This is a genomic window from Pseudoclavibacter sp. Z016 (genome assembly GCF_002931215.1).
In the GTDB taxonomy this organism is placed as follows: domain Bacteria; phylum Actinomycetota; class Actinomycetes; order Actinomycetales; family Microbacteriaceae; genus Pseudoclavibacter.
The window spans coordinates 171219-226849 of the sequence record NZ_PSTU01000015.1 but is presented as its reverse complement, the minus strand read 5'-3'; the positions used below and the strand labels follow the sequence as shown (position 1 = coordinate 226849).

Below are 55631 nucleotides of genomic sequence, written 5' to 3'. Positions count from 1 at the left end.
GTCACGAAGGTGATCGGAGACATGAACAGCGACGCCTTCCAGCGCATGACCAGCGTGCACAACGACGGCTGGGGCACCGCCTGGCTCGCCGCCGGCTTCGGCGAGACGCAGCGCGAGATCGAATCCCTGCGCATCTCCACGCCCGGCCAGAACGACCCGCTGCTGTCGACGCTCCTCTCGGACGCCCCCTCCAACGCCCGCATCGTGCACCTGCGCCTCGCGACCGACGACTTCAAACGGACCAAGGTGAACACGCACCCGTTCGTCGCCGAGGGCCTCGCCTTCGCGCACAACGGCTCGATCGTCCCCACCTGGCGCTTCGACGACCTGCTCCGCCCCGAGATCCGCGCCACGGTGGCCGGCGACACCGACAGCGAGCTGTACTTCGGCCTCGTCCGGCAGAACGTGCGCGACGGCCTCTCCCTCGAGGAGGCGGCCACCGCCGCCGTCCGCGTGCTGCGCGACGAGTTCCCCGAGTCGAGCCTCAACGCGACCATCCTCTCCGCAGACGAGCTCGTGGTCGTCCACGCCTCGAGCACTGCACACGTCACGGAAGCGACGTTCGCGCGCTACGGCATCGACGCATCCACCCTCCCCAACGGGCACACCGACGAGTACTACCGGTTGAGCATGCTCCGCGCCGCCGACGGAACCACCGTCTTCTCGTCGACCGGCATCGACACGGCCGGCTGGACCTCGGTGCCCGAGGACACGATCTCCCGCATCGACCTCTCGTCGCTCGACTTCACGCAGCGCGCGCTCTTCTCGAGCGCCGCGGAAGCACGCGGAGCAGCGGGTCGTGCTGCTGGCGTCGCCGCTCCCACACCCCCGCGTCTCGTCGCCGTCTAGGCCCGCGCCCCACCGCCTCCGCCGGCCGCCTCTCTGGGGCGTGGGTCTCCCCGCGCGTACACTGGCTGGCGTGTCTGTGAACCCTGAACTTGCCGGCCGCCGGTACGAGCTCCCCGAGCCGTACCTCGTGGGCCGAGAGCACATCCGCTCGTTCGCGAAGGCCGTGCTGGCCTCGCACCCGACGCACTTCGACGTCGACGCAGCCCGTGCTGCCGGGTACGCCGACCTCGTCGCACCCGCCACGTTCCCTGCCGTGCTGCAGGATGCGGGGCTGCAGCTCCTGCTCTCCGACCCCGAGGCGCAGATCGAGCTGTCGCACATCGTGCACGGCGACGAGCGCTTCACCTACGAGCGCCCGATCGTCGCGGGCGACGAGCTGCGCGCCGCTCTCGAGGTGAAGAGCGTCAAGTCGCTCGGCGGCAACTCCATGATCAGCGCTCAGACGGTGCTGACGGATGCGGCGGGCGAGCAGGTCGTCACCGCATCGGCAACCCTCGTCGTCCGCGCAACGCCCACCGAGAGCGAGTGACCGCATGACTGACAGGATCTCCGTCGCGCAGCTTCCGCGCCCCGACTTCACGAGCCTCGAAGTCGGAACCGTCATCGCGGAGCGCACCGTCACGCTCACCCGCGACACCCTCGTGCGCTACGCGGGCGCGTCTGGCGACTTCAACCCCATCCACTACCGCGACGACGTGGCCGAAGCGGTCGGGCTGCCCGGTGTGCTCGCGCACGGGATGCTCACCATGGGTGTCGCGTTGCAGCCCGTCGTCGACGCCCTCGGCGACCCTGGCCGCGTCGTCGACTACCAGGTGCGCTTCACGCGGCCCGTCGTCGTCGACCCGCAGACCGGCGCGGAGGTGTCGATCGTCGCGAAGATCGGTCAGCTCGCCGGCGAGGACGGCGTCGGTCGCATCGACCTCGTCGTGTCCTTCGGCGGGCAGACGGTGCTCGCGAAGTCGCAGGTGCGCGCCGACTTCCGCGGCGAGGTTCCCGCCGTGCTGCCCGCAGAGGCCACCGCGTGACGAGGCTCTCCGAGCTCACGACCACGCAGGTCGGTGGGGAGGCGACGCAGCTCGTCGCCCCCGCGACGCGCCCTGAGCTGATCGCCGCGGCCGAGGAGCTGTTCGCGAACCACGAGCAGCCGCTGATCCTCGGCGGTGGTTCCAACACCATCGCCACCGACGACCGCATCGACGAACCCGTGCTGCACGTCGTGACGAAGGGCATCCACCAGCTGGACGGGCCCGTCGACAAGGTGGGCCAGGCTCGCGTGCGCATCGACGCCGGCGAGTCGTGGAGCGCCCTCGTCGACTACGCCGTCGCTCGCAACTGGAGCGGCATCGAGGCGCTCGCCGGCATTCCCGGCTCCGTCGGCGCGACCCCCGTGCAGAACATCGGGGCGTACGGGCAGGAGCTCTCCGATGTGCTCGCTCGCATCGAGTTCTACGACGCCGACGCAGACACGGTGCGCTGGATCAACGCCGCCGACCTCGGTCTCGGCTACCGCACCTCCGCGATCAAGCGCGGCGAGTTGCGAGGCGTCGTGACTCGCGTCGAACTCGACCTCGTCGAGATGCCGGAGGGCCAGAGCGAACCGGTCCGGTACGACCAGCTCGCGCGCGCGCTCGACGTGCCCCTCGGCGAGCGGATGCCCGTGCACGTCGTCCGCGACGCTGTCATCCGCCTGCGCGCCTCGAAGGGCATGGTGCTGGATGCGCACGACCGCGACTCCGTCTCGTCCGGTTCCTTCTTCATGAACCCGATCGTCCGCTCCTCGTTCGCGAGCGAGCTGCCCGAGATGCCGAAGTTCGACGCGGGCAAGGACGAAGACGGCTCCCCGCTCGTGAAGCTCAGCGCTGCGTGGCTCATCGACCACGCCGGTGTGCAGAAGGGCTTCTCGCTGCCGGGCTCGAACGCCGCCATCTCATCGAAGCACACGCTCGCGATCACGAACCGCGGCGGTGCGACTGCCGAGCAGATCGTGGAGCTCGCCCGCTTCGTCCGTGCGCGCGTCGAAGCGGAATGCGGCGTGCGGCTCGTCAACGAGCCTGTCCTCGTCGACCTGACGATCTAGGCACAGCCGGGCGAGAGCAGCCGGGTGAGCCGGAAGCCCCGAAGCGCTGCACGCGCTTCGGGGCTTCCCTCTCGGTGCACCCAGCGTCCGCTCGGGACGCGTGTCAGTGGTGCATGCACTGCGCGCACCAGGCGCGGAGTGCGTCCTGCTCGCGGCGGGCGCGCTCCGAACTGTTGCGGCGCCGACGATGCTGCTCGGCGTGGTCCAGTTCGGGTTCTTGACGCCGCGCGCTGCGCATGAGCAGCCACAGTGCGACGCGCAGCTCGATGCGGTGGAGCAGCGAAGGCTGCACCGCGGAGGTGGGCGTGGACGCGGATGTGGGCGTGATCGTGACGTGCACGGTGCTCGGGTTTGAGGTGTGGACGGTGGTCAGGACGTGATTCATGAGAGTGGTCTCTCCGACAGAAGGCATGCAAGAAGAAGGCGCTCACTCGAGCGGGGCCGCGTTAACGCGGCACGAGAGACGTGACTGCCGTGCAGTCGACGAATGCGGCGGCTGCTATGCCGCTGCGTATCCGTCGGGTGTGGGGGCAGACTTCACCCACGACACGGAGCTCAGGAGATGTGGGCGCCCAGGGAACGAGTCGCCGACTGCTGAATGCAAAATGTGAACGTACGCATTATCGGGACTCCTCTCTGTCTAGGCGCGTGCTGCGACCCTATCGACTCTGCGAATACCCGTCAACCTTTTGGCAGGGCAGGGCACTCTGGTGGATGCCACGCAGCCCCCGGATGCTCGGGTCAGTCGAGGACCACGGAGGCGCGGGGCTCCTCGCCGTCGAAGCTCACCGTGACCGTCAGCGGCGTGCCCGTGGCGTCGTCGGGGAGGTCGATCTCGCTCGTGTGCGGGGCATAGTCCGCTGTGCACGCCTGGTCGGGGTAGGCCGTGGCCTCGAGGTACTGCAGGTCGAGGGTCTGCGCGTCCACCGCGTTGACTTCGGTGAGGATCGCCGGGCATCCCGAGCTGCCCCACGTCGTGACGGAGATCGAGGAACCCTCGTCGAGCCACATGACGAGCGGCCCTTCCATGTCGCCGGCTCCGACATCTTCGCCGAATCCCTTCGGCAGGCCGCCGTAGTTGTCGCTCGCGACGCTCGTCGGCGTGGCTGCGGGAGCGCATCCGCTCAAACCGAGCGCGGTGAGAGCGATCGTCGGGAGTGCAAGCAGGGCGACGCGTGCAGACTTCATGCGTCAAGCCTACGACTTCGGGCGGAGAGACCCCTGGCCTGGATCCGCAGCAGGGAGGTACGCTTTCGCGCTCATGCGCCTTGGTCCCATGCGGGCCTCTGGGTTCGCCGACGCCCTAGCTCCGGCGGAGCAGGCCGAGATCGAGGCCCCTCGTCACGGCGCGCACCCTGGAGTTGACCTCGAGCTTCGCGAAGACCTTGCCGAGGTGCGTCTTCACGGTCGCCTCACCGATGTGGAGGCGCACGGCGATCTCAGGGTTGGACATGCCGTCGGCGACGAGCTGCAGCACCTGCAGCTCGCGTTCGCTGAGCGCGGGGGCTGAACCGGGCGAACCGGCAGGCGGATGCGCGGTGCTGGAACCGGCGGATGCCGCTGCCCCGGCAGCTCGCGTCTGGGCTACGAGCTTCGCGGTCACCGATGGTGCGAGGGCCAGCTCGCCCGCGGCCACACGACGAACGGCCTCCACGAGCTCCGCCCCGCTGGCCGTCTTGAGCAGGTAGCCGCTTGCCCCGGCTTCGATGGCACCGATGATCGCGTCGTCGCTGTCGTAGGTCGTGACGACGAGGATGCGTGTCTCGGGGAGCGCCGCCAGGATCTGCCTCGTCGCGCTCACACCGTCGGTGCCCGGCATGCGCAGGTCCATGACGACGACGGCGGGCGTCGTCGCGGTCGCGCGAGCAACCGCGTCGGCCCCGTTGGCGGCCTCAGCGACGACCTCGATGTCGGGCTCGTCCTCGAAGATGCCCACGAGTCCGGCGCGCACGATGGGGTGGTCGTCGGCGACCAGGATGCGGATCATCGCTCGGCACTCGCTTTCGCCGGAATCGTCACGGTCACGATCGTGCCACGCCCTGGTGCGCTGGCGATGTCCACGCCGCCCCCGATCGCGTTGGCGCGGTCGCGGAGGCTGTCCAACCCGAATCCGCTCGGCTCCGCCTCCAGCTCGAATCCTCGGCCGTCGTCGGTGACGTTCAGCACGACGTTCGCGGCCCCGTGCTCCACTGAGAGCTGCACGCTCGTGGCATGAGCGTGCCGCCTCGCATTCGACAGGGCCTCCTGCGCGCATCGCAGCAGGACCACTTCGCTCTCCCGCTCCAGCGCGCCGGCCTCCAGCTCGATTCGCGCCTCGGCGAGCACGCCCGTCTCGCGGCGGAACCGATCGACGAGGCGCCTCAGGGCATCTGCGAAGGTCGCTTCCGCGGGGTCGGTCGACCGCACCGGCGCGTTCTCGGCGATGAGGCCCCGCGCCTCGGCGAGAGCGTCGCGGGCGAGCGACGCGATGAGGTCGGCCCGTTCCTCCTGCGCGGAGAGCTCCTCGCGCAGGTGAGCCCCCGCGGAGCTCTCGTCATCGCGCATCCGCCCGATCTCCTTCGCGCTGCGGTCAGCCAGCATCGCGAGGCCGGCCAACGTCTGAGCCAGCGTGTCGTGCAGGTCGCGGGAGATGCGCTCCCGCTCGACGGAGGCGCCGCTCAGCCGAGAGAGCTCCTGCACGTGCTCCTGGGAGGCCGTGAGCTGCTCGAGCAGCTCACGTCGCTCGTCGGCCACTCGCCAGGCGTAGCTGATCGACAGCCCGATGCCGCAGGTCGCCGCGACGCTGAAGAGCTGGCCCGGCAGGATGTCCGGGATCTCCTCGACCCCGTTGTACAGCGCCGACACCGCGCCGATGCCGAACGCGATGCCGATCGAGACGAGGATGCTCCGCCTCGCGCTCACGCACACCAGCCAGACGAGCGGATAGATGAGGGTCTGCACGAAGCCCGTCCAGGGCACGAGCACCATCGAGACCGTCACGAGCAGAGTGACGAGCAGGATCAGCGCCGCGCCGCGGCGCGGGTCGGTGAGCGACCTGACGCCGAAAGCGAGCCACACGACGGGGATGAGCAGGAGCGCCCCCGTCGCCACGAGCGCCTCGGAGCGTTCGGACTCGGTGGCCGCAAAGGCCGCCACCGAGCCCGCGACGACGGTGTTCGCGAGCGCCGTGCCCACGATCAGCAGGTGCCACCAGCGCCCGTCCCGAAACCAGAAGTCGACCATGCGCTCATCCTCCCGCACCCCACCGACATTGCTGCACGGTCGGGTCAGGAGCGTCAACTCCGCCCTCGACTCCAGCGGAAGGTGAGCAGGCTCGCGACGAGCCCGATGACGGTCCAGACGCCGAGCGTGATCGCCGCGGCCCCCAGCCCCCACGTGCCTCCGACCTCGGCGGCCGCGAAGGCATCCGGCAGGAACACGCTGCGCATCCCGCGCACGAGACCGGCGAGGGGGAAGAGGTTCGACACCTGCTGCATCCACTCGGGCAGGACCGAGAACTGCACGTAGATGCCAGAGAGGAACTGCGGCACGAGCACAAGCGGCAGCACGATGGCGGATGCGGACCGTGCAGAGCGCGGGAGCGCCGAGATCGCGATTCCGAGGGAGGCGAAGCAGAGGATGCCGAGGGCAGCGAGCCAGGCGAAGCGCGCCCACAGCTCGCCATCTTCCGGCAGCGAGATGTCGAAGGCGGTGACCGCGAGCCCCATCAGCATCGCCAGCTGCAGCGTGCATGTGATGAGCACCAGCCCGATCTTCCCGATGAAGAACGACACCGGGCTGAGCGGTGTCGCGCCGAGTCGGGCGAGGCCGCCCTCGTGCTTCTCCGTGGCGATGTCGATGCCGAGGAACTGCATGCCGGAGAGGAGGATCGCCATCGCGAGCATCCCGGTCAGGTAGTACTGCGACATCGTCACGTCGGCGAAGCGTGGGTCGTCGACGACCGTCTCGCCGCTGAAGATCGAGGCGAAGAGCGCGAACATGACGAGCGGGAACAGGAAGACGAAGAACACCTGGTCGGTCTGCCGGAAGTAGCCGCGCAGCTCGAAGGCGATGCGCCGAAGACCGTTGCCGATCATGGACCTGGGCTGCGACGGTGTGCGTGTGGGCGATTGGATGCTCGGCTGCGCCTTCGCGTCGCCCGAGACCGCGGTCTGGCTCATCGTGTTCCTCCTGCGGGTGCGGCAGCGCGGGCTGCATCGTCGGTCGCCGCGAGTTCCGCGGCGGGTGAGGCAGTCGCGGGCGTTCCGGGGGAGGCGGCCGGGTGCTCGCCGATGATCTCCAGGTAGACGTCCTCCAGGGACGGGCGGGTCACGGTGAGTCCGGCGGGTTCCGGGCCGAGGCGCTCGACGAGCGCGCCGACGAGCTGTGCGGGCGCATCCGTCGTCTCCTCGCGCCACCTGCCGTCCTGCTCCTGCCAGCGAACCCGCGGTGTGCGCGACTTCGGCCCGCCGATCGTCGCGATGTCGCCGATCTCGACGAGCTTCCCGGCGGCGATGATCCCGGCGCGGTCGCTGAGCTGCTCCGCCTCGTCGAGATAGTGCGTCGTGAGCACCATGGTCATGCCCTCGCCCTTGAGCTGCTGGATGAGGCCCCAGAACTCGCGGCGCGCGTTGGGATCGAACCCGGTTGTCGGCTCGTCGAGGAACAGCACCTCCGGGTTGCCGATGATGCCGAGCGCGACATCCACTCGCCGCTTCTGGCCACCGGAGAGGCGACCGACTCGCTGCGACGCGAATGGGGCGATGCCGCACCGCTCGATGGTGTCGTCCACGGCGCGAGGGTTTCGGTAGAGGCTTGCGAAGTGGCGCAGCACCTCGCGGGCCGAGTAGCGCTCGATGTCGGCGCTCGACTGGCTGACGACGCCGATTCGACCTCGCCACTCGGCGTTGCCGCGGGCCGGGTCCTGCTCGAGCACGCGCGCGGTACCGGAGGTCGCCGTGCGGAAGCCCTCGAGGATCTCGATCGTGGTGCTCTTGCCAGCGCCGTTGGGGCCGAGGAAGGCGAAGGTCTCGCCGTGTCGGACCTCGAAGGAGAGGCCGTCGACGACGTCGCGGTCGCCGTAGCGCTTGACGAGGTCGGTGACCTCGATGGCTGCTTGTGTGCTCATGGTGCAATCAAACGCCGAACGGGGCGTACGCGACAGGGTCCGACCGGCGGATACGCATCCACCGTTCGGGGGAGGTGCGGGCCGCGCCGCCGCTGACCAGCTTCCGTGCAATATCCCCTGCACTGGGCCGCAGCGGGGCCCGTTCGCGAGTTTTTGCACTCAAGTTGATCAGACCTGGGCGGACACACCCGCACATACTGGTGCCATGGCCTCACCCGATCTCGAGGAGCTTCGCCGTCTTCGTCGTGCGCGCGACTTCATCGACAGGGAGTTCGCGAGCCCGCTCGATGTGCCGACCATGGCGAAGGCAGCCCACATGTCGGCGGCTCACTTCAGTCGACGCTTCCGAGAGGCGTACGGCGAGACCCCATATGCCCATCTCATGACACGGCGCATCGAGCGTGCCAAGGCGCTGCTGCGCAGCGGCGAGGTGAGCGTCACGGATGCGTGCACGGCGGTCGGGGCCACGAGTCTCGGGTCGTTCAGCAGCCGCTTCGCGGAGATCGTCGGAGAGTCTCCGAGCGCCTATCGGGCGCGTGATCACAGCGGCAGCGTCGTCATCCCGAGCTGCACCTCGCAGATCTGGGGGCGTCCCCGCCGCGTGCGCGACCGACCAGGAATGGCGCAACGGGAAGCCGGCGACGGGCAGGCACGTCTCTGAGCAGTTTCGAAGAAGTGAATGTCGGCGGCCGGTCCTAGCATCGGACACATGACGCTCTCACTCAGCCACGTGCACGTGTTCACCGACGACCCGGATGCGGCGCTCGTGTTCTACCGAGACGCCCTCGGCCTGGAGGTGCGCAGCGAGGTTCCGAATGAGGGGTTCCGCTGGGTCACGCTCTCCGCCCCCGGGCAGCCGGAGCTCGAGATCGTGCTCTCGCACCCGAAGGCGGGGCGTTCGGAGGAAGACGGCGACACGCTCGCAGAGCTGCTGGCGAAGGGGGAGCTGCCCGGCCTCCTGTTCCGAACGAGCGACCTCGACGCGCTGTTCGAGAGGGTGCTGGCGACGGGCGGAGTCGAGGTGCTGCAAGAGCCCACCGATCAGTTCTGGGGCGTCAGAGATGCCGCATTCCGCGACCCATCCGGCAACATGGTGCGGGTCAGTCAGGCCTAGCCGACGACATATCACCCACATCGATCCGTCGCCAGTCCAGCGCTCGGCTGGCTCCCCGTTTGAAGGCAGAGGATCACGCCATGACTACAGTCGCTGACACGATCGTCGATATCCTCCACGATGCCGGAGTCGAGCGCGTCTACGGGCTACCCGGAGACTCGCTCAACGGATTCACTGACGCCATCCGACGAAACGACGCGGTCGCCTGGTCGCACGTGCGACACGAGGAGGCCGCGGCCTTCGCCGCCTCCGCAGACGCCGCACTCACGGGCGAGCTCGCTGTGTGCGCCGGCAGCTGTGGCCCGGGCAACCTGCACCTCATCAACGGGCTGTACGACGCGAACCGAAGCCGCGTTCCCGTGCTCGCGATCGCCGCCCACATCCCGTCCGCGGAGATCGGCAGCGGCTACTTCCAGGAGACGCACCCGCAGGAGCTCTTCCGGGAGAGCAGCGTGTACTGCGAGATGGTGGGGGTGCCGGAGCAGCTGCCTCGGATCCTGGAGATCGCCATGCGCGCCGCGGTCGAGAAGCGAGGCGTCGCCGTCGTCGTGATTCCCGGCGAGATCTTCCTGCAGGAGAGCGCAGGACGACGCAAGTCGGCACCCATCCTGCCTGCGAAGCCCGTCGTGCGACCTGCCGACGACGAACTGGCGCAGGCCGCCGACATCCTCAACTCGGCGAAGAAGGTCACCATTCTCGGTGGCGCTGGCACACAGGGCGCACACGCGCAGCTGCTTGCCGCCGCTGAGGCGCTGCAGGCACCCATCGTGCACGCGCTCCGCGGGAAGGAGTTCATCGAGTACGACAACCCCTACGACGTCGGCATGACGGGGCTGCTCGGCTTCTCCTCCGGCTACCGGGCCATCGAAGACTGCGACGCGCTCCTCATGCTCGGCACCGACTTCCCGTACCAGCAGTTCTTCCCGTCACAGGCGAAGATCATCCAGGTCGACATCCGCGGCGAGCAGCTCGGCAAGCGCACGCCCCTCGACCTTGGGCTCGTCGGCGACGTCGGCGACACCCTCGACGCCCTCATCCCGCTCCTCGAGGGCAACAAGAGCGGCAAGCACCTCGAAGTCTCGGTGAAGCACTACCGGAAGGCCCGAAAGGACCTCGACGCGCTTGCCGACAACGACCGGGGGCGCGCCCCCATCCACCCGCAGTACGTGGCACGGCTCGTGAGCGAGCTCGCGAGCCACGACGCCGTCTTCATCCCGGATGTCGGTTCCCCGGTCGTCTGGGCGGCCCGCTACCTCGAGATGAACGGCCAGAGGAGGCTCATCGGCTCGTTCAGTCACGGCTCCATGGCCAACGCCCTTTCGCAGGCGGTCGGCGCGCAGACCGCCTTCCCTGGGCGCCAGGTGGTGGCGCTCGCGGGAGACGGCGGACTCGCGATGCTCCTGGGGGAGCTGCTCACGCTCAAGCAGAGCAAGCTGCCCGTGAAGATCGTCGTGTTCAACAACTCGTCGCTGAACTTCGTCGAGGTCGAGATGAAGGCCGCCGGATTCGTGAACTACGGCACCGACCTCGACAACCCCGACTTCGCCGAAGTCGCCAAGGCGGTCGGCATCCACGGGCAGCGCGTCGAGAACCCGAACGACCTCGAGGCTGCCCTCCGCGAAGCCTTCGCCCACGACGGGCCCGCGCTCATCGACGTCGTGACCGCACGGCAGGAGCTGTCCATCCCGCCGACCATCACGGCTGAGCAAGTCAAGGGCTTCACCCTCTACGCGCTGCGAACAGTGCTCTCCGGGCGCGGAGACGAGCTCGTCGACCTCGCCGACACGAACCTGCTGCGACGCATCTTCGACTGACCGTCGCCCAGCCGCATGTACCGCCCGCGCCAAGGCAGCTCTCAAGGCAGCTGCCTGGCGCGGGCGGTACTCTCGCAGGCATGACGCAACCGCCCCTCACGCCACCGCCGGGTCAGAACGGCGGGTTCGACCCCCGCCGGCAGCAGCCGGGTGCCGCTCCTCAGGGTGGCCAGGGCGCGTGGGGCGGACCGCCAGCCCAGGGCTCTGGTCAGCAGGGGCCCGGTCAGCAGGGCTCTGATCAGCAGCGGCCGCGGCAGCAGGGCCCCGGTCAGCAAGGTCTCGGTCGGCAGGGTCCGGGGCAGCAGGGCCCCGGTCAGCAGCCTCCGTGGGGAGCGCCGTCGAACGGGCAGCCGCCGGCTCCCGGTCAGTTCCCGCACCCTGGTGCCGGACCTGACCAGGCTCCTGGCGGCTTCGGCGCGCCGGGTCAGTTCCCCGCTCCCGGGCGACCTCCCGCGCCAGGCCAGCCACAGCATCCCGGGCAGTTCCCAGGCCAGCCGCAGACCGGCATCCCCGGGCAGGCGCCGTTCGTTCAGGCCCCACCGTCGCATCTGCCGGCTGGTGCCCCGCCGCCTCGCTACGCCCCGCAGCAGCAGGCGACACCGCAACCACGGCGTCGAGAGCTCGGCGAAGACCCTGAGCTGCAGAAGCAGCGCAGGCGCCCCGTCGGCCTGCTCCTCGGCGTCGGCATCAGCGGCGTCGCGATCATCGCCCTCGTCGTGGGCCTCTTCATGGCGTTCAGCTCGCCGAACGATCCCACCATCCCCGTCGGCGGCGCCGACCCGAACGCGGCGACCTCGACCCCCGTGCCGACGAGCACGCTCATGCCGGCCGCGCCCCAGGACGCCGCACCCGGGTTCATCCCGATCACGACCGACGTCGTGTTCCCGAACGGCATCACCGTCGTGAACCCGCCCCTCGGCGGATGGGAGCAGGACATCTCCGAACGGCAGCCGAACCTCTACATCCTGAGCGACCCCGCATCCGGTGCCTACTTCTCGATCGCCCAGGAGAACCTGCACAAGAGCGAGTACCGGGACGAGGACATGACGAGGTCGGAGCTGAACTCGGCGTCGCTGCAGTTCACCGCCAAGCCGGAGCCGGTTGGCGACCCCGTTCCGCTCGTCCTGAAGGGGGCAGGCGGCTACGAGCTGGAGCTCCTGGCGCAGCGCCTGCGCTGGTCGGACGGCTCCGAGGGAATGATGGCGTCCCGCTACATGCCTTCGACCGGCACCAAGATCACGATCCTGGCGAACGCGTGGGGCGGGGAGCTGGACGACCCGAACTCGCGCATCTCGCAGAAGGTCGCGGAGATCTCCTTCACGACGCCCTAGTCGCGCCCGCTCGCTGGCCCACGCCTGCTCGCTGGCCCACGCCCGCTCGCCCGCTGATCCACGCCTGCTCGCAGGCCTGCGCGTCGCCCGCCGCCCCCACGAACCTCGAATAGGCCAGTTTCACCCCATCCTGAGCGTCAGGATGGGGTGAAACTGGCCTAATCGGGGGAGCGGATGCGCGGCGCGCGGGCGCGGCTGCGAACGCGGGGCCGCGCGGCGCGGGCTAGAGCTCGACGCCCGCGAAGAGCTTCTGCAGGCGCTGCACGCCCTCGAGGAGCGCGTCGTCGCCGAGCGCGTAGCTGAGGCGCAGGTACCCGGATGGGCCGAACGCCTCACCTGGCACGACCGCGACCTCCGCGACGTCGAGGATGAGGTCGGCGAGGTCGAGCGAGGAGTTGATCTGGCGCCCCTCGATCTCCTTCCCGATGAGCCTCTGCACGTCGGCGTACACGTAGAAGGCGCCCTCCGGCGTCGGCACGCGGAAGCCGTTGACCTTGCTCAGCTCCTCGACCATCGTCGTGCGGCGGCGGTCGAAGGCGAGGCGCATCTGCTCGACGGGCTCGGTGGGCCCCGTGAGCGCGGCGAGCGCGGCACGCTGCGCGATGTTGTTGACGTTGCTCGTGAGGTGCGACTGCAGGTTGCCCGCCCCCTTGATTGCGTCGACGGGCCCGACCATCCATCCGACGCGCCAGCCGGTCATCGCGAACGACTTCGCAACGCCGTTGACCAGGATCGTGCGGTCGGCGACCGCCGGGGCGGCCTCGACGATGGACACTGCGCGGACGCCGTCGTACGTGAGGTTCTGGTAGATCTCGTCGGCGATGACCCAGATGCCGTGCTCGGCGGCCCACTCGCCGATGGCGCGGGTCTCGGCCTCGGAGTAGACGGCGCCGGTCGGGTTCGACGGCGAGACGAAGAGCATCGCCTTCGTGGCGGGGGTGCGTGCGGCTTCGAGCTGGTCGACGGTGACCTTGTACTCCTGGTCTGCGCCGGCGAACACGGGAACGGTGGTGCCGCCCGCGAGCTGGATGACCTCGGGGTACGTGGTCCAGTACGGGGCGGGGAGGAGGACCTCGTCGCCTGCGCCGACGACGGTGTTGATGGCCTGGTAGACGGCCTGCTTGCCGCCGTTCGTGACGATGACCTGCGAGGCGGGGACATCCCAGCCCGAGTCGCGCTTCGTCTTCTCGGCGATGGCTTCGCGGAGTTCCGGCAGGCCAGGCGCCGGCGTGTACCGGTGGTTCTTGGGGTCGCTCACGGCGACGAGGGCGGCGTCGACCACGTGCTGCGGAGTCGGGAAGTCGGGCTCGCCCGCCGCGTAGCTGATGACGGGCCGGCCGGCGGCCTTGAGGGCCTTGGCCTTCGCGTCGACCTTGAGGGTTGCGGATTCGGCGATCGCGGCGATGCGAGGAGAGAGACGTGAGTCGGAAACCATGGCCCTGAGTCTAGGTCCGGTGGCCACGCCTCGTCAGCGAGTTGCGCCCGCGTTGGACTTCCGTGTGGCACCTGTCGTATGCTTTCCTGGTTGCCGAAAGCGACATACTGAACCGCGCCTGAAACTGTTCCCTATGGAACGGCTGCAGACGGTATCAGGGTGAACGGATGCACGCATCCGGTGTTCACGCAAAGGGCGGTGGCTCAATTGGTAGAGCAGCGGTCTCCAAAACCGCAGGTTGCAGGTTCGAGTCCTGTCCGCCCTGCATTTCGGTGCTGAACGCACCCACTACGGGGCCCACCATCGAAGGTCTCAACCATCGAAAGGGAGAGCGCGTGAGTCCAAGCAAGTCAGATGAGGCGACAGACGTCGCCGAGTCAAAGCGAGGCTCCGAGCCGAAGCGCGGCATCATCGGCCGTATCGCTCTCTTCTTCCGTCAGGTCATGGGCGAGCTCAAGAAGGTCGTCACCCCGACCCGGGCCGAGCTCTTCAAGTTCACGGGCGTCGTGCTCGTCTTCGTCATCTTCATGATGGCGCTCGTCACGGTGCTCGACCTGCTCTTCGGGTGGGGTGCTTCGTGGGTCTTCGGTCAGGGAAGCTCGTTCTTCCCGAGCGAGCCGGCCGCGACGCCGGTCCCGACGGAATAGCCGGAGCGCGTCAAGCTCTCCACCGGCTCACAGGCCTCCACCGACAACGGGCGAGCAGCCCAGCATCACAGAATCGAGATGAGGAATCGTGTCAGACCCGAACGTCGCCGACCCGAACGGTCTTTACGAGACCGCCCTGGAGCAGGACTCCGAAGTCGTAGAGGCCCAGGAGGGTGACCGCGACATCGACGCAGAGTTCGACGCGGCCCACGAGATCGAAGAGTCCGACGAAGTCGTGACCGAGGAAGACCTCGACGACGGAGAAGGCGCGGACGTCGTCGACCCCGAGGTCGACGCGATCGTCAACGATGTCCTCGAGATCGACACGAGCGAGGAAGAGGCCGCCGCGGCTGCCGCGACCGAGGACGAAGAAGTCGAGGCTCTCGAGGAAGACCCGGACGTCGACCCGTACGAGACCTTCAAGCGCGAGCTGCGCCTCAAGCCGGGCAAGTGGTACGTCATCCACACCTACGCCGGTTTCGAGCGTCGCGTGAAGCAGAACCTGCACCAGCGCACCGAGTCCATGAACATGAGCGACTTCATCTACCAGGTGGAAGTCCCCATGGAAGACGTGGTCGAGATCAAGAACGGCCAGCGCAAGATGGTCACGCGCGTCCGCATCCCCGGATACGTGCTCGTCCGCCTCATGCTCAACGAGGACAGCTGGTCGGTTGTCCGTCACACCCCGGGTGTGACCGGCTTCGTGGGCAACGCCCACAACCCGACCCCGTTGCGCTTCAACGAAGCATTTGAGATGCTGAAGAGTCTGGTCGAAGTCGCTGAAGCACCCGCGAAGGCGAACGCTTCCGGTCAGGCTGGCCTCCAGAAGCGCCAGCCCATCGCAGAGATCGACTTCGAGATCGGCGAGACCATCACGATCAAGGAGGGCTCCTTCGAGGGGCTCACCGGATCGATCAGCGAGATCAAGCCCGAGAGCGGCAAGCTCACCGTGCTCGTGTCGCTCTTCGAGCGCGAGACCCCGGTCGAGCTCAGCTTCGACCAGGTCACGAAGCTCTAGATCTCGCTCCAATAGGGCTGCTGCCCTCAGAAACCACCGGAGTCCGGAACCGCCGGGCCACCGGGAGAGCGCCGCGCATCAGCGCGGAGTTCGAATCGAAAGAAGGAAAAGACATGGCACCCAAGAAGAAGGTCTCGGGTCTGATCAAGCTGCAGATCCAGGCTGGCGCCGCTAACCCGGCTCCTCCTATCGGCCCCGCGCTCGGTCAGCACGGCGTCAACATCATGGAGTTCTGCAAGGCCTACAACGCGGCTACCGAGTCGCAGCGTGGCAACGTGATCCCCGTCGAGATCACCGTGTACGAAGACCGTTCGTTCACCTTCATCCTGAAGACCCCTCCTGCTGCCGAGCTCATCAAGAAGGCTGCCGGCGTCAAGAAGGGTTCCCCGACGCCTCACACGGCCAAGGTCGGCAAGCTCACCGCCGCCCAGGTCCGCGAGATCGCCGAGCAGAAGCAGTCCGACCTGAACGCGAACGACATCGACATGGCGTCGCGCATCATCGCCGGTACGGCTCGCTCCATGGGAATCACGGTCGAGGGCTAAGGCCTTCCCGCTCCCAACACCACACGTCGCGCTTCGGGCGCGGTACTGAACATCGCGGGAGAGCCGGCCAGGCTCGCAACCGCAACTCTTGAAGGAGAACAACATGGCTAAGTCCAAGGCATACCGTGCCGCGGCAGAGAAGATCGGCGAGGACAAGTTCTACGGTCTCGCCGAGGCCGTCGAGCTCGCACGCGAGACCGGCTCGTCCAAGTTCAACAGCACCGTCGAGGTCGCTCTTCGCCTGGGTGTAGACCCGCGCAAGGCTGACCAGATGGTTCGCGGCACCGTCAGCCTGCCAAACGGCACCGGCAAGACGGCCAAGGTCATCGTCTTCGCGACGGGTGACAAGGCAGAGGCGGCTATCGCTGCTGGTGCTGACGAGGTCGGCGGCGACGAGCTCATCGCTCGCGTTGCAGACGGCTGGACCGACTTCGACTCCGCGGTCGCCACCCCTGACCTCATGGGCAAGGTCGGACGCCTCGGTAAGGTCCTCGGACCCCGTGGCCTCATGCCGAACCCGAAGACCGGAACGGTCACGACCGACCCGGCCAAGGCTGTCACCGAGATCAAGGGCGGAAAGATCGAGTTCCGCGTCGACAAGCACTCCAACGTGCACTTCATCGTCGGCAAGTCGGCGTTCACGTCGGAGCAGCTCGGCGAGAACCTCCGCGCAGCTCTCGACGAGGTCGTCCGCCTCAAGCCGTCGAGCTCGAAGGGCCGCTACATCCAGAAGGCTGTCGTCTCGACGACCTTCGGCCCCGGCATCCCGCTGGACGTCAACGCGATCTAGTCTGCCGCGAGCTGCACAGCTCAGGTGGATGCCCCGCATCCGCCACGCGAGAACGGCCCAGTCTTCGGACTGGGCCGTTCTTGCGTTTCCGCGGTGGCCGCTACGCGCGTTCGAGCGCTGTGAGCTGGCGTCGCGCAGCGCTCAGGATCGCCTGCACGGTTGCCGACAGCACAGACCGGTCTCGGCCGGCGACCCAGTGTGCGCCTGACGAGTCGTTGTACTCCAGGAGCGTCAGAGCATCGCTGCTGTTGCCGGCGCCGAGCGATGTCTGGTGGAGTGAGCGTATGTCGACGGAGATGCCCGCGTCGGCGAGGAGCTGGGTGACGGCCTCTGCGGGGCCGAGCTCGTCGAAGATGCCGGTGTGCTCGACGCCGTCGACGCTCACGCGAATGCGCGTGCATGCCACGCCGTCGCGGGTTTCGACGCTGAAGTCGAGCAATTCCACGCCGGACGTGTCGACGCGGAGGTAGCTGCGCTCGAAGAGCTCGAGCAGCTGTGCCGCCTCGATCTCCAGGCCGCTGGTATCGGTGTGCTCCTGGACGCGCCTGGCGAAGTCGATCTGCAGGCGTCTGGGGAGCTCGATGCCGTAGTCCGCCTCGAGGAGGTAGGCGATGCCGCCTTTGCCTGACTGCGAGTTGACTCTGATGACGGCGTCGTAGCTGCGCCCGATGTCGGCGGGGTCGATCGGCAGGTAGGGCACGCGCCACTCGGTTTCGCGTTCCGGCCGCATGTCGAGCGCAGCGCGGGATCGATGCTCGGCGAGCCCCTTCTTGATGGCGTCCTGGTGCGTCCCGCTGAAGGCGGTGTGGACGAGGTCTCCTGCGTACGGGTGTCTCGGGTGGATCTCGAGGCGGTTGCTGTACTCCACGGTTCGGCGAATCTCGTCGATGTCCGAGAAGTCGATCATCGGGTCGATGCCCTGCGCGTGCAGGTTCAATGCGAGGACCGCGATGTCGACGTTGCCGGTGCGCTCGCCGTTGCCGAAGATGCAGCCTTCCACTCGCTGCGCACCTGCGAGCACTGCGAGCTCGGCGCAGGCGATCCCCGTCCCTCGGTCGTTGTGGGGGTGCACGGAGAGGATCACGGAGTCGCGCCTCGCGAGGTGCTTGTGCATGTACTCGATCTGATCCGCGTAGACGTTCGGGGTCGCGACCTCGACCGTGGCGGGGAGATTCAGGATGACCGGCCGATCCGGGGTTGCCTTCCAGAGCGCTGTCATGGCGTCGCAGATGTCGATCACGTAGTCGGGTTCGGTGAGGTTGAACACCTCTGGCGAGAATTCGAATCGGACGTTCGGCAGGTGGCCGGCGAGCTCGAGGACGTCTCTTCCCCCGGCCAGGATCAGTTCTTTCAGCTGCTGCTTGCTCTTCCCGAGGACGACATCGCGCCAGGCCGGCGCCGTCGCGGTGTAGAGGTGGATGACGACGGGGTTCCTGATGCCCTGGATCGAGTCGACCGTGCGCTGGATGAGGTCGCGACGCGCTGGCGTGAAGACCACGATGGTGACGTCTTCCGGTGCGATGTCGGTGGTCGCGATGCGCCGCACGAAGTCGTAGTCCGTCTGCGAGGCGGAGGGGTAGCCGACTTCGATCTCCTTGTAGCCCATGCGGATCATGAGCTCGAAGAAGACGCGCTTGCGGTCGGGGTCCATCGGCTCCGACAGGGCCTGATTGCCGTCGCGGAGATCGACTGGCACCCAGAGTGGTGCTGCCGTGAGTCGGCGTGACGGCCAGTCGCGTTCCGTCAGGGGCACCTCGACCCGCGAGTACACGTCGCGGTATCGGTGCGATGGCATCTGCGAGTGGCGCTGGCGGTTCCAGTGCGGTGCGTTGTCGGGGATCGGGCCGGTTGGGGGAGAGATCCGGGATGCGCTGCTGTGCATGGTCGTGTCCTTGGTTGTCGTGCGATCGTGACGACCGGCGCGCGTCTCAGCTCCACGGCGGGGGACCGGTCAGGCGAGGTCCCGCCGTGGCAGAGAAGCGTGAGCGGAGTGCGCGGCATGCGAGAGAAGCTACCACAACTCCTCAGACAAGTAGACGAGTTGCGGGAGTGCGAGATGATGGGGGCATGAGCACCCTCCACCGTGAACCACTCGCCGAGCAGGCGGCCAAGCTGCTGCTCGAGCGCATCCGGGCAGGCGAGTGGGAACTCGGCCAGAAGCTCCCGGGAGAGACGACGCTTGCGCCCCAACTCGGCGTCGGACGTTCGACGATTCGCGAGGCCATCCGCCAACTCGCGGGGAGCGGCGTGCTCGCCACCAGGCAGGGCGCGGGCGTCTTCGTGATTGCGTTGGACGCCCCGGAGGCCCTGGACGCGGTGCTGCTGCGTGCAGATATCCAGACGGTGATCGAAGCGCGCATCGCGGTGGAGGTCGAGGCCTCCTCGCTCGCCGCGGAGCGCCGCACGGGCGAGGAGCTGCTCGCGATGAGGCGAGCCGCCGATGTTCGCGACGCGCAACGATCGAGCATCGAGGCGCATGTGGATGCGGACATCGCGCTGCACCGCAGCATCGTCGCCGCCGCACACAACGAGATCCTCTCGGAGCTCTTCGGGGGCTTCGCGCCCCGCAGCAGGCAGGCCATGATCGGCATGCTGCGCCTTCGTGGCGAGTTCGGCAGCGACGCTGACCACCTCGTCCACACCCGCATCCTCGACGCGATCGATGCGCAGGACGCGCCAGCTGCGGCCGCGCTCACGCGCGCCCACCTGCTTGAGCTCGCAGCGAGCGTGGCCTGACGGCGGCCGGTTGCTCGCGGCCTACGCGTCGATGTCGAGGACGACCTTGCCGCGCACGTGGCCCTCTGCGATGAGCTCCTGGGCGGCGCCTGCCTCGGCGAGGGGGAAGACGCGGTCGACGTGGGTCTGCAGGGCGCCCTGCTCGAAGAGCTGCGTGATGGTCTGCAGGATTCTGCCCTCTGGCGAGAGCTTGAGGGTCGACGCGACGATGCCGCGGTTCTCGGCGGCGGCCTCCTCGAACAGCTCCGGGTAGCTGCCAGTCGGCACGTTGATGAGCGTTCCGCCGTCGCGCAGCACCCGCAGCGAGCGGGTCCCCGTCTGATCCTTCACGTTGCCGATGAGGTCGATGACGACGTCGACCGGCTCGGCGATGGCGTCCTCGAAGCGCTCTGAGCGGTAGTCGATGACCTGGTCTGCGCCGAGCTCGCGCAGCCAGTCGTGATTGCGCTCGGACGCCGTGGTGATGACGTGGGCTCCGTAGTACTTCGCAAGCTGCACGGCGAAGTGGCCGACGCCGCCCGCGCCGGCATGGATGAGGACACGCTGTCCGGTGTAGACGCCCCCGGCCTCCACCACTGCGGCCCAGGCGGTGAGCACCGCGAGCGGAACGCCGCCGGCCTCGATGAACGACAGGTTCTCGGGCTTCTTCGCGAGGCTCATGAACGGGACGGAGACGTACTCGGCGTACGCGCCGGAGTAGCGCGGGAAGAGGAGCATCCCGTAGACCTCATCGCCGGGCTGGAACGGCGCGAGCTCGTAAGGGGCGCGGACGACGACCCCGGAGAACTCGCCGCCGAGGGTCGAGGGGAAGCTCGAGATCGCCTTCGACGCGCCGGCACCTGAGCGGGTCTTGCCGTCGATGGGGTTGACGCCCGCCGCCTTGACGCGCACGAGCGTGTCCGAGTTGAGCGTGAGCGGGACAGGCGCCTCGCCGAGCTGCATCTTCTCGGGCCCGCCGATGCCCGTGACAAGGGCGGCGCGCATCGTGTCGGAGGTGGGCTGGAGGTCGGAGGCGTCAGTCATACGCGCCATTCTCCCCCGGAAAGGGAGACTCCTCCGGAAAGGGAGACTCCTCCGGAAAGGGAGCCTCCCCCGGAAAGGGAGCCTCTCCCGTGGGGCTGGCTACGCGTAGGTCTCGGCGTCGTAGAACGACTGCGTGTAGTCGCTGCTGCTGTGCGTGTTGCCATATCCCTGGAACGGCGCGGCGTTGCCCGTGGAGTACTGCGCGAACTCACCGCGGTACTTCTCGACGTCCTTGAGGACCTCGTTGGCGAGCGTCACGAGTTTCGCGATCTCGGCCTCGTCGCGGTCGATCCACACGAACTTCGGCTCGCGGTCGACGACGATGAAGTCCTGGTGCCGCTCCCAGACCATGAGGGTGCGCTCGGCGCCGAGCACGTACTGCTGCCACCAGATCTGCCGCATGTACGAGCGGGGGATGCGCTTCCAGACCTTGTTGGTGGTCTTGATCTCGGCGAGGAGGATGCGTCCTTCCTCGTCGCAGTGCAGCCCGTCGGGGGTCGCGAGGTGGCTCTTCGACGCTTCGGCGTGGAAGAGGAGGCCGCTCGCTGGGATGCCGTGGCGCTCCATGACCCACCTGGCGATCTCCGGCTCGCGCTGCCGGCCGAAATCGGTGTACGCGTTGCCGTTGAAGGAGGTGCCCATGACCTTGTCCTTGACGACCTGCTTGACCGAGGAGGGGGTCGCGAGTCGTGCCGCGTCTGTCGCGGTGACGCCGTCGGAGCGGGCTTTGAGCCAGGCCGCGCGGTCGTTGGAGTCGGCGAGCACTCGAAGGAGGTGGGCGCTCATCGCCTCGACCTCGCGCGTTGCCGGGAGCTCGATGGCGGCGGTCTCGGCGGAGGCCGGGACGTGGGCGCGCCAGACGCCCACCTCGCTTGCCGAGAGCGGTGCTGCTGCGGACGCGGGCCGGGTCTCTGAGGTGTAGAAGCGCGGCAGCGGCTCGGCGGGGAGCTCCGTGAGTCCACCGCTCGTGCGTGGTTGCTCCTGCCGGATCGGCGCGGGCGGCGCCGCGTAGTCGACGAGCGCGGCCGGGCCGTAGAGCTCGCGGTCCCGCCGCCGCGACTTCGGCGCTGTCTTGGGTTCGGTCTTGGGTTCGCCGAACCAGGACGTCTCGTCGACGTCGTGGCTCGGGCGGAACATGACCATCTGTTCATTCTTTCCTACACCACCGACAGATCCGGCAGGGAGTGCCGTCTGTCGGAAGAAAAGACGTCGCTCCACCTCCCCACACCACCGGCAGATCCGGTACCAGGCGCCGTTGCCGCGAAAGTCCCCGGCGCGTTGCGCCCGCCGGCCACGCACGTCAGTCACGGTCGTGCCGCCACGGCACGTCAGTGCGGGGCTGCCTCGACTGCCATGATCGCCGTCGCGAGCGCCCGCGCGCCGTGGTCGGCGTCGGCGTCTTCGACGTATTCCTCGGGGGAGTGCGAGATGCCGCTCGGGTTGCGGATGAAGAGCATGGCGGTGGGCAGGTGCGCCGCGAGCACTCCGGCATCGTGGCCGGCTCCCGTGTCGAGCACCGGCGCCTCGGGGAGCGCGTGCTGGAGCGTGTCTCGGAGGTTCGCGTCGAACGACACGGTCGGTGAGAGCGACTCCTCGACGAGCACGGCTTCACAGCCCTGCTGGGCAGCCACCTCGCTCGCTCGAGTACGGATGCGCTCGACGAGTGCAGCGGTCACGTCATCGTCCGGGTGGCGCACGTCGAGCCACGCGTCGACCCGGGATGCGATGACGTTGGTCCCGCCGGGGACCGGCTCGAGTCGACCCACGGTTGCGCGGGCGCCCGGCACGGTGCGGGCGATCTCCTCGATGCCGACGATCAGCCGAGCTGCGGCGACCATGGGGTCGCGCCGGTCGGCCATGAGCGTTGTTCCGGCGTGGTTGCCCTGGCCCGTGAAGGTCACTCGCCAGCGGCCGTGGCCGAGGATCGATGAGCCGATCGCGACGGGGCCGGCGAGGTCGATGAGGCCGCGGCCCTGCTCGACGTGCAGCTCGATGAAGGCGCTGAACTGAGCGACTCTCGAGGGGTCTGGGCCGAGATGCCTTGGGTCGAAGCCGGCCGCGGCCGACGCTTCCGCGAAGGTCGTGCCGTCCGCGTCCCGCAGCGACCTGGCCCGGTCCGGGTCGATGGCACCGGTGAGGAGCCTCGAGCCGAGGCAGGCCACGCCGAAGCGAGAGCCTTCCTCCTCCGGGAACACCGCGATGGCGATGGCGACGCTGGGCTGGCGGCCCTCGCTGCGGAGGAGGTCGACGGCGGCGAGGGCTGCCGTCACCCCGAGGGGGCCGTCGAAGGCGCCGCCCCCTGGAACAGAGTCGAGGTGGCTGCCCGTGATGAGGGCGCCGGAGCGCTTGCCGTCGGGGCGGTCCCACCAGGCCCAGATGATGCCGTTGGCGTCGATCTCGACGTCGAGCCCGCGGGCCGCGGCGGCGGCGAGGAACCATTCGCGGAGCTCGAGCTCGGGATGCGAGTACACGGGCCTGCTGTAGCCGCCCCGCGTCCGGTCGCGCCCGAGGTGCTCGATCTCGCGCATGAGCGCCGACACGGAGCTCGAGTGAGCGGCGTTTGCTGTGGTCGCGGTCGTGGTTGTGCTCATGCTGCGGCTCCTGTCGCTGCGGCGATGCGGAATTCATCGGGAACGGTGCCCGCTCCGGTGAGCAGGTCGGCGGCGAGCTCTCCGAGCAGCGGAGCGAACTTCCCGCCGTGGCCAGAGCAGGCCGAAAGTACCACGAGGTTGTCGACCCGGTCGATCACGAAGTCCTCGCTCGGTGTCGTCGTGAACAGGCAGGTCGTCTCGGCGAACGGCTCTGGCCGCACGCCGGGGAGGAACCTCTCGGCGTACGCGATGAGCGCGCGGCGGTTGGCCGCATCCACGATGCCGTCCTGCGTGAGTGCGGAGTCGATGATCTTGCCGCCGTTGAACTGCGCGACCTTCTGCCCTCGCCAGTCGGCGTCGCGTCCGCCGGGGAGCCCGTAGGTCTGCAGCTGACGCGACTTGCTGATGAAGGTCGGCCAGGGGGCGGCGTCGGGGCCCGCGTCCGCATCGTCGAGGTAGGGGAAGTGGTACGCCTGTTCCTGGCGCACCTCCAGCTTCGGGAACTGATCGAGGAACGCGGTCGGCAGCGACAGCTCTCCGAGAAGCGCCGGGAGCCAGCCGCCGGCGGCGACGACGATGCTGTCCGCGTCGACCGTCGCCCCGTCGGCCGAATGCACGCGGTAGCCGCTGCCGGTGCGTTCGACGCGGGCGACGGGCCACGAGGTGCGCAGCTCGAGCATCCCGGTTGCGGATGCGGCGGCCAGGAGCGCGTCGACGGTCCCGCCAGCGTCGAGAACTCCGGCCCCCGGATGCCAGAGCACGTCGGTCTCGAATCGGAACTGCGGCCAGCGCTGCTTGGCTGCCTCGGCGCTGAGGAGCTCGTGCTCGACACCTGCCGTTTCCAGCACGGCCGCGAGGCCCGCGGGGTCGCGGATGTTCCCGTGGTCGAGTGCGCCGGTCGGGCGGATGAGCTGCGTGCCGCTGACACGCTGCAGCTCGTCCCAGCCCGCCTTCGACCGCACGACGAGGTCGGTGTAGATCTGCTCCGGGTAGGCGTACCGGAAGATGCGAGCGGAACCGTGGGAGCTCCCGTGCTCGTTCGCCGGGGTCGTCCGTTCGAGAACGGTCACGTGGTGTCCGCGTTCGGTCAGATGCCAAGCGGCCGCTGCGCCGGCGAGTCCCGCGCCGATGACGATCGTGTCGGTCATATCCGCTCCCTGCGAGGTTGATCGAGTGGTGCTCGAGTGATGCTCGACCTCCAGTAGGCCACCGAGGTGCGCGTGTGTCCAATATCATTTGCAGAGCATTTGATATGCATCGCGAATGGAAGTCATGGAACTGCGCCAGCTCAAGTATTTCGTCGCCGTCGCCGACGAGCTGCACTTCGGTCGTGCTGCGGCACGCCTGCACATGACGCAGCCACCGTTGACCGTCGCCGTCCGCAAGCTCGAGGACGAGCTCGGCGTGCCGTTGTTCGAGCGGACGACGCGGAGCGTCTCCCTCACTGCGGCCGGCCGGATGTTCCGACAGCGAGTCGGGGCGGTCCTCGACGACCTGGACGCGGCCGTCTCGGACCTCGGGGACGTGGCGGCAGGGACGGCCGGAAGGCTCCGGATCGGCTTCGTGAGCTCGGCGAGCTACAGCGTGCTGCCCAGGGGGCTGCAGGCGTTCCAGCTGCTCAGGCCGCGCATCCAGCTCGAGCCGCAGTCCCTCACGAGCGCCGAGCAGGTGACGCTCCTGCTCGAAGGCGAGCTGGACGTCGGGATACTCCGCGACCCCCTCGCCGTTCCCGGGCTCCGCGCCACGCTGCTCGAGGGGGAGGACCTGGTGGCCGTGCTCCCCGCTGGTGACCCGCTTGCCGCCGAGGCGATCGTCGGACCAGGGAGCTTCCACGGGAAGCCGGTGGTGCTCTTCCCGTTCGAGCTCATGCCGGGCTTCGTCTCTGCCGTCATGTCGTGGCTCAGGGGAGCCCAGGCCGTGCCGCGCATCGTGCAGAGCGTCGTGCATCAGGAGACGGTCCTCGGCCTCGTCGCGGCGGGCGTCGGCGCCTCGATCCTGCCGGCGTCGGTGGCCCGATTCCACATGCCGGGGGTTGTCGCACGCCCACTGCTCGGCTCGCCCCGCACCGAGCTCTACGCCGTCGAAGGCCAGCGTTCTCATCCCAGCTCCAGCCTGCTCATCGAGAGTCTTCGCGACTCGCGTTGACGATCGCCGCGCGAGCATGTATTCTTTCGGAAGCCCAAGACCGCAGGTCTTCGTTGTGCGTGAGAACGCACACGAACGAAGGTTCGCAAGAACGTCCCGCGCAGGTGAACGAAGCAGATCTGCTCTGCGCGCAAGCGCATCCTCTCAGCTCCGGTCCACCTGCGACCGGAGCTTTTTTGTGTGTTGTGCATCGAAGATGCGCCTGCGGTGCGTGAATGACAAACGTCATGCACGTGCAAGAGAGAGAGGAGTGCCATGGCGACCAAGGAAGCAACTGTTGCCGAGCTTCAGGACTTGTTCCAGAACTCGACCGCCGTCCTGCTGACTGAGTACCGCGGTCTCACTGTTGCGCAGCTCAAGACGCTGCGTCGCTCGATCAGTGAGCACGCAAGCTACGCCGTGGTGAAGAACACGCTGACGAAGATTGCGGCGAACAACGCCGGAATCACCGCGTTCGACGACGAGCTGGCCGGCCCGAGCGCAATCGCGTTCGTGCACGGCGACCCCGTCGCAGTCGCGAAGAGTCTTCGTACCTTCGCCAAGGACAACCCTCAGCTTGTCCTGAAGGGTGGTTTCTTCGACGGAAACCCCCTCAGTGCAGAAGAGGTCAACAAGCTCGCCGACCTCGAGTCCCGCGAAGTTCTGCTCGGCAAGCTTGCCGGCGCCTTCAAGGCCTCGCTGTTCGGTGCCGCATACCTGTTCACCGCGCCTGCAGCCAAGGCTGTTCGCACGGTCGAGGCATTGCGCGAAAAGCAGGAGTCCGCGAACTAGTCCTACGGGATCTCGCGGCTAGAACAACACACAAGGAGAAAAAACATGGCAAAGCTCACGACTGAAGAGCTCATCGCAGCATTCAAGGAGCTCACGCTCATCGAGCTCAGCGAGTTCGTCAAGGCGTTCGAGGAGACCTTCGAGGTCACCGCTGCTGCTCCCGTTGCAGTTGCAGGCGTTGCTGCTGCAGCAGCTGACGCACCCGAAGAGGAGGAGAAGACGGAGTTCGACGTCATCCTCGAGGGCGCTGGCGACAAGAAGATCCAGGTCATCAAGGAGGTGCGCGCACTCACGAGCCTCGGCCTCGGTGAGGCGAAGGCACTCGTCGACGGTGCTCCGAAGGCCGTTCTTGAGGGCGTCAACAAGGAAGCTGCTGACAAGGCAAAGGACGCCCTCGAGGCTGCCGGCGCTTCGGTGACCGTCAAGTAGTCATCCCGCAGCGGTTCTGCGCGGTGTGTTCCGACACGCCGAAGGAACTTTTTTCACGAGGCATCGCATCCAGTTTCTGGATGCGGTGCCTCGTTCCTGTTTGCGAGAAAATCCCTGTTGAAGATGCGATTCCTGAGGTCAGTGTGACCAATGTGACTGGTGTGTTGACGAGAATCCGCAACTTTCCGCGTGTCGCTTGACCCCATTTCGGCCTCGACGCACAATAATCCGCCGTGTTAGCGTCCCCTCATGCTTTCCGACACCTTCAAGAGCGCTCGCGCTCGCACCACGGCCCTCGTCATCGCCTTCGGCGTCGTCGCCGGTGGCGTCGCCGTCACGGCCGCGCCTTCGTTCGCAGCGAACGGCGACCAGGTCGACGCGAGTGTCGACCGCGGCCCGGCATCGGCCTCGGTCTCCGAGGAAGCGATCGCGGCGGACGCTTCCGGCGTCACGGTCACGGGCTCTGGCTTCACGCCGGGCAACGTCGTCCACGTGCAGGTTGTCGGCCCCGACGGGCAGACCAACTGGTCCTGGGGAACCGAGTCGCACAAGGTCGACGAAGCTGGTGCCGTCAGCGCTGAGCTGAAGAGCGACGAGGCGTGGAGCGAAGGCGACTACTCGGTCGTGATCTTCGAGTCGGAGGGCCTGCAGGCCTCGACGGCGTTCGCGGCCGTTGCGCCAGCGGGCACGGAGACGCCTGCTCCGACGGAGACGGCAGCTCCCGAGCCGACCGAGACCTCGACCGAGACGGCGACGCCCGAGCCGACGGAGACCGAGACAGCGACTCCCGAGCCGACCGAGACGGCCACAGAGACCCCCGAGCCGACGCTCACCGAGGAGCCCACGCTCGAGCCGACGGAGACCGCGAGCGTCGCCCCGACTGCGACGGAGACGGTCACGCCCTCCCCGACCGAGACCGAGGCTCCCGTTGCGGCCCCCGCTGTGGCAACCGAGCAGTCCAGCTACACGCAGGAGGAAGCCGCAGAGGGCATCACCTACGTCGCGACCGGCTTCGCACCCGGCGCCGAGCTGGGCCTCACGCTCCTGCTCCCGGATGGCAGCTCCGCGGAGTTCGAGTCCGCCGAGCCGATCACTCCGGATGCGGACGGCAACTACGCCGGCATCATCACGTACGACGCAGCCTGGGCTGTCGGCGACTACGGCATCACGCTCACGACCATCAGCCCTGCGGCTGGCGAGGAGACCGACGCTCCTGCTGCCGACTCCGCCCGTGCGGTGCCGCTCATCGTGCAGGAGGAGTCCGAGCTGACGGCGTCTGCTGAGTCGCCCTCGGCGGTGGAGGTCGAGCCCGACGCCGGAGCGGCTGCGGCAGAGCAGACGGCCACGACGTCCTTCTCGGTCACCGGCGAGACGCCAGCCACCGGCGGCACGTCGCCGAGCGCGACTTCTGCCCCGGCTGGAAGTGGCGGCAACGGTACTGGCAACGGCGACACCAAGGGCAAGGCGCAGAGCAAGTCGCTCGCGACCACCGGCGCGGAAGACGCCTTCGGCGCGGCGGGCATCGGCCTGCTCGTCCTCGGCCTCGGTGCCGCCGCGGTGACTGGCGCGCGCTTTCTGAGCCGCCGTCGCGAGAGCTGACAGCAACGAAGATTGCGATGAGCGGGGCTGGGGCCAAATGGCTCCAGCCCCGCTTTCTTTCTGTCGGCGGCGATTTCCATGCGTTTTCACGCAACTGGGGAGAAGTCCCCAGTCTGGATACCGGTCCAAAACCGTGCCCGTAAATGTCGTTTGACCAGGGCTTTAGTCGCCTCGGCACGAACCGAAGCAAGCTCGATTTCGCTATGTTCCGACTTAACCTTCTGGACATCACCTGTGAGTCGGGCCAAGATTTGGTTATGGCTTCCTCATTCTTCTCTCCGTCGCGCAAGCGCGCGTCCGCGTTCGCGATCGCCTTCGGCGTGTTCGCCGGCGGCGCCGTGCTGACTGCCGCCCCTGCGTTCGCAGCAACGACCACCCCTCCCGTCGAGAGCACGACTCCGGCGGAGACGTCCGCCGCATCCGAGGCGACGGGGCAGGCAACGAAGTCGAGCTTCACGCCCGACGAGAACATCACCTACACCCTCACGGGGTTCGCTCCTGACCTCGCTCTCTCCAGCATCACGCTCACGCTGCCCGACGGTTCGACCGTCCCGGTCGAGCCGAGCGGCGACGCTGCGTGGGATGTCGACAGCGACGGCAACTACAGCGGCGAGCTCATCTCGTCCCTGGGCTTCGACGTGGGTGACTACGGCGTCAGGATCACGCAGAACTACACCGACGCATCCGGCCCCGCACAGCACGTCGTGACGTTCGGCTTCACCGTGGCTGAGGAGTCGAGCCCGGAGCCGACCGAGACCGCGACGCCGACCGCGACGGCCACGCCGACCGAGACGGCAACGCCGACTGAGACGGCAACGCCCACGGCCACGCCGACGGCGACCAGCACGCCGACCGCGACGCCGACCCCCACGGTCGAGGCTCCGCTCGCCTACGCGAACGCAGACAGCTTCCTCCCGACGGACGACATCACGTACACGGCGCAGAACTTCACGCCGGGCCTCGCGCTCGACCTCACGGTCACCTCCCCGTCCGGCTCCTCGGTCCAGGTCGACCCGACCGACGACTCCGTGGTCGGGGAAGACGGCAGCTACCCGGGCGTCCTCATCAACCAGTCGGGCACCCCGCTGCCCCTCGGTGAGTACACCGTGACGCTCTCGCAGTCGAGCGGTCTTTCGGCGACGTTCACGTTCCTCATCGCCGAGGCGACGCCGGGCACCACGACCGCGCCGACCACGGCACCCACGGTCACCACGGTCCCCGTGGGCAACGGCGGAGGCACCAACACGGGCCACAAGTCGCCTGAGCTCGCCACGACGGGTGCGGAAGACGCATTCGGCGCAGCCGGCATCGGTCTCCTCGCGCTCGCCACGGGAGCCGGCGTGCTCGTCGCCCGCCGCCTGGCGACCAAGAAGGCCTAGTAGCTCACCGAGCTCTTCGTGAAGAGGGCGTCACCTTCGGGTGGCGCCCTCTTCGCGTTCCCGCACACGCGCCTGCCCGTCCGCACGCCCTGCCTGCAGCATGACGAAAGCCCCGACCTGGGATCCCTGGTCGGGGCTTTCGTGCACATGGCGGAGGATAGGGGATTCGAACCCCTGAGGGCTTTCACCCAACACGCTTTCCAAGCGTGCGCCATAGGCCACTAGGCGAATCCTCCACGGGAGCGCCAGGCGCTCACCTCGAAAGAGCATAGCGGGTCTGGCGACCGTTCGTGAACGCGAGCGCCAAATCGACCCGCGGCGAGCCCGCGAGGCGCGCCCTGGCTACAGCTTCTTGACTGCCTCGCCCACCTCGTCGTCGCCCGACACGACCTCGAACTGCTTGTGGATGCCCACGCGGCGAACCAGCAGGGCCGCGATCACCGCCGCCACGTCTGCACGAGGAATGCTGCCGCGCTCGACCTGCTCGCCCACCTTGACGTGGCCAGTCGGCTCGTCGTCGGTGAGGCCGCCGGGGCGCACGATCGTCCAATCGAGCTTCGCGCTGCGGGCGCGGATGTCGGCGTCGGCCTCGCTCTTCGCCCGCAGGTACACCTGGTAGACGTCGTCGGAGTCGCGGTCGAACGTATCCGTGCCGATGGCGGAGACGACGACGAACCTGCGCACGTTCGCGATCTCTGCAGCATCCGCCGAGAGGATCGCGCCGTCGCGGTCGAGCGTGAGCTTGCGCTCCGCGGAGCTGCCGGGGCCAGCACCCGCGGCGAAGACGACTGCATCCACATGGCCGAGCTGCTTGGCGAGGTCGGTCGCCGTGCTCTGCTCGAGGTCGGCGATGACTGGATCCGCGCCGAGCTCCTTGAGGGAGTCCACGTAGTCCGGGTTGCGGATGACGCTCGTGACGCGGTGACCGCGCTCGATGAGCTGGGTTGTCAGGAGGCGTGCGATCTGACCATTTCCACCGATGACTGCAATTCTCATGCCTGCAGTCAAGCTGGTCAGCCTGAGTTCACGGCCAGCGTTCGCGGCGGGCGATCTGCGAGCGGCCGCGGGGCCGGCGATCGAACGGGCAGCTGCGGCCTGAGTGGCGGGGATGAGTCGCAGGAAAAGAAAAGACCCCCCGCGCACCCGCCAGAGCCCGGTTACCCTTGCTGCGTTTCCGCCCTGGGGGAGTTGGCCTGGATGGCGCCACGCGAGGAGCCGTCGACCATCATAGCGCGACGTGAGCGAGACGCGAATCGGGGGCGATTCGAATTGGCAGGATCACGACAGCCCGCTGACTCGGCACCCGACTACCATTGCCTGACGTGGGGACAAGCATCTACATCACGTCATCAGAGGGTCACTCTGGCAAGTCAGCTATCGCGCTCGGCGTGGTGAGTGCCCTGAGCCGGTCGATCGGCCGGGTCGGCGTGTTCCGACCCATCGTGCAGAGCGCTGAGGCGCGAGACGACATCCTCGAGCTCCTGCTCTCGCAGCTCGACCCGCAGAACCGCGGCTTCGAGTACGAGTCGGGCTTCGGGGTCACCTACGACGACGTGCACGCCGATCCCGACGAGGCGCTGTCCCGCATCGTCACCCGCTACCGGGCCCTCGAGCGGCGCTGCGACACCGTGGTCATCGTCGGCAGCGACTTCACCGACATCGGCAACCCCGCCGAATTGGGCTTCAACGCTCGAGTCGCCGCGAACCTCGGCGCGCCGGTCCTGCTCGTCCTGACCGGCCTCGATGCCGACAAGGGGCAGCCGCGCACGCCAGAGCAGCTGGCGCAGGCGCTCGAGGTCACCCTCCCCGAGCTCGACGCTGCGCACGCGACCCTGCTCGCCATCGCCATCAACCGCGCCGACGAGCACGCGACGGAAGAGGTGCGTGCCGCCGTCGCAGAGCGCGCGCTCCGCGAGCTCGGCCACAAGGTGCCCGTGTGGGCGATCCCCGAGACGCCGCTCCTCATGGCTCCGTCCCTGTCGCAGCTTCTGGATGCGGTCGGCGGCGAGCTCGTCTACGGCGACCGCGAGCTCCTCGGTCGCGAGGTCCTCGGCGTCGTGCTCGCGGGCATGTCCATGCAGAACGTCCTCGAGCGGCTTAAGGAGGGTGCCGTCGTCGTCATCGCGGCCGACCGCACCGAAGTGCTCCTCGCCGTGCTCCTCGCGCAGCGAGCCGAGACGTTCCCGTCGCTGACGGGCATCGTCGTCAACGGCCCGTTCGAGTTCCCGCCGGCGATCGAGCGCCTCATCAAGGGCCTCAACGTCGAGGTGCCCATCATCCGCACCAACTTCGGCACCTACGACACAGCCCAGCGCATCATGCAGACCCGCGGACGCCTCGCCGCGGCGGGCATCTCACGCCGCAAGATCGACCTCGCACTCGCCAAGTTCGAGCAGCACATCCCGGCCATCGAGGTCGTCGCGCTCCTCAACGTCAAGCCGTCGCTCGTCGTGACGCCGCTCATGTTCGAGAACACGCTCCTCGACCGGGCCCGCTCCGACCGCAAGCACATCGTCCTGCCGGAGGGGAGCGACGACCGCATCCTCGTGGCGGCGGGCTCGCTGCTGGCACGCGAGGTCGCCGAGATCACGATCCTCGGCGAGGAGTCCGAGGTGCGCGGCCGTGCATCCGCCCTCGGCGTCGACATCTCGGCAGCTCACGTGCTGAGCACGAGCAACCCCGACTACGTCGCCCGCTTCGCGGAGGAGTACGCGCGGCTCCGCGCACACAAGGGCGTCACGATCGAGGCCGCGACCGAGCGCGTGCGCGACGTCAGCTACTTCGGCACGCTCATGGTGCACCTCGGCCTCGCCGACGGAATGGTCTCAGGGGCCGCGCACACCACGGCCCACACCATCCGCCCCGGCTTCGAGATCGTCAAGACCAAGCCGGGCGTCTCCGTCGTCTCGAGCGTCTTCCTCATGGCCCTCGCCGACCGCGTCCTCGTCTACGGCGACTGCGCCGTCAACCCCGACCCGACGGCAGAGCAGCTCGCCGACATCGCCATCTCCTCCGCCGAGACGGCCACGCAGTTCGACATCGCCGTGCGCGTCGCGATGCTCTCCTACTCGACGGGGGAGTCGGGGTCCGGCGCCGACGTCGACAAGGTCCGCACCGCGACCGGCATCGTGCGCGAGCGCATGCCGGACCTGCCCGTCGAAGGGCCGATCCAGTACGACGCGGCGACGGATGCGGCGGTCGCGAGCAAGAAGATGCCAGGCAGCCAGGTAGCCGGCCGCGCCACGGTGTTCATCTTCCCCGACCTCAACACGGGCAACAACACGTACAAGGCGGTGCAGCGCTCCGCCGGAGCTGTCGCGATCGGGCCGATCCTGCAGGGCCTGAACAAGCCCATCAACGACCTCTCCAGAGGCGCGCTCGTCTCCGACATCATCAACACCGTCGCCATCACGGCGATCCAGGCGCAGCGCTCCTAGGAGCATCCGCCTCACGTCCCGCCCGCCTCTCGCGGGTCTCGAGAAAGGGTGCTCATGAGCATCGTCCTGGTCGTCAACTCCGGCTCGTCGTCCTTCAAGTACCAGCTGATCGACATGGAGCGCGAGGAGACGCTCGCGTCCGGCCTCGTGGAGCGCATCGGCGAGAGCGTCGCCAGCGTCACGCACAAGACCGGGGGAGCGACCTTCGCGCGCGAAGCGGACATCCCCAACCACACGCGCGGGTTCGAGGCCATGCTGGAGGGCTTCGAGGAGCACGGCCCGAGCCTCGCCGAGTTCCCGCCGGTCGTCGTGGGGCACCGCGTCGTGCACGGCGGGCGCCGCTTCTTCGACGCGGCCGTCATCGACGGCAAGGTGCTGCAGGACATCGAGGACCTCATCCCGCTCGCGCCGCTGCACAACCCCGCCAACCTCGAGGGCATCGTCGGCGCGCGTGACGTCTTCGCAGAGACGCCGCACGTCGCGGTCTTCGACACGGCCTTCCACACGACGATGAGCGAGGCCTCGTCGCTGTACGCACTGGACGCGGCCGTCGCCAAGGAGCACAGGGTGCGCAAGTACGGCGCGCACGGCACGAGCCACAAGTTCGTCTCCGAGGAGACCGCAGGCTTCCTCGGGCGTGACCTGGGGGAGCTCAAGACGATCGTGCTGCACATCGGCAACGGCGCCAGCATGTGCGCCGTCGACGGTGGCCGTTCCGTCGAGACGAGCATGGGAATGACCCCACTCGAGGGCCTGGTCATGGGCACTCGCACCGGCGACCTGGACCCGGCCGTGCTCGTGCACCTGTCGCGTCGAGGCGGCTACACGATCGACCAGCTCGACGACCTCCTGAACCGCAAGTCCGGGCTGCTCGGGCTCACGGGGTCCGGCGACATGCGCGATGTCCGGCAGAAGGCGAACGCGGGCGACGAGCGCGCTCAGCTCGGCCTCGCCGTCTACGCGCACCGCATCCGCCACTACCTGGGCGCCTACATGCTGCTGCTCGGAGGAGTCGACGCGATCGTCTTCACCGCCGGCATCGGCGAGAACGACGCCCAGCTGCGCGCCGACGTGCTCGAGGGCCTCGAATGGCTCGGCGTGAAGCTCTCGCCCGAGCGCAACGAGTCGTCGTCGCGGGATGCTCGCCGCATCTCAGCAGACGACTCGCGCATCGAGGTGCTGGTCGTGCCGACGAACGAGGAGCTCGAGATCGCGCGGCAGAGCCTGGCCGCGATCGCCTGACCTTGGCGCGGGCCTGGCGCGGCCTGACCCGGCTCGGCTCGGCTCGGTTCGGCCCGGCGGAGTCTGAACCAGACCAGCTTGCCCTTGCCTCGGCCGATCACGGCTTTCCGCATCCGCATCCGCATCCGCATTTCGCGCCCTGCCTCCCACGCCCCCGCGTCGTCGGAGAGTGATCGCTGCCCGCCGATTTGCCGCTGAAGGGTGCCTCTGAAGGGTCATTTGGCTGGCAGCGATTTCGGCAGGGGCGCTGCTTCGGGGCCACTTGGCTGGGAGGGAGAGAGTCTGCGCGCGCTGTGAGCCCCACGGTGCGGATAGGGACGGTCCGCGGCGCGCCCGATGTCGGTGGTGGCGTCTACGATGGTGCGCATGGCCACAGCCCTGTACCGCCGCTATCGGCCTGAGAACTTCGCCGAGATGATCGGGCAGTCGCAGGTCACCGAACCCCTCATGACCGCGCTGCGCACCGGTCGTGTCAATCACGCCTACCTGTTCTCCGGCCCGCGAGGGTGCGGGAAGACGAGCTCCGCGCGCATCCTCGCCCGCTGCCTGAACTGCGCGGAGGGGCCGACCGACACGCCATGCGGTGTCTGCCAGTCGTGCGTCGAGCTCGCGCGCGACGGCGGAGGCTCGCTCGACGTGTTCGAGATCGACGCCGCCAGTCACGGTGGCGTGGAAGACGCTCGCGAGCTGCGGGAGCGCGCCATCCTCGCGCCGAGCCGCGACCGCTACAAGATCTTCATCATCGACGAGGCGCACATGGTGACCTCGGCCGGCTTCAACGCCCTGCTCAAGGTCGTCGAGGAGCCGCCGGAGCACGTGCGCTTCGTGTTCGCGACGACCGAGCCCGAGAAGGTCATCGGCACGATCCGCTCGCGCACGCACCACTACCCGTTCCGGCTCATCCCGCCGGCCCTCATGCTCGAGTACGTCGAAGAGCTCCGCACCAGCGAGGGCGTCACCGCCGAGCCCGGCGTGCTGCCCCTCGTCGTGCGTGCCGGGGGCGGTTCTGCCCGAGACACGCTCTCGCTGCTCGACCAGATCATCGCGGGCTCCGAGACGGGTCTCCTCGGCTACCAGCGCGCCGCTGCCCTCCTCGGCTTCACCGGCCAGGAGCTGCTCGACGAGTCGATCGATGCCTTCGCCGACGCCGACCCTGCCGCTGCCTACACGGCGGTCGACCGCGTCATCCAGTCCGGCCAAGACCCTCGCCGCTACGTCGAGGACCTGCTCGAGCGCTTGCGTGACCTCATCGTCGCCAAGGCCACGGGTCCCGGTGCCGGCGCAGTGCTTCGCGGGCTCGGAGCGGACGAGGTCGAGGCGCTTCGCGTCCAGGCCGGTCGATTCTCGCCTGCCGCACTCACGGGCATCGCCGACCTCGTCAACGAGACCCTCACCGACATGAGCGGGGTGACCTCGCCGAAGCTGCACCTGGAGCTGCTCGTCGCGCGGATCCTCGTCGCGTCGCGGGCCGACTTCATCGACAGCGGCACGTTGCTCGCCGTCGCGGATGCGCCGGGCACGTCGCCGAAGCGTCTCGCCGCCCCTGCCGCCTCGGGTGCCACCGCGCCGGCCGCTGGTTCCGCCGCGTCGGCGCCAGCGGATGCGCCTGCCGCAGCTCCGCAGGCGGGCGCGCCTGCCTCAAGGTCCGAACCAGCCGCAGCCCACGCGACGCAGCCGTCGCAGTCGCAGTCGCTTGCCGACCGTGCGCCGAACGAGGCCGTGGTGCCACCGGTTCCCGCTGCCGCGCCTGCCGCCGGGGAGCCCGACACGGCGTCTGCGGCGCGTCTCGCCGCCGCGTCCTGGGCCGCCGCGACCCCAGGGTCTGGGGCGACCTCGAGCTCCGGCGCTCCCGCAGCCTCGGCAACGACTCCGGCGGAAGCTTTGGCCTCGCCGGCTCCAGCGGCGTCCGCACCTACACCTGCATCGGCTCCGGCTCCGGCTCCGGTGGTGCTGCCGCCGACCGAGCCCTCGGCCGAACCGGCCGTGGACGCGGGGCCTCCCTCCGCGCCCAGCGAGGAGCAGACCACGCCGGCCCCCGTCGGTGAAGCGAGCAAGGACTCCGAGCCCGAGCCCGACGCGGGTCGCACGGCCGAGGCCGAAGCGCCCTTCGACGGCCAAGCGCCGGCGGACGCCGACGCCCCTGCCGAGGACGAGCCACCCGCTCCGCCCGTCGCGGAGTCTGCGCCTGAACCCGAGTCTGCGCCTGAACCCGAAGCCGAGTCCACGCCGGCCCCCGTCTCCGCGCCGGGCCTCACCGCCGCGCAGGAACCCGCACCCGGCGAGGCCCGCGAGCCGGCTCCGGTCCCGCACGCCACGGCCGCGCGAGCATCCGCTGAGCCTCCCGTGTTCGCGCAGCTGCGTGACGCCTGGCCGACGCTGCTCGAGCGCATGCGCGACCTCGGTGGCACACACGCCTGGAGCGTCGCCCAGTCGGTGCATCCGCGCGATCTCGTCGGCGACCTGCTGGTCTTCGAGGTGCCGTCGCGCGCCGTGCTCGATCAGTTCCGCGGCGAACGAGGCGCCGCCGACGCGCCGAGCGCCGTGCTGCGCACCGCCATCCAGGAGATGTTCGGCATCACCGTCAAGTTCCAGCCGCAGCGACCGGGCGGAGCGGGCGGCGCCGGCGCGCCAGAAGGAGGCCAGGCTCCCAGCCGCGGCGACGAGCCGGCGCCGGCACCAGCGGAGCCCGACCCGGCACCGGCTGCAGCTCCAGCCAAAGCTCGAGCGGCGGACACTCGCACCGCCGGCACCTCGCGAGAGCAGTCCACGGCTGCACCGACCGCGACAGCGACCGCAACGACCTCCGAGCGCTCATCCACGCCCCCTCCGGCGAAGGCCTCGTCCTCGCCGAGCGGCCTCAACTGGACCGTCGCGAAGATCCCCGGGCAGGAGTCGGTTCCCGACGACGGCCCCGGTTCCGGATGGGCGACCGCGGCCATCCCCGGGTCTGGCCCTGCCTCGGGCGCGAGCTCGACGCCTCGCGTGCCCGCAGCATCCGCCCCGGGTGCGGTGGCGACCACGAGCGCAGCACCCGCGGTGCAGGCGGCACCTGTGGACGACGAGGTGTCAGCTCCCGTGGCAGCGCCAGCCCTGAAGCGCACCCAGCGCGTCGCGAGCGCACCCGTGATTCCCGGCGTCGAGCGCTACGGTGAGGCCATCGTTCGCGAGCGCCTCGGCGCACGCTTCATCGGCGAGGACATCATCGTGCCCGAACCGGAGGCCGCCGAGCTGCCGCCTGAGGACGACTTCTCCGCACCACCACCACCTGAAGACGGGGGCTATTGAGCCGTGCGTGCACCATCATCCGAAGGTCGGAGCAACTGAGCCATGTATGAAGGCATCATCCAGGACCTCATCGACGAGCTCGGGCGCCTGCCCGGCGTTGGTCCCAAGTCCGCGCAGCGCATCGCGTTCCACATCGTGCAGACGCAGTCCTTCGACGTGTCGCGGCTCGCGCAGATCCTCGCCACCGTCCGTGAGCGAGTGCAGTTCTGCACCGTCTGCGGCAACGTCAGCGAGGGGCCCGAGTGCAACGTGTGCCGCGACCCGCGTCGCGACCGCACCGTCATCTGCGTCGTCGAGGAGCCGAAGGACGTGGCCGCCATCGAGCGCACCCGCGAGTTCAGCGGCCTCTTCCACGTGCTGGGCGGCGCCATCAATCCGATGGAGGGCATCGGTCCGGACGACCTGAACATCCGCACCCTCCTGGCCAGGCTCGAATCGGGGGAGGTCAAGGAGGTCATCGTCGCGACCGACCCGAACCTCGAGGGAGACGCCACGGCGTCGTACCTGAGCCGGCTCCTCACGAGCATCGGCGTGCCCGTCTCCCGGCTCGCCTCCGGCCTCCCCGTCGGAGGAGACCTCGAGTACGCCGACGAGATCACCCTCGGTCGCGCCTTCTCCGGCCGCCGCGCCATCGACTGACCGTCGCGCGGCGGACTGGCGAGTTCCGCCGGTCCCGCCGTCAGTCGCGTCAGCGCCGGCCGCGCCGCCTGCTCCGCCGCTGATTGCCACCCCGCTCCGCCGCGCCCCTCCGCTTCGCCCTGCTGGCCTCACTTCTGCCGCCCCTGAACCTGCCACCTCCACCCGGGTGGCGCAGAGTTGTGGGCTGGTGCGGTTGCGCGCGTTGTCGAGCGCATCTGCCCACAACTCTGTCGAGGGGATGAGCGGGTGAGTGGGTCTGCGGGTCTGCGGGTGAGCGGACGAGTGGGTCTGCGGGTCGGTGGGGCCCTGAGCGGGTCGGTGCGACGCCGCGCGGCGCAGAGTTGTGGGTAGGTGCGGTTGCGCGTGTTGTTGACCGCATCTGCCCACAACTCTCTCGAGGGGATGGGTGGGTGAGTTGGTGAGCGGGTGAGTGGGTCTGCGGGTGACCGGGCGATTGGGTCTGCGGGTCGGTGGGGCCCTGAGTGGGGCGGTGCGACGCCGCGCGGTGCAGAGTTGTGGGTGGGTGCGGTTGCGCGCGTTGTCGAGCGCATCTGCCCACAACTCTCTCGAGGGGATGAGCGGGCGAGTGGGCGAGTGGGTGAATGGATGAGTGGGTCTCCGGGTGGGTAAATGGGGCTGTGGGTCTGCGGGTGAGCGGACGAGTGGGTCTGCGGGTCGGTGGGGCCCTGAGCGGGTCGGTGCGACGCCGCGCGGCGCAGAGTTGTGGGTAGGTGCGGTTGCGCGTGTTGTTGACCGCATCTGCCCACAACTCTCTCGAGGGGATGGGTGGGTGAGTTGGTGAGCGGGTGAGTGGGTCTGCGGGTGACCGGGCGATTGGGTCTGCGGGTCGGTGGGGCCCTGAGTGGGGCGGTGCGACGCCGCGCGGTGCAGAGTTGTGGGTGGGTGCGGTTGCGCGCGTTGTCGAGCGCATCTGCCCACAACTCTCTCGAGGGGATGAGCGGGCGAGTGGGCGAGTGGGTGAATGGATGAGTGGGTCTCCGGGTGGGTAAATGGGGCTGTGGGTCTGCGGGTGAGCGGACGAGTGGGTCTGCGGGTCGGTGGGGCCCTGAGCGGGTCGGTGCGACGCCGCGCGGCGCAGAGTTGTGGGTAGGTGCGGTTGCGCGTGTTGTTGACCGCATCCGCCCACAACTCTCTCGACGGGATGAGCGGGCGAGTGGGTGAATGGATGAGTGGGTCCCCGGGCGGGCGAGTGGGTCTGCGGGTCTGCGGGTGAGTGGGTCGGCGGGTCGGTGGGTCCCTGAGCAGGTCGGCGCGACCGCGCGGCGCCGGCGAATTGCGCGAGCAGTGTCGTCGGTCGGTCACCGCCCCGCAATCAACGGAAACGAACGGCACCCGCGCTAGGAACCGCATGCCCCCGCCGGATAGGATGGGAGCTTGTGGCGCGCGAGCGAGGCTCGACGCGCATCCCGAACCGGAGGAGACACGACACGTGAGTCTGATCGTCCAGAAGTACGGCGGATCATCGGTCGCCGATGCCGAGAGCATCAAGCGAGTGGCCCGTCGAGTCGTCGAGACCCGCCGAGCAGGGAACGACGTCGTCGTGGCTGTCTCCGCCATGGGCGACACGACGGACGACCTCATCGACCTCGCCCACCAGATCGCGACGATCCCGGATGCGCGCGAGTTCGACATGCTCGTCACGACCGGAGAGCGCGTCTCGATGGCACTCCTCGCGATGGCGATCAAGGACCTCGGCATGGACGCCAGGAGCTACACGGGCAGCCAGGCGGGCATGATCACCGACTCCACGCACGGCGATGCCCGCATCGTCGACGTCACCCCGGTGCGCGTGCGCGAGGCGCTCGACGAGGGCGCCATCGCGATCGTCGCCGGCTTCCAGGGCTTCAACCGCGACTCCAAGGACATCACCACGCTCGGGCGCGGAGGATCGGACACGACCGCCGTCGCCCTCGCCGCGGCGCTCGGCGCCGACGTCTGCGAGATCTACACCGACGTCGACGGGGTCTTCTCCGCCGACCCGCGCATCGTGCCCAAGGCGCACAAGCTGAGCTACATCTCGAGCGAGGAGATGCTGGAGCTCGCCGCCTCGGGCGCGAAGGTCCTTCACATCCGCGCGGTCGAGTACGCACGCCGACAGGGAGTCACGCTCCACGTCCGCTCGTCGTTCTCCGACCACGAGGGCACCATCGTCTACAACCCAGACCGGGCAGAGGAGTACGAAGTGGAAGCAGCAATGATCGCGGGTGTCGCCCACGACCTGAGCCAGGCCAAGATCACCATCGCGGGGGTTCCTGATGTGCCAGGCAAGGCGGCTGCGATCTTCACGATCGTCGCCGAACAGGGCGCGAACATCGACATGATCGTGCAGAACGTGTCCGAGCAGGACACGAAGGTCACCGACATCTCCTTCACGCTCCCCAAGGCCGACGCGCAGCGCGTGCTCGACGCCGTCGCCGCGGAGGGCGAGCAGATCGGCTACGCGTCGCTGCGTCTCACGGAGGACATCGGGAAGATCTCGCTGGTCGGATCCGGCATGCGCACCAACATCGGCGTGACGGCGAAGCTCTTCACGGCGCTGAAGGATGCTGGCATCAACATCGACATGATCTCCACGTCCGAGATCCGCATCTCGATCATCACGCAGGCCGACCTCGTCACCGAGGCCACCCGTGTCATCCACACCGCCTTCGACCTCGACGGCGACGCCGAGGCAGTCGTCTACGCAGGCACCGGCCGCTGACGCGGCTGAGCAGAAAAGAGCACTCATGAGCACCAAGTTGAACGTCGCCGTCGTCGGCGCGACCGGCCAGGTCGGCGCCGTCATGCGCACCCTCCTCGAGGAGCGCGACTTCCCCGTCGCGAGCATCCGCTTCTTCGCCTCCGCCCGCTCGGCGGGAACGACCCTCCCGTTCCGCGGCGAGGACATCACGGTCGAAGACGTCGCCGTCGCCGACGTGAGCGGCATCGACATCGCGCTCTTCTCCGCGGGGGCGACCACGTCGCGCGCGCAGGCCGAGCGCTTCGCCGCCGCCGGCGCGGTTGTCATCGACAACTCGAGCGCGTGGCGCCGCGACCCCGAGGTGCCGCTGGTCGTCTCCGAGGTCAACCCGGAGGCCATCGTCGCGCCGCCGAAGGGCATCATCGCGAACCCCAACTGCACGACCATGGCCGCGATGCCCGTCCTCAAGGTGCTGCACGAGGCGGCCGGTCTCGAGCGCCTCGTCGTCTCGACCTACCAGGCCACGTCTGGCTCCGGCCTCGCGGGTGCCCGTGAGCTGTCCGGCCAGGCCGTCGCCGCGGTCTCGCAGGGCGAGGAAGCGCTCCTCGGGCTCGTGCACGACGGTTCGTCCGTCGAGTTCCCGGCTCCGGACAAGTACGTCGCCCCCATCGCCTTCAACGTGATCCCCCTCGCCGGGTCGGTCGTCGACGACGGATCCGAGGAAACGGACGAAGAGCAGAAGCTGCGCAACGAGAGCCGCAAGATCCTCGGCCTCCCCGAGCTTCGCGTGAGCGGAACGTGCGTTCGCGTCCCCGTCTTCACGGGCCACTCGCTGTCGATCAACGCCGAGTTCGCCGACGCGCTCACGCCTGACCGTGCGCGCGAGCTGCTCGCTGCGGCGCCGGGCGTCGCGCTGGTGGACGTGCCCACGCCGCAGCAGGCTGCCGGCGCCGACCCGAGCCTCGTCGGCCGCATCCGCCAGGACCAGTCGGTCGACGGCAACCGCGGTCTCGCGCTGTTCATCTCGAACGACAACCTCCGCAAGGGCGCAGCGCTCAACGCGGTGCAGATCGCCGAGCTCGTCGCCGCCAAGGCCTGACGACCGCCTTTTCCGCACAGAACGGACGCCCTCTCGGGGGCGTCCGTTCTTGCGTCTGGCGCCGAGAATGCCGCGGCGGAACACGCCCGTGGTGGCCATTGCATTCGAAAACGGCAAAAAGCCCAGAATGTGACGACTGACGTGCATCCTCGAAGCGGACGTGCATCTGCCTCGGACGTAGACTGTCTCGGTGACTGATTCACAGAAGATCTACGACGTCGTCCTGATCGGCGGGGGCATCATGAGTGCCACCCTCGGCTCGCTTCTCAACAAGCTTGAGCCGGAGTGGAGCATCAAGATCATCGAGCGACTCGACGGGCTCGCTCAGGAGAGCTCGAGCCCGTGGAACAACGCGGGAACTGGGCACGCAGCGCTCTGCGAGCTCAACTACACGCCTGAGAAGGACGGCGTCATCGACGCGTCCAAGGCGATCCAGATCAACGAGCAGTTCCAGGTGTCTCGTCAGTTCTGGGCCTCGCTCGTCGAGGCGGGCGAGCTGCCCGAGCCGTCCGGGTTCATCAACTCCGTGCCGCACATGACGTTCGTTCGAGGGGCCGAGAACGTCGAGTTCCTGCGCCGCCGCTTCGAGCTGCTCAAGACCGAGCCACTCTTCTCGACGATGGAGTTCTCCGACGACCTCGAGGTCATCAAGGCGTGGGCGCCGTCGCTCGTCGAGGGGCGCCCGTCGGGCGAGAAGGTCGCCGCGACGCGCGTCGCCGCCGGAACCGACGTCGACTTCGGTGCGCTGACGCACAAGCTCGTGCAGGGTCTCGTCGACCGGGGCGCCGTGCTGCGCCTCAACACGGAGGTCATCGCGCTCCGCCAGCAGCGCGACGGCATCTGGCAGATCGCGACGCAGCAGCGTGCCGGCGAGCAGAAGGGGCGCAAGAACGTCACCCGTGCGCGCTTCGTGTTCGTCGGGGCAGGCGGCGGCGCGCTTCCGCTGCTGCAGAAGTCTGGCATCGACGAGATCAAGGGCTACGGCGGCTTCCCCATCTCCGGCCAGTTCCTGCGCACCGACAACCCGGCGGTCGTCGAGAAGCACCTCGCGAAGGTCTACGGCAAGGCATCCGTCGGCGCCCCGCCCATGTCGGTGCCGCACCTCGACACGCGTGTCGTCGACGGCAAGCCGGCCCTCATGTTCGGGCCGTACGCGGGCTTCAGCCCCAAGTACCTGAAGACGGGCAGCTACCTCGACCTCGTCAAGTCGCTGCGCCCGCACAACCTCATCCCGATGCTCGCAGTCGCGAAGGACAACTTCGACCTCGTCGCCTACCTCGTCGGCCAGGTGCTCGCGAGCAAGGACAAGAAGTTCGAGCAGCTGCAGGAGTTCTTCCCGGAGGCGAACGCCGCCGACTGGCGCCTCATCACGGCGGGGCAGCGCGTGCAGGTCATGAAGAAGGACCCGAAGCGCGGCGGCATCCTGCAGATGGGCACGGAGGTCGTGGCCAAGAAGGACGGTTCGATCGCCGGCCTGCTCGGGGCCTCGCCCGGAGCATCCGTCGCCGTGCCGGTCATGATCGACCTGCTCGGCCGCTGCTACCCGCAGAAGAAGGCCGAATGGGCCCCGAAGCTCGAGGCGCTCGTACCGAGCCTCGGCACCGACGTCAACGATTCGGCCGAGCTCGCCGACTCAACGCAGGCGGCCAGCGCGAAGGCGCTTGAGCTCAACGCGCACTAGGACACGCGCTCAGGCAGCCCCGAGGCGGCCGACGCACGCCACCGAAGCCGTTCCGCACCCGCGGGGCGGCTTCGCTGCGTCAGCCCTGGTCCGATCGGCGGCGCAGCGCGAGGCGGACGACGACGCCCATGAGGAAGACGCCGAGCGCCGACGCCAGCGCGAGCGGGGGCAGCGTCACGACGAGCACGACGCAGCCGAGGGCGCCGAGCGCTGAGACGGCGCGCGGAACGCTGCGGTGCTCCCTCGCCTGGGTGAGCGCGCTGAGATTCGCGACCAGGTAGTAGACGAGCACTCCAGCGCTGGAGAACCCGATGACCTCGCGGATGTCGCCGACGCAGATCAGCAGCGCGGCGCCGGCCGCGACGGCGAGCACCGCGACCCGGGGTACCGAGGTCGACGGATGCTGGCGCGCCAGCGGGCCGGGCAGCTCGTGTCGTCTGCCCATCGCCATCGCCGTCCGGGAGCTCCCCGCCAGCACGGCCGAGAGTGCCCCGATCGAGGCGACCGCGGCAAGGATGCCGACTACGGCCTGGACCGCGGGCTGGGTCTCGACGAGGGCCGCTATCGGAGCCGGTGTCAGCGCGAGCCTGCCCGGGCCGAGCGTTGTCAGGAGCGCCCATCCGAGCATCGCCAGGATGACGCTCACGATGAGGAAGGACAGCAGCATCGCCCTTGGCACGGTGCGCCGCGGATCGCGGACCTCCTCGGAGAGCGTCGCGACGCGGGCGTAGCCGGCGAAGGCGAAGAAGAGGATGCCGGCGCCCTGCAGGACGCCGCTGGCCGAGAACTGGGCATCGCTTCCGGACGCGGAGCCGAAGAGCGGCGGCGAGAGCTGCGCCGTGACCAGGACTGCGACGAGCCCGAGCATCACGACGCCGGCGATGATCGTCGCGATGGCCGCTGTCCGCGTGATGCCGAACATGCCGGCCGCGGTGACGGCGAGCAGCACCGCGAGTGCGACCGGCCGTGCGAACGGCTCAGGCACGAGGTACGCGGCGGCCGTGATGGCCATGGCCGCGACCGAAGCGGTCTTGCCGATCACGAAGCCCCAGCCGGCGAGGAAGCCTGGCCACTCGCCGAGCTGCTCGCGCCCGTAGAGGTACACGCCCCCCGCTCCTGGATGCTGACGCGCGAGTTGCGCGGTCGATGCTGCGTTGCTCGCGGCGACGACCAGCGCGACGCCGAGGCTCAGCAGCAGCCAGCTGCCGGCCGCTTGGGCCGCCGGAGCGAACGCGGAGAAGACGCCTGCGCCGAGCATGGCGGAGACGCCGATCGCCGTCGCGCCGACCGTGCCGACCTTCCTCGGCTCCGCCGTCTGCTGCATCCGCCCGCCTCCGCTCCTGTGCGCAGCGCCTGTTCGCCTGCTCGTCAGGCCGACGATAGGGGCCGTCGGTGAACGCCGCACGGCGGGTACGCTCAGGCGATGACCTCAGCTCCATTCACGATTCGCGCGACGACGCCAGACGACTGGCACGAGGTGCGGGAGATCCGGCTCGAGATGCTCCAAGATACCCCGCTTGCGTACACGGAGACCCTCGAGGAAGCGCTTGGCCACGATGAGGCGGAGTGGCGGCGGAGGGGCGCGCGGGGCGATGCTGCCAACGGCATCTCGCTCGTCGCGGTGCTCGACGACGGCCGCTGGGTCGGCACCATGGGGTGCGTCTCCTTCCGGGATGAGCCGTGGCCGATGCTCGTCAGCGTGTACGTGGCGAGCGCCTTCCGCGGGGCGGCGGCCGGGGTGACGGATGCGCTGCTCGCCGAGGTCGAGGAGTGGGCCAGCTCGCGGGCGTCCGGCCTCATGCTGCACGTGCACGAGGACAACGCGCGGGCGAGGGCCGCGTACGAGCGGCGCGGCTTCGTCGCGACCGGCTCGACCATCCCCTACCCGCTCGATCGGCGGCAGCGGGAGCTGGAGATGGTCAAGCGGCTCTGAACGGTCGCATCCTGCGAACGGAGTCCCGAGGTGGGCGGATGCGCGCCGTGCGGGTACGATCGACCGGGCTCAGCCCTGAAACGAGGAGGACCATGGCCAAGCTGTACTTCCGCTACGGGGCGATGAACTCGGGCAAGTCGACGGCGCTGCTGCAGGCGGCGTTCAACTACGAGGAGCGCGGGCACCGGGTGGTGCTCGCGAAGCCGGCGATCGACACGAAGGTCGAGGGGGAGATCTCGTCGCGCCTCGGCATGACGAGGGGCGTTGAGATCCTCGTGGGTGTCGAGGACAGTCCCCGCGAGCAGCTGGCGGCGCTGGTCGCTGACGGTCAGCCGATCTCGTGCCTGCTCGTCGACGAGGCCCAGTTCCTGACGACCTGGCAGGTCGATGAGCTGCTGCGCATCGCCGTGTTCGACGGCATCCCGGTGCTCGCGTACGGCATCCGCACCGACTTCCAGACAATCGCGTTCCCCGGGAGCCAGCGGCTGCTCGAGATCGCGCACTCGCTCGAGGAACTCAAGACGATCTGCCGCTGCGGGCGAAAGGCCATCTTCAACGGCCGCCGCGTCGCCGGCGAGTTCGTGTTCGACGGCGGCCAGGTCGCGATCGACCAGGGCGAGGTCAGCTACGAGTCGATGTGCGGCAACTGCTACCTCGAGGCGTCGCACGGCCGACTCGGGGCGGGGCGCCTGTAAGTCGTCTCCGACCGGCGCACCCCGCCCCGAAAGCCCGCCTCAGGCGACGGTGGTCAGCTGAGCTCGGCGCGGAGGATGGCGGCTCCCGCCGACAGTGCGCTCAACTTGCCGTAGGCGACGTCTCGCGGCAGGGGAGCCATGCCGCAGTTCGTGCTGGCGATGAGCTTGTCCGCATCCACGAACTGGAGCGCCTTGCGGAGGGTGTCGGCGACCTCATCCGGGGTCTCGATCTCTTCGCTCGCCACGTCGATGGCGCCGAGCATGACCTTCTTGCCGCGGATCAGCTCGATGAGATCCATGGGCACGTGCGAGTGCTGGCTCTCGAGGGAGACGATGTCGATGGACGACTGCTGGATGAGCGGGAACGTCTTCTCGTACTGACGCCATTCCGCCCCGAGGGTGGCCTTCCAGTCGTTGTTCGCCTTGATGCCGTAGCCGTAGCAGATGTGCACGACGGTCTCAGCGCCAAGGCCCTCCGCGGCACGCTCGAGAGCTGCGACGCCCCAGTCCTGCACGTCGTCGAAGAAGACGTTGAAGGCGGGCTCGTCGAACTGGATGATGTCGACTCCGGCGGCCTCGAGCTCCTTGGCCTCCTGGTTGAGGATCGTCGCGAACTCCCACGCCAGCTTCTCGCGGCTCTTGTAGTGGCGGTCGGAGAGGGTGTCGATCATCGTCATGGGGCCGGGGAGCGCCCACTTGATCTTCTGGTCGGTCTGCTGGCGCAGGAACTTCGCGTCCTCGACGAAGACGGGCTGCTTGCGGCTCACGGCTCCGACGACGGTGGGCACGCTCGCGTCGTAGCGGTTGCGGATGCGGACCGTCTCGCGGTTCTCGAAGTCGACGCCCTCGAGGTGCTCGATGAAGGTCGTGACGAAGTGCTGGCGGGTCTGCTCACCATCGCTGATGATGTCGACGCCGCGATTGCGCTGTTCCTGGACGGCGATGCGAAGCGCATCCTGCTTGCCCTCGACGAGCGCCGCGCCCTCGAGCTCCCAGGGCGACCAGAGGACTTCTGGCTTCGCGAGCCAGGACGGCTTGGGCAGGCTGCCGACGCTTGCGACGGGGAGGAGTGTGTTCATGTTCGTCGATCCTTCTGGGGTCATCGAGCGGAGACGGCGTAGCCGGCGGCCCAGGCGTCGAGCACGTCGCCGTGCGGCTTCACGAAGTGCTCCTGGGTGTAGCGGCCCTGGGTGATGGCGAGCTGGCTGCGCTCTTCGCGGTCGTAGGCGATCTCGGTGCGGGAGAAGTCCTGCTGGTCGAGTGTTGGCCTGTAGACGTTCGCGGCGGCGGAGTTGGCGTTGTAGATCTCGGGTCGGTAGATCTTCTGGAACGCCTCCATCGTGCTGATCGTGCCGATGAGCTCGAGGGTGGAGTAGTCGCTGAGCAGGTCTCCGCGGAAGTAGAACGCGAGCGGGGCGACGCTGCCTGGGGGCATGAAGTAGCGGACCTGCAGCCCCATCTTGCCGAAGTACTGGTCGGTCAGGGAGTACTCGTCCTGCCGGTACTCGACGCCGAGGACGGGGTGTTGGTTGTCGGTGCGCGTGTACGTCTTGCTCGTCGAGACGCTGATGCAGATGACGGGCGACTTCGGGAACCGCGCCTGGTAGGCGGCCGAGTCGAGGAAGTGCTGGAACAGCTTACCGTGGAGCTCGCCGAAGCCGTCGGGCAGGGAGAAGCCGCCCCCGCCCGCGTTTGCCGACGGCAGCAGCACGCTGAAGTCGTAGTCGCGGAGGTAGGAGGAGAAGTTGTTGCCGACGATGCCCTGGTGGTGCTCGCCCGTCGACCGGTCGACGATCCCGATGTCGAGGACCTCGAGCAGGGGGAACTCGCGGTCGTCGCCTTCGTCGTCGAACTGCAGCGACGCGGAGATGATGTCGAGCTCGAGCGTGTAGCGGTCGCCGGTCGGGTTGTCCCAGCGGGCGAGGTCGTTGAAGCGCCGGTCGATCATCGTCAGGGCGTTGCGGAGGTTCTGCTGACGGTGCTCGCCGCGGGCCAGGTTGGCAAAGTTCGTGGTGATGCGGGAGCTCTCCGACGGCGCGTAGTGCTCGTCGAAGCGGGTGGTGGTGATGTTGAACGTGATGTCGTTCGCCATGTGAGGCCAATCCGGGAGTCGAGAGGCCGGTCGGCCTGTGGGCGTGGATGCGTCCATTGTGCAGGCGATTCGCGGCCATCGAGTAATTCGACGCAACTATGCGTCACTATAGGCTTCGGCTATGACTCGGCGATCGAACGGCGTGACTCTGCAGCAGCTGCACTACTTCGTCGAGGTCGCCGCCGAACGGTCGATCAGTGCCGCCGCCGACATGCTGTTCGTCGCGCAGCCGACGATGTCTGCGGCGATGAAGGACCTCGAGACCCGGGTGGGCCGCGCGCTCCTCGTCCGCTCTGCCCGCGGCGTCTCGCTCACGACCGACGGGACGGAGTTCCTGCGGTACGCGAAGCAGGTCGTCGAGCAGGTGGAGCTGCTCGAGCAGCGCTACCTCGGTCGCCCGCCTTCGCGTCGCCTGCTCGGGGTGTCCGCGCAGCACTACTCGTTCGCGGTCGACGCGTTCGTCCGCATGGTCAAGGGCACCGGGGCGGCCGAGTACGAGTTCTCGCTGCGCGAGACCCGCACGTGGGACATCATCGAGGACGTGCGCACGCTCCGCAGCGAGCTGGGCCTCCTCTACCGGAACGAGTTCAACCGGAACGTCATCGACAAGCTGCTGCGGGAGTCGGGCCTCGCGTTCCACACGCTGTTTCTCGCGGAGCCGCACATCTTCGTCTCCCGGAGGAACCCGCTCGCGTCGAAGGCGCGCGCGACGCTCGACGACCTCGCCGGCCTGCCTCGGCTCACCTTCGACCAGGGCGCGAACAACTCCTTCTACTTCGCCGAGGAGATCCTCTCCACGCTGTCGAGCAAGCAGGAGATCCGCGTCTCCGATCGCGCGACGATCTTCAACCTCATGATCGGCCTCGACGGCTACACGATCTCGACGGGCATCATCAGCGACGACCTCGACCCGGGCATCGTCGCCGTCCCGCTCGACGTGGACGAGCGCATCGAGATCGGCTGGATCGGCCACTCCGCGATCCCCCTCACCGCTCAGGCGCAGCGCTACCTCGACGAGGTGCGGGCGGTTGTCGCGGAGGCTGGGGTGGAGCTGCTCGGGTAGGGGAAGTTCGGATCCACTCGGGGATTTTCGCGCTACTTTGTAATTAGCTGAGCATTCTGTACGTTTCAGTCGATGAGGCGTACCCTGTCGACATGAGCCAGATAGCTATCACCGATGCCCGTGCCCGCCTGGCTTCGATCATCGACGATGCGCGCCTCGAACCGGTGTACCTGACTCGGCGGAACCGGCCTGTCGCCGCGGTGATCGATGCCGCACAGCTTCAGCAGCTCCTCGAGGACGCCGAAGAGCTGGCCGATATTCGCGCAGTGGACGCTGCGTGGGAGGAGACCGAGGCGTTGGGTGAGGAGCCGGTCCCGTGGGAAGTCGTCAAGCGTGACCTCGGTCTCGCTCCGTGAGCTACCGGATCCTGGTCCTCCCGGCGGCGGCCAGAGTCATCAAGAAGCTCCCACCGGAAGCGAAGCGTCGCATCCAGGCAGCGGTTGAGCTGCTCGCAGAGGATCCACGACCACCTGCCGCCAAGAGACTCTCCGGACGCACGGAGTGGCGAGTGCGAACGAGTGACTACCGAGTGCTGTATCGCATCCAGGATGACGTCTTGACCGTGGTGATCGTTCACGATGGTCATCGGCGTGAGGTCTATAAGGCCTAGGTGAGGTGAGCGTTTACCTGTGCGGTCTGCGCCGATGGTGGCCTAGTCCGCTCGCGCATGGCTGAGCGCTCGTCTCTGCGCCACCACGTCCGGCGTCGGCGCAGCCTCACGCCTCGAACGTCACCCGCCCGCCGACGACCGTCAGCAGCGTCCGCGCCGTGAGCAGGCTCGTGGCGGGTTCGGTGAGCACGTCGGTGTCGACGACCGTGAAGTCGGCGGCCGAGCCTTCTCGGATCTCTCCGCGCCAGCTCGCGTCGCCGACGGAGGCGGCTGCGTCCCGCGTCGCGTGGAGCAGCGCGCGCTCGATCGGCACGGTGCGGTCGAGGCGAGAGGCCGAGTAGCTCGGGTCGAGGGCAGACTCGCGGGTCGCCGCGATGTAGAGGTTGGCGAGCGGACCGTACGGGGCGGTTGGCGCATCCGTCGAGAACGCCAGCGTCGCCTGGGCGTCCTCGTATTCGTGCCAGGCGAAGCCCCGCTCGACTCGATCGTCGTCGAGCTGCGCGATCCAGTTGCCGAGCACCGCCGGGTCGGCGTGCACGGGCTGCATGGATGCCGTCACCCCGAGGGTCGCCATGCGCTCGGCGGTGCCGGGCGCCGCGTACTCGAGGTGCTCGATCCGGTGACGGCGCGGAAGCTCGCCGTTGGCCTCGAACGCATGCTCGAGTGCATCCAGCGCCATGCTGCTCGCCGCGTCTCCGATGGCGTGCATCGCGATCTGCAGGCCGGCCGCATCCGCCGCCGCGACCACGGGGAACAGTCGGTCCGCCGGCCAGATGGCATCGGCGTTCGACCCGTCGGCGTACGGCGTGCTCATCGCCGCCGTGCAGGCGTCGATCGTTCCGTCGAGGATGAGCTTGATGCCGACCACGCGCAACCAGGGCGAGGCATGTTGGGCCGAGAGTTCCTCGGCACGCTCGACCTGCGAGAAGTTCTGGGCGTCGTCGTCGGTATTGGAGACGAGCCAGTGCGCCGCAACCCGCAGGGGGAGGGTGCCGCCCCGTCGGTCCGCCGCGCGCCGGAGTGCGTCGAGCGCGACCTCGTTGAGCGCCATGTCCACGACCCCCGTCACGCCGACGGCGCTGTACGCGGCGAGCACGCGCTCGACGGCGACGTCTCGGTCGGCGTCGGTCATCGCGGCGTCACGCTGCGCCCACGCGTACTCGACCGCGGCCGTCTCGAACAGCATGCCGTCCGGCTCTCCATCCGCATCCCGTCCGATTCGGCCGCCGCTCGGGTCAGGGGTGTCCCGGGTGATGCCGAGCTCCCGCAGGGCCGCGCTGTTGACCCAGCAGGAGTGGTAGTCGTTCGCGTCGAGGTACACGGGCACATCGGCGACGACCTCATCGATCATCGCGGCCGTCGGGGCGCCGCCCGGGATCGAGTCGAACAGCCAGCCGCGACCCCGCAGGACGCGGGCATCAGGGTCCGCGGCGCGGGCCTCGGCCAGCAGGCGCTGGATCTCACCGAGGTTGCGGGCATCCGTGAGCCCCACCTGCCCGAGGGCCTCGCCCATCATCACGAGGTGCGTGTGTGCGTCGGTGATCCCGGGGAGCACAAGCTGCCCGCCCAGGTCGACCGTCTCATCCGGATGCGCGGCGAAAGCTCGTGCGCCGGCCTCGTCGCCGACGAACGCGAACACCTCGTCGCGCACCACAAACGCCGTCGGGGCGGGTGCATCCGCTGCGGTCCCGGATGCGGGGCCCTTCCCGGATGCGGGGCCCTGGAAGACGTGGGCATTCGAGTACAGGGTGGTGGTCATGCGTTGGCCTCCGTGAGGATCGGGGTGGAACGTTCGGTGCGGGTCGAGATGGCGGCGATGATGCCGGTGGGGGCGGCCAGGACGAAGCTCGTGATGCCGAGCGCGAGCGTGAAGCCCTGCGCGCCGAGCATCTCGCTGAGGCTGGCCCCGACGAGGGGAGTGAGGGCCGAGCCGACGAGATAGACGGACAGGAGTGGGCCGGACCAGCGGCCACGAGCATCCAGCGCCGCCGCCGTCGAGAGGAAGTACATGTACGCGACGGCGTAGATGGAGTTCCAGGCGATGAACGCCACGATGAGCGCCGCCTCGTCGGTGAGCGTGCCCTGCACGATCTTGAGGATGCCGCCGAGCACCAGCAGGACGACGAGGGGCGCGGCTCGGCCGAGGCGGTTGCCGACGGCCATGAGCGCGAGCGAGCCGAGGAGCCCGCCCGCGGTGGCACCGGAGAGCGCGATGCCGAGCCCCTCCGGGGTCAGGCCGCTCGTCTCGGCACCGATGATGCCGATCATGGCCCAGAGCGAGTCCTCGCTGACCGCCCAAAGTGCGAAGACGACCAGCAGGCCGAAGCCGCTCACCGTGAGCAGTCGCGACGACGCGGCGCTCTGCGTGCGGATTGCGCCGGTCGGCGGGATCTCGATCGGCATCGCCTCGCCCGTCGCGGCGCCAGCTGTTCCGAGTGCGGCATCCGCGTCGAGCAGGGGAACGCGGGGGAGCCACTTCGTCATGACCAGGCCGATGGCCGAGAAGAGCGCGAGCGAGCCGAAGACGTTGAGCGGCGCGAGCCCGAGCAGGGGCAGGGTCGCGAGGACGATCGAGATGACGCCTCGGTTCGTGAAGCCGTTCCAGCCGGCCACGCGGTCCGGGTTCCGGAATGATGCCATCGCCGCTCCGGCCGAGGCAACCGCTCCGCCGGCGCCGATGCCGCCGACGAGGAGGCCGGGGATCGTGAGTGACGGCACGAGGGCCGCGGCGAGGAACCCGAGCGTCGCGACGGTGAGACCGATGCGGGCCACCTGATGGCGGCGCGCGCCCGCGCAGAGGCCGGCGGCGGCGAGGCCGGCGACCGCGGTCAGGAGGAGCGTGCCCGTGACGAGCCAGCTCGCCGCGAGCACGTCGAGGCCGACCGCCGTCTGTGCCGCGGTGATCATGTACGGCGACAGGTTCACGGCCAGGTAGCCGGCGATCGCGATGGCGAACGTCGCAGAGGCCGGCGCGAGGCGCAGGGGCACTCGCGTGCTGAGTTCGGCTGCAGTGGTCATGGGGCTCCATGGGTCTGGGTTCTCGGCGTGCGTCCTGCTGCTGCGAACAGGTTCCGGCGTGACGTGCGTTTGGCGAACACCATTCGCCAGCGAATGGTGTTCGCTAGTATGCACGGAGACGGAGCCGAGCGGAAGGCATCCGGAGCATTTTCCTCGACCAACACGACGGGGAGGCCAACACACGTGCACGAGGTGAAGGGGCGAGCCATGGAGGGACGCAGGATCGTCGGGCTCACCCCGGCCCGCATCGCCGACGCCGGGCTGCAGCTCGTCGAAGCTGGCGAGCCGTTCGGCGTCAACGCCATCGCGCGCAAGCTCGAGGTGCGGCCGTCCTCGCTCTACAAGCACGTCGCGGGACTCGACGACATCGTCGAGCTCATGCGCGGCCGGCTCGTCGATCGCTACCGGGCAACACCGGAGCAGCGGGCATGGGACCAGTACGTCGAGGAGGTCGTGCGGCTCCAGCGGCGCATGTACGCCGACCATCCGGCGCTGCTGCCGTTCCTCATCGGGAAGACCATCACGAGCTCCTCGGTGATCGAGGCCTACGATGACCTCGCCGTCGCGCTGCAGGCCGGGGGCTTCCCCGACGACGACATCGTCACGCTCATCGGCATGATCGACGCGTTCGCGCTCGGCTTCGGCCTCGAGCTGGCGTCACCGGAACAGGTCTGGCAGCCGGATGCGCCGACGCGGCTCTTCGGGAGGCTCCTCGCCGACTCCGGGTCGGGCCCCGAGCGCATCGAACGCTCGTTCGAGCTCGGGCTCGCGGTCCTGATGGCGGCGCTGCGCGAACGCCTCCCGCGCGCCCAGGGCTGAGTTGTGGTCGTTCCCGCGCTTCGCAAGCAACCACAACTCAGCCCTGGGCGGGGAGAGTCAGCCCTGGGCGGGGCGGAATGCCCGTCGAGTCAGTAGCCTGGTGACACCTGTCCGCCCCAGTCCGGAGCCCACGATGACGTTCTCGCACGGTGCCGCTCCCGAGCGCACACGCAGCAGCCCTTGGCTGTACGTCGCGCTCGGCGTCGTTCTCGTGGCCGCGCTCGCGGTGCTCGGCTTCTTCTTCGGCGGCGCGTTGCTCACGCAGGCCACGAGCCGCGCCGCGGAGACCGACGAGACGGTCACCGTCGGCAGCGACGAGTCGGCCGTCGCGGTCGTCGCGCCGGCCGGATGGGTCATCGTGCCCCACTACTTCGGCACCGACGTCGTGACGCTCCGCAGTCCGGATGCGCGCCTCGAGATCACCCTCCAAGTGCCGTCCCAGCCCCAGTCGATGGTGGATGCGTCCGAAGCCGCAGCAGGTGAGGCGAGCGAGGCGCTTGCCAAGGACGGGCTGGTGCCAGAGGGCGCGATGGCCGCCGACGTCGGAAGCCTCTTCTGGATCGACGAGGTGCCGAAGGAAGGACTCTCCGTGCGCCACGCGAGCTACGAGTACGGGCAGGCTGCCGCAGAAGGACAAGGGGCTCCCGGCGTGATGGTCGGCTCCGCGGCCGTTGCGAGCGCTGGTGCCACCTCGCCGAACGCTGCGGTACGGTTCAGCGCCAGTGCAGACGACCTCGACCGGTACCGCCCCGCCATCGCCCAGATCCTCGAGAGCATCGGCGGGTCGGCCGCGTGACGCGCAGTCGATGGCGCTCGCGGCAGCCCAGCACACAGCCGCGCCCTGTGCGGCGCCTGCTCACGGTCGCGATGCTCACGGCCACGACCCTCGCGCTCTCGGCGTGCGCCCCCGCTCCCGACCTGGCCTGGCAGCCGCCCGTTCGCGCGGCCGTGACGAGCTTCGACGAGGCGGTCGGTGACGTCGCCGGCGCGGAAGCCGGGGCCACGCCCCTGGACCACTACCGCATCCGCGACTCGGCACCCGCCGTCGACGCGAGGTGGACGGAGGTGCCAGGGCAGACCGATCTGAACACGCGTGTCCGCTCGCTGGTCATCGACGCGGTCGGCGCCTTCGCGACGAGGCTCGGCACCGTCTACGAGCCGGAGGCCGCGGCAGCGGGAGCTGGGCTCGGAAGTCGCGGCTGCGAGGCGGGCTCCAGCAGCATGCCGGCCGTTGAGGTGCTCGCCCAGGGTGGCGCCACGGCGGGTGAGGCGCTCGTCATCACGTGCGAGATCGTCGTCGCCAGCGGCAGCGAGTTCGGCGAGCGCGTCCGGGTCGTCGAGGGAACCGCGGGAGCAGCCCCGGCGGTCACCCGAGACGAGAGCTTCGTCTTCTTCGCCGACACCGCGACGGCGCAGCAAGCCGGTGGCGCCGACGTCATCACGGCGGACGCGGCACTGGCCATCTGGAACGAGCTCGTGCTCGCCGCGCGGCGAGAACTCGGCGCCCTCTGGGATACGCAGGTCGCGGCGCCGAGCGACACCAACGCGGCCGTGCTCGCACAGGGGTTCGCCGACGTCACGCCCACACCGGACGGTGGACTGCGCATCGGCATCCCCGCGGGCCTCCTCACCCCTGAGATGGACGTATCCGGCGGTGCGAACGCATCCCCTCCCGTCTCTCCTGACGGCGAGACCACGCTCGTCGTCGGCGAGCCGATCTCGCACCGCTTCCCGAGCATCCACATCGGCGCGGAACTGGCAGCCCCCATGCTCACCGACCTCGGCCGCGAGCTCGTCGCCGCCTCGGCGAGCCCGCAGCCGCTCGTCGCGGGCCAGCGGCCGCTCGCCGGCGACCGCCAGGTCGACTGCACGCTGTTCCCGTGCGTCGCCCTGACCTTCGACGACGGCCCCGCGCCG

51 protein-coding genes, 2 tRNA genes and 1 other RNA gene (2 of these 54 cut by a window edge) are annotated in these 55631 nt (G+C 68.8%); 34 read left to right on the top strand and 20 right to left on the bottom strand.

Annotated features, from left to right (window positions below):
* The 4 genes from C5B99_RS14480 to C5B99_RS14465 all read left to right on the top strand — a co-directional run.
* On the top strand, positions 1 to 849 hold the 3' portion of the coding sequence (locus C5B99_RS14480; RefSeq protein WP_181065029.1) for a class II glutamine amidotransferase. It extends 42 nt beyond the left edge of the window; 849 of the gene's 891 nt are visible here — the last part of the coding sequence; its start codon lies off the left edge, out of view; its stop codon occupies positions 847 to 849.
* Positions 850 to 919: 70 nt separating this feature from the next.
* Positions 920 to 1378, top strand: a complete 459-nt coding sequence (locus tag C5B99_RS14475) for a MaoC family dehydratase N-terminal domain-containing protein (RefSeq protein ID WP_104243274.1) — start codon at positions 920 to 922, stop codon at positions 1376 to 1378.
* 4 nt (positions 1379 to 1382) lie between these two features.
* Positions 1383 to 1874 carry a MaoC/PaaZ C-terminal domain-containing protein gene (locus C5B99_RS14470; RefSeq protein ID WP_104243272.1) on the top strand — a complete coding sequence of 164 codons (492 nt, stop codon included), beginning with the start codon at positions 1383 to 1385 and terminating at the stop codon, positions 1872 to 1874.
* Positions 1871 to 2926, top strand: a complete 1056-nt coding sequence (locus C5B99_RS14465; RefSeq protein ID WP_104243270.1) for a UDP-N-acetylmuramate dehydrogenase — start codon at positions 1871 to 1873, stop codon at positions 2924 to 2926. The genes C5B99_RS14470 and C5B99_RS14465 overlap by 4 nt, the downstream gene beginning before the upstream one ends.
* A 103-nt stretch (positions 2927 to 3029) precedes the next feature.
* Here the strand turns inward: C5B99_RS14465 and C5B99_RS14460 are convergent, their stop codons facing one another.
* From C5B99_RS14460 to C5B99_RS14435, 6 genes are all read right to left on the bottom strand, one after another.
* The gene (locus C5B99_RS14460) at positions 3030 to 3311 is read right to left on the bottom strand and encodes a hypothetical protein (RefSeq protein ID WP_104243268.1); all 282 of its coding nucleotides are present in this window, start codon (positions 3309 to 3311) and stop codon (positions 3030 to 3032) included.
* Positions 3312 to 3667: 356 nt separating this feature from the next.
* Positions 3668 to 4114 carry a hypothetical protein gene (locus C5B99_RS14455; RefSeq protein ID WP_104243266.1) on the bottom strand — a complete coding sequence of 149 codons (447 nt, stop codon included), beginning with the start codon at positions 4112 to 4114 and terminating at the stop codon, positions 3668 to 3670.
* A 115-nt stretch (positions 4115 to 4229) separates the two neighbouring features.
* Positions 4230 to 4913, bottom strand: a complete 684-nt coding sequence (locus C5B99_RS14450) for a response regulator transcription factor (protein WP_104243264.1) — start codon at positions 4911 to 4913, stop codon at positions 4230 to 4232.
* Complete coding sequence (locus tag C5B99_RS14445) at positions 4910 to 6148, bottom strand: sensor histidine kinase (RefSeq protein ID WP_104243262.1); 1239 nt, start codon at positions 6146 to 6148, stop codon at positions 4910 to 4912. The genes C5B99_RS14450 and C5B99_RS14445 overlap by 4 nt, the downstream gene beginning before the upstream one ends.
* A gap of 53 nt (positions 6149 to 6201) precedes the next feature.
* On the bottom strand, positions 6202 to 7086 hold the full coding sequence (locus tag C5B99_RS14440) for an ABC transporter permease (protein ID WP_258063376.1): 885 nt from the start codon (positions 7084 to 7086) through the stop codon (positions 6202 to 6204).
* Positions 7083 to 8033 (bottom strand): ABC transporter ATP-binding protein, encoded by a 951-nt coding sequence (locus tag C5B99_RS14435; protein ID WP_104243260.1) that lies wholly within the window; start codon positions 8031 to 8033, stop codon positions 7083 to 7085. Before C5B99_RS14435 ends, C5B99_RS14440 begins: the two co-directional genes overlap by 4 nt.
* A gap of 205 nt (positions 8034 to 8238) precedes the next feature.
* Between C5B99_RS14435 and C5B99_RS14430 the strand changes: the two genes are divergently transcribed.
* The 4 genes from C5B99_RS14430 to C5B99_RS19060 all read left to right on the top strand — a co-directional run bounded on the left by C5B99_RS14430 (position 8239) and on the right by C5B99_RS19060 (position 12292).
* A complete protein-coding gene (locus C5B99_RS14430) occupies positions 8239 to 8694 on the top strand; it encodes a helix-turn-helix transcriptional regulator (protein WP_104243258.1) in 456 nt (151 codons plus the stop codon).
* Positions 8695 to 8742: 48 nt separating this feature from the next.
* The gene (locus C5B99_RS14425; protein WP_104243256.1) at positions 8743 to 9147 is read left to right on the top strand and encodes a VOC family protein; all 405 of its coding nucleotides are present in this window, start codon (positions 8743 to 8745) and stop codon (positions 9145 to 9147) included.
* Positions 9148 to 9227: 80 nt separating this feature from the next.
* On the top strand, positions 9228 to 10961 hold the full coding sequence (poxB, locus tag C5B99_RS14420) for a ubiquinone-dependent pyruvate dehydrogenase (RefSeq protein WP_104243254.1): 1734 nt from the start codon (positions 9228 to 9230) through the stop codon (positions 10959 to 10961).
* Between the two features lie 80 nt (positions 10962 to 11041).
* Positions 11042 to 12292: a hypothetical protein gene (locus tag C5B99_RS19060; RefSeq protein ID WP_146082015.1), complete on the top strand. Its 1251-nt coding sequence runs from the start codon at positions 11042 to 11044 to the stop codon at positions 12290 to 12292.
* Between the two features lie 223 nt (positions 12293 to 12515).
* On the opposite strand, the gene C5B99_RS14405 is transcribed toward C5B99_RS19060, so the two are convergent.
* The gene (locus C5B99_RS14405; protein WP_104243248.1) at positions 12516 to 13727 is read right to left on the bottom strand and encodes a pyridoxal phosphate-dependent aminotransferase; all 1212 of its coding nucleotides are present in this window, start codon (positions 13725 to 13727) and stop codon (positions 12516 to 12518) included.
* A 192-nt stretch (positions 13728 to 13919) separates the two neighbouring features.
* Here C5B99_RS14405 and C5B99_RS14400 point away from each other — a divergent pair.
* The 5 genes from C5B99_RS14400 to rplA all read left to right on the top strand — a co-directional run bounded on the left by C5B99_RS14400 (position 13920) and on the right by rplA (position 16727).
* Positions 13920 to 13992: transfer RNA gene (locus C5B99_RS14400), tRNA-Trp, on the top strand.
* Positions 13993 to 14062: 70 nt separating this feature from the next.
* Entirely contained in the window at positions 14063 to 14374 is a 312-nt protein-coding gene (gene secE / locus C5B99_RS14395; RefSeq protein ID WP_104243246.1) for a preprotein translocase subunit SecE, read from the top strand.
* Positions 14375 to 14462: 88 nt separating this feature from the next.
* Positions 14463 to 15392 (top strand): transcription termination/antitermination protein NusG, encoded by a 930-nt coding sequence (nusG, locus tag C5B99_RS14390; RefSeq protein WP_104243244.1) that lies wholly within the window; start codon positions 14463 to 14465, stop codon positions 15390 to 15392.
* Positions 15393 to 15505: 113 nt separating this feature from the next.
* On the top strand, positions 15506 to 15937 hold the full coding sequence (gene rplK, locus C5B99_RS14385) for a 50S ribosomal protein L11 (protein WP_104243242.1): 432 nt from the start codon (positions 15506 to 15508) through the stop codon (positions 15935 to 15937).
* A 103-nt stretch (positions 15938 to 16040) separates the two neighbouring features.
* Positions 16041 to 16727 carry a 50S ribosomal protein L1 gene (gene rplA / locus C5B99_RS14380; protein ID WP_068482355.1) on the top strand — a complete coding sequence of 229 codons (687 nt, stop codon included), beginning with the start codon at positions 16041 to 16043 and terminating at the stop codon, positions 16725 to 16727.
* Between the two features lie 100 nt (positions 16728 to 16827).
* On the opposite strand, the gene C5B99_RS14375 is transcribed toward rplA, so the two are convergent.
* Entirely contained in the window at positions 16828 to 18522 is a 1695-nt protein-coding gene (locus C5B99_RS14375; protein WP_308471595.1) for a 2-isopropylmalate synthase, read from the bottom strand.
* Between the two features lie 272 nt (positions 18523 to 18794).
* Here C5B99_RS14375 and C5B99_RS14370 point away from each other — a divergent pair, with 272 nt between their 5' ends.
* Positions 18795 to 19463: a FadR/GntR family transcriptional regulator gene (locus tag C5B99_RS14370; RefSeq protein WP_104243238.1), complete on the top strand. Its 669-nt coding sequence runs from the start codon at positions 18795 to 18797 to the stop codon at positions 19461 to 19463.
* Between the two features lie 21 nt (positions 19464 to 19484).
* Here C5B99_RS14370 and C5B99_RS14365 read toward each other — a convergent pair whose 3' ends face one another.
* The 4 genes from C5B99_RS14365 to C5B99_RS14350 form a co-directional block, all read right to left on the bottom strand.
* Positions 19485 to 20486, bottom strand: a complete 1002-nt coding sequence (locus tag C5B99_RS14365) for an NADP-dependent oxidoreductase (RefSeq protein WP_258063375.1) — start codon at positions 20484 to 20486, stop codon at positions 19485 to 19487.
* Positions 20487 to 20585: 99 nt separating this feature from the next.
* Positions 20586 to 21629, bottom strand: a complete 1044-nt coding sequence (locus C5B99_RS14360) for a YqaJ viral recombinase family protein (protein ID WP_228497244.1) — start codon at positions 21627 to 21629, stop codon at positions 20586 to 20588.
* A 185-nt stretch (positions 21630 to 21814) separates the two neighbouring features.
* Complete coding sequence (locus C5B99_RS14355; RefSeq protein WP_104243236.1) at positions 21815 to 23077, bottom strand: allantoate amidohydrolase; 1263 nt, start codon at positions 23075 to 23077, stop codon at positions 21815 to 21817.
* A complete protein-coding gene (locus C5B99_RS14350; RefSeq protein WP_104243234.1) occupies positions 23074 to 24225 on the bottom strand; it encodes an FAD-dependent oxidoreductase in 1152 nt (383 codons plus the stop codon). The genes C5B99_RS14355 and C5B99_RS14350 overlap by 4 nt, the downstream gene beginning before the upstream one ends.
* A gap of 115 nt (positions 24226 to 24340) precedes the next feature.
* On the opposite strand from C5B99_RS14350, the gene C5B99_RS14345 reads away from it, so the two are divergent.
* The 5 genes from C5B99_RS14345 (at position 24341) to C5B99_RS19375 (ending at position 29400) form a co-directional block, all read left to right on the top strand.
* Positions 24341 to 25222, top strand: coding sequence for a LysR substrate-binding domain-containing protein (locus tag C5B99_RS14345; RefSeq protein ID WP_258063374.1), 882 nt, complete (start codon positions 24341 to 24343; stop codon positions 25220 to 25222).
* Positions 25223 to 25477: 255 nt separating this feature from the next.
* Entirely contained in the window at positions 25478 to 25993 is a 516-nt protein-coding gene (rplJ, locus tag C5B99_RS14340) for a 50S ribosomal protein L10 (RefSeq protein ID WP_104243230.1), read from the top strand.
* A gap of 45 nt (positions 25994 to 26038) precedes the next feature.
* Positions 26039 to 26422 (top strand): 50S ribosomal protein L7/L12, encoded by a 384-nt coding sequence (gene rplL / locus C5B99_RS14335; RefSeq protein ID WP_104243228.1) that lies wholly within the window; start codon positions 26039 to 26041, stop codon positions 26420 to 26422.
* A gap of 249 nt (positions 26423 to 26671) precedes the next feature.
* Positions 26672 to 28021, top strand: a complete 1350-nt coding sequence (locus C5B99_RS14330) for a hypothetical protein (RefSeq protein WP_104243226.1) — start codon at positions 26672 to 26674, stop codon at positions 28019 to 28021.
* Between the two features lie 257 nt (positions 28022 to 28278).
* Positions 28279 to 29400, top strand: coding sequence for a hypothetical protein (locus tag C5B99_RS19375; protein WP_181065028.1), 1122 nt, complete (start codon positions 28279 to 28281; stop codon positions 29398 to 29400).
* A gap of 148 nt (positions 29401 to 29548) precedes the next feature.
* Here the strand turns inward: C5B99_RS19375 and C5B99_RS14320 are convergent.
* The 3 genes from C5B99_RS14320 to ffs form a co-directional block, all read right to left on the bottom strand.
* Positions 29549 to 29636 (bottom strand) — tRNA-Ser (locus C5B99_RS14320).
* A gap of 106 nt (positions 29637 to 29742) precedes the next feature.
* Positions 29743 to 30396, bottom strand: a complete 654-nt coding sequence (locus C5B99_RS14315; protein WP_104243224.1) for an SDR family oxidoreductase — start codon at positions 30394 to 30396, stop codon at positions 29743 to 29745.
* Positions 30397 to 30523: 127 nt separating this feature from the next.
* Positions 30524 to 30620: signal recognition particle sRNA small type (ffs, locus tag C5B99_RS14310), an RNA gene on the bottom strand.
* Positions 30621 to 30722: 102 nt separating this feature from the next.
* On the opposite strand from ffs, the gene pta reads away from it, so the two are divergent.
* The 7 genes from pta (at position 30723) to C5B99_RS14270 (ending at position 43484) form a co-directional block, all read left to right on the top strand.
* Positions 30723 to 32837 (top strand): phosphate acetyltransferase, encoded by a 2115-nt coding sequence (gene pta, locus C5B99_RS14305; RefSeq protein WP_104243393.1) that lies wholly within the window; start codon positions 30723 to 30725, stop codon positions 32835 to 32837.
* Between the two features lie 54 nt (positions 32838 to 32891).
* Positions 32892 to 34079: an acetate/propionate family kinase gene (locus C5B99_RS14300; RefSeq protein ID WP_104243391.1), complete on the top strand. Its 1188-nt coding sequence runs from the start codon at positions 32892 to 32894 to the stop codon at positions 34077 to 34079.
* Positions 34080 to 34445: 366 nt separating this feature from the next.
* Complete coding sequence (locus C5B99_RS14295; protein ID WP_104243222.1) at positions 34446 to 37364, top strand: DNA polymerase III subunit gamma and tau; 2919 nt, start codon at positions 34446 to 34448, stop codon at positions 37362 to 37364.
* Between the two features lie 42 nt (positions 37365 to 37406).
* Positions 37407 to 38003, top strand: coding sequence for a recombination mediator RecR (recR, locus tag C5B99_RS14290; RefSeq protein WP_068476612.1), 597 nt, complete (start codon positions 37407 to 37409; stop codon positions 38001 to 38003).
* Between the two features lie 1450 nt (positions 38004 to 39453).
* Positions 39454 to 40725, top strand: coding sequence for an aspartate kinase (locus C5B99_RS14280; RefSeq protein WP_104243220.1), 1272 nt, complete (start codon positions 39454 to 39456; stop codon positions 40723 to 40725).
* A gap of 25 nt (positions 40726 to 40750) precedes the next feature.
* Positions 40751 to 41803 carry an aspartate-semialdehyde dehydrogenase gene (locus C5B99_RS14275; RefSeq protein ID WP_104243219.1) on the top strand — a complete coding sequence of 351 codons (1053 nt, stop codon included), beginning with the start codon at positions 40751 to 40753 and terminating at the stop codon, positions 41801 to 41803.
* A 190-nt stretch (positions 41804 to 41993) separates the two neighbouring features.
* A complete protein-coding gene (locus C5B99_RS14270; protein ID WP_104243217.1) occupies positions 41994 to 43484 on the top strand; it encodes a malate:quinone oxidoreductase in 1491 nt (496 codons plus the stop codon).
* 79 nt (positions 43485 to 43563) lie between these two features.
* On the opposite strand, the gene C5B99_RS14265 is transcribed toward C5B99_RS14270, so the two are convergent.
* Positions 43564 to 44808, bottom strand: coding sequence for an APC family permease (locus C5B99_RS14265; RefSeq protein WP_104243215.1), 1245 nt, complete (start codon positions 44806 to 44808; stop codon positions 43564 to 43566).
* A gap of 99 nt (positions 44809 to 44907) precedes the next feature.
* On the opposite strand from C5B99_RS14265, the gene C5B99_RS14260 reads away from it, so the two are divergent.
* Together C5B99_RS14260 and C5B99_RS14255 are read left to right on the top strand one after the other, a co-directional pair.
* Entirely contained in the window at positions 44908 to 45417 is a 510-nt protein-coding gene (locus tag C5B99_RS14260) for a GNAT family N-acetyltransferase (protein ID WP_104243213.1), read from the top strand.
* Between the two features lie 92 nt (positions 45418 to 45509).
* Complete coding sequence (locus tag C5B99_RS14255) at positions 45510 to 46112, top strand: thymidine kinase (RefSeq protein ID WP_104243211.1); 603 nt, start codon at positions 45510 to 45512, stop codon at positions 46110 to 46112.
* A 53-nt stretch (positions 46113 to 46165) separates the two neighbouring features.
* On the opposite strand, the gene C5B99_RS14250 is transcribed toward C5B99_RS14255, so the two are convergent.
* Entirely contained in the window at positions 46166 to 47191 is a 1026-nt protein-coding gene (locus C5B99_RS14250) for a methionine synthase (protein WP_104243209.1), read from the bottom strand.
* Between the two features lie 20 nt (positions 47192 to 47211).
* Positions 47212 to 48204: a DUF1852 domain-containing protein gene (locus C5B99_RS14245; protein ID WP_104243207.1), complete on the bottom strand. Its 993-nt coding sequence runs from the start codon at positions 48202 to 48204 to the stop codon at positions 47212 to 47214.
* 121 nt (positions 48205 to 48325) lie between these two features.
* Between C5B99_RS14245 and C5B99_RS14240 the strand changes: the two genes are divergently transcribed.
* From C5B99_RS14240 to C5B99_RS14230, 3 genes are all read left to right on the top strand, one after another.
* Positions 48326 to 49267, top strand: coding sequence for a LysR family transcriptional regulator (locus tag C5B99_RS14240; protein WP_104243205.1), 942 nt, complete (start codon positions 48326 to 48328; stop codon positions 49265 to 49267).
* A gap of 92 nt (positions 49268 to 49359) precedes the next feature.
* Positions 49360 to 49623 carry a type II toxin-antitoxin system Phd/YefM family antitoxin gene (locus C5B99_RS14235; RefSeq protein WP_104243203.1) on the top strand — a complete coding sequence of 88 codons (264 nt, stop codon included), beginning with the start codon at positions 49360 to 49362 and terminating at the stop codon, positions 49621 to 49623.
* Positions 49620 to 49877, top strand: coding sequence for a type II toxin-antitoxin system RelE/ParE family toxin (locus C5B99_RS14230; protein WP_104243201.1), 258 nt, complete (start codon positions 49620 to 49622; stop codon positions 49875 to 49877). The genes C5B99_RS14235 and C5B99_RS14230 overlap by 4 nt, the downstream gene beginning before the upstream one ends.
* A 106-nt stretch (positions 49878 to 49983) precedes the next feature.
* Here the strand turns inward: C5B99_RS14230 and C5B99_RS14225 are convergent, their stop codons facing one another.
* Positions 49984 to 51636 carry an amidohydrolase gene (locus C5B99_RS14225; RefSeq protein ID WP_104243199.1) on the bottom strand — a complete coding sequence of 551 codons (1653 nt, stop codon included), beginning with the start codon at positions 51634 to 51636 and terminating at the stop codon, positions 49984 to 49986.
* Positions 51633 to 52895 (bottom strand): MFS transporter, encoded by a 1263-nt coding sequence (locus C5B99_RS14220; protein ID WP_181065027.1) that lies wholly within the window; start codon positions 52893 to 52895, stop codon positions 51633 to 51635. The genes C5B99_RS14225 and C5B99_RS14220 overlap by 4 nt, the downstream gene beginning before the upstream one ends.
* Positions 52896 to 53102: 207 nt before the next feature.
* On the opposite strand from C5B99_RS14220, the gene C5B99_RS19370 reads away from it, so the two are divergent.
* The 3 genes from C5B99_RS19370 to C5B99_RS14205 all read left to right on the top strand — a co-directional run.
* Positions 53103 to 53714: a TetR/AcrR family transcriptional regulator gene (locus tag C5B99_RS19370; RefSeq protein WP_181065026.1), complete on the top strand. Its 612-nt coding sequence runs from the start codon at positions 53103 to 53105 to the stop codon at positions 53712 to 53714.
* Positions 53715 to 53847: 133 nt separating this feature from the next.
* The gene (locus C5B99_RS14210; RefSeq protein WP_104243193.1) at positions 53848 to 54510 is read left to right on the top strand and encodes a hypothetical protein; all 663 of its coding nucleotides are present in this window, start codon (positions 53848 to 53850) and stop codon (positions 54508 to 54510) included.
* Positions 54511 to 54557: 47 nt separating this feature from the next.
* Positions 54558 to 55631 carry the 5' portion of a polysaccharide deacetylase family protein gene (locus C5B99_RS14205; protein WP_104243191.1) on the top strand. 546 nt of this gene lie beyond the right edge of the window, so only the first 1074 of its 1620 coding nucleotides appear in the window; it begins with the start codon at positions 54558 to 54560; its stop codon lies beyond the right edge, outside the window.

Excerpts from the sequence above, each read along its gene's own strand:
- C5B99_RS14470 (WP_104243272.1), top strand. The coding sequence starts at position 1,383 with ATGACTGACAGGATCTCCGTCGCGCAGCTTCCGCGCCCCGACTTCACG.
- C5B99_RS14460 (WP_104243268.1), bottom strand. The coding sequence starts at position 3,311 with ATGAATCACGTCCTGACCACCGTCCACACCTCAAACCCGAGCACCGTG.
- C5B99_RS14455 (WP_104243266.1), bottom strand. The coding sequence starts at position 4,114 with ATGAAGTCTGCACGCGTCGCCCTGCTTGCACTCCCGACGATCGCTCTC.
- C5B99_RS14450 (WP_104243264.1), bottom strand. The coding sequence starts at position 4,913 with ATGATCCGCATCCTGGTCGCCGACGACCACCCCATCGTGCGCGCCGGA.
- C5B99_RS14445 (WP_104243262.1), bottom strand. The coding sequence starts at position 6,148 with ATGGTCGACTTCTGGTTTCGGGACGGGCGCTGGTGGCACCTGCTGATC.
- C5B99_RS14440 (WP_258063376.1), bottom strand. The coding sequence starts at position 7,086 with ATGAGCCAGACCGCGGTCTCGGGCGACGCGAAGGCGCAGCCGAGCATC.
- C5B99_RS14435 (WP_104243260.1), bottom strand. The coding sequence starts at position 8,033 with ATGAGCACACAAGCAGCCATCGAGGTCACCGACCTCGTCAAGCGCTAC.
- C5B99_RS14430 (WP_104243258.1), top strand. The coding sequence starts at position 8,239 with ATGGCCTCACCCGATCTCGAGGAGCTTCGCCGTCTTCGTCGTGCGCGC.
- C5B99_RS14425 (WP_104243256.1), top strand. The coding sequence starts at position 8,743 with ATGACGCTCTCACTCAGCCACGTGCACGTGTTCACCGACGACCCGGAT.
- poxB (WP_104243254.1), top strand. The coding sequence starts at position 9,228 with ATGACTACAGTCGCTGACACGATCGTCGATATCCTCCACGATGCCGGA.
- C5B99_RS19060 (WP_146082015.1), top strand. The coding sequence starts at position 11,042 with ATGACGCAACCGCCCCTCACGCCACCGCCGGGTCAGAACGGCGGGTTC.
- C5B99_RS14405 (WP_104243248.1), bottom strand. The coding sequence starts at position 13,727 with ATGGTTTCCGACTCACGTCTCTCTCCTCGCATCGCCGCGATCGCCGAA.
- rplK (WP_104243242.1), top strand. The coding sequence starts at position 15,506 with ATGGCACCCAAGAAGAAGGTCTCGGGTCTGATCAAGCTGCAGATCCAG.
- rplA (WP_068482355.1), top strand. The coding sequence starts at position 16,041 with ATGGCTAAGTCCAAGGCATACCGTGCCGCGGCAGAGAAGATCGGCGAG.
- C5B99_RS14375 (WP_308471595.1), bottom strand. The coding sequence starts at position 18,522 with ATGCCATCGCACCGATACCGCGACGTGTACTCGCGGGTCGAGGTGCCC.
- C5B99_RS14370 (WP_104243238.1), top strand. The coding sequence starts at position 18,795 with ATGAGCACCCTCCACCGTGAACCACTCGCCGAGCAGGCGGCCAAGCTG.
- C5B99_RS14365 (WP_258063375.1), bottom strand. The coding sequence starts at position 20,486 with ATGACTGACGCCTCCGACCTCCAGCCCACCTCCGACACGATGCGCGCC.
- C5B99_RS14360 (WP_228497244.1), bottom strand. The coding sequence starts at position 21,629 with ATGGTCATGTTCCGCCCGAGCCACGACGTCGACGAGACGTCCTGGTTC.
- C5B99_RS14355 (WP_104243236.1), bottom strand. The coding sequence starts at position 23,077 with ATGAGCACAACCACGACCGCGACCACAGCAAACGCCGCTCACTCGAGC.
- C5B99_RS14350 (WP_104243234.1), bottom strand. The coding sequence starts at position 24,225 with ATGACCGACACGATCGTCATCGGCGCGGGACTCGCCGGCGCAGCGGCC.
- C5B99_RS14345 (WP_258063374.1), top strand. The coding sequence starts at position 24,341 with ATGGAAGTCATGGAACTGCGCCAGCTCAAGTATTTCGTCGCCGTCGCC.
- rplJ (WP_104243230.1), top strand. The coding sequence starts at position 25,478 with ATGGCGACCAAGGAAGCAACTGTTGCCGAGCTTCAGGACTTGTTCCAG.
- rplL (WP_104243228.1), top strand. The coding sequence starts at position 26,039 with ATGGCAAAGCTCACGACTGAAGAGCTCATCGCAGCATTCAAGGAGCTC.
- C5B99_RS14330 (WP_104243226.1), top strand. The coding sequence starts at position 26,672 with ATGCTTTCCGACACCTTCAAGAGCGCTCGCGCTCGCACCACGGCCCTC.
- C5B99_RS19375 (WP_181065028.1), top strand. The coding sequence starts at position 28,279 with ATGGCTTCCTCATTCTTCTCTCCGTCGCGCAAGCGCGCGTCCGCGTTC.
- C5B99_RS14315 (WP_104243224.1), bottom strand. The coding sequence starts at position 30,396 with ATGAGAATTGCAGTCATCGGTGGAAATGGTCAGATCGCACGCCTCCTG.
- C5B99_RS14300 (WP_104243391.1), top strand. The coding sequence starts at position 32,892 with ATGAGCATCGTCCTGGTCGTCAACTCCGGCTCGTCGTCCTTCAAGTAC.
- C5B99_RS14295 (WP_104243222.1), top strand. The coding sequence starts at position 34,446 with ATGGCCACAGCCCTGTACCGCCGCTATCGGCCTGAGAACTTCGCCGAG.
- recR (WP_068476612.1), top strand. The coding sequence starts at position 37,407 with ATGTATGAAGGCATCATCCAGGACCTCATCGACGAGCTCGGGCGCCTG.
- C5B99_RS14275 (WP_104243219.1), top strand. The coding sequence starts at position 40,751 with ATGAGCACCAAGTTGAACGTCGCCGTCGTCGGCGCGACCGGCCAGGTC.
- C5B99_RS14265 (WP_104243215.1), bottom strand. The coding sequence starts at position 44,808 with ATGCAGCAGACGGCGGAGCCGAGGAAGGTCGGCACGGTCGGCGCGACG.
- C5B99_RS14260 (WP_104243213.1), top strand. The coding sequence starts at position 44,908 with ATGACCTCAGCTCCATTCACGATTCGCGCGACGACGCCAGACGACTGG.
- C5B99_RS14255 (WP_104243211.1), top strand. The coding sequence starts at position 45,510 with ATGGCCAAGCTGTACTTCCGCTACGGGGCGATGAACTCGGGCAAGTCG.
- C5B99_RS14250 (WP_104243209.1), bottom strand. The coding sequence starts at position 47,191 with ATGAACACACTCCTCCCCGTCGCAAGCGTCGGCAGCCTGCCCAAGCCG.
- C5B99_RS14245 (WP_104243207.1), bottom strand. The coding sequence starts at position 48,204 with ATGGCGAACGACATCACGTTCAACATCACCACCACCCGCTTCGACGAG.
- C5B99_RS14240 (WP_104243205.1), top strand. The coding sequence starts at position 48,326 with ATGACTCGGCGATCGAACGGCGTGACTCTGCAGCAGCTGCACTACTTC.
- C5B99_RS14235 (WP_104243203.1), top strand. The coding sequence starts at position 49,360 with ATGAGCCAGATAGCTATCACCGATGCCCGTGCCCGCCTGGCTTCGATC.
- C5B99_RS14225 (WP_104243199.1), bottom strand. The coding sequence starts at position 51,636 with ATGACCACCACCCTGTACTCGAATGCCCACGTCTTCCAGGGCCCCGCA.
- C5B99_RS14220 (WP_181065027.1), bottom strand. The coding sequence starts at position 52,895 with ATGACCACTGCAGCCGAACTCAGCACGCGAGTGCCCCTGCGCCTCGCG.
- C5B99_RS19370 (WP_181065026.1), top strand. The coding sequence starts at position 53,103 with ATGGAGGGACGCAGGATCGTCGGGCTCACCCCGGCCCGCATCGCCGAC.
- C5B99_RS14210 (WP_104243193.1), top strand. The coding sequence starts at position 53,848 with ATGACGTTCTCGCACGGTGCCGCTCCCGAGCGCACACGCAGCAGCCCT.